51 protein-coding genes are annotated in these 55,671 nt (G+C 39.9%); 29 read left to right on the plus strand and 22 right to left on the minus strand.

Annotated features, from left to right (window positions below; genetic code table 11):
* Positions 1-165: 165 nt before the first annotated feature.
* From hemF to H5089_RS18745, 6 genes are all read right to left on the minus strand, one after another.
* Positions 166-1,116 carry an oxygen-dependent coproporphyrinogen oxidase gene (gene hemF / locus H5089_RS18720; RefSeq protein WP_182712868.1) on the minus strand — a complete coding sequence of 317 codons (951 nt, stop codon included), beginning with the start codon at positions 1,114-1,116 and terminating at the stop codon, positions 166-168.
* A gap of 1 nt (position 1,117) precedes the next feature.
* Entirely contained in the window at positions 1,118-1,681 is a 564-nt protein-coding gene (locus tag H5089_RS18725; protein WP_004335153.1) for an L-threonylcarbamoyladenylate synthase, read from the minus strand.
* 25 nt (positions 1,682-1,706) lie between these two features.
* On the minus strand, positions 1,707-2,282 hold the full coding sequence (locus tag H5089_RS18730) for a type I DNA topoisomerase (RefSeq protein WP_004335155.1): 576 nt from the start codon (positions 2,280-2,282) through the stop codon (positions 1,707-1,709).
* Between the two features lie 114 nt (positions 2,283-2,396).
* Positions 2,397-2,870: a DUF494 family protein gene (locus H5089_RS18735; RefSeq protein ID WP_004335158.1), complete on the minus strand. Its 474-nt coding sequence runs from the start codon at positions 2,868-2,870 to the stop codon at positions 2,397-2,399.
* Between the two features lies 1 nt (position 2,871).
* Positions 2,872-3,963, minus strand: coding sequence for a DNA-processing protein DprA (gene dprA, locus H5089_RS18740; RefSeq protein ID WP_024594983.1), 1,092 nt, complete (start codon positions 3,961-3,963; stop codon positions 2,872-2,874).
* 31 nt (positions 3,964-3,994) lie between these two features.
* Positions 3,995-5,113, minus strand: coding sequence for a LysM peptidoglycan-binding domain-containing protein (locus H5089_RS18745; RefSeq protein ID WP_004335161.1), 1,119 nt, complete (start codon positions 5,111-5,113; stop codon positions 3,995-3,997).
* Between the two features lie 118 nt (positions 5,114-5,231).
* On the opposite strand from H5089_RS18745, the gene def reads away from it, so the two are divergent.
* The 4 genes from def to trkA all read left to right on the plus strand — a co-directional run bounded on the left by def (position 5,232) and on the right by trkA (position 9,464).
* Positions 5,232-5,738, plus strand: a complete 507-nt coding sequence (gene def / locus H5089_RS18750) for a peptide deformylase (protein WP_004335162.1) — start codon at positions 5,232-5,234, stop codon at positions 5,736-5,738.
* Positions 5,739-5,759: 21 nt separating this feature from the next.
* Positions 5,760-6,713 carry a methionyl-tRNA formyltransferase gene (gene fmt, locus H5089_RS18755; RefSeq protein ID WP_024594985.1) on the plus strand — a complete coding sequence of 318 codons (954 nt, stop codon included), beginning with the start codon at positions 5,760-5,762 and terminating at the stop codon, positions 6,711-6,713.
* Positions 6,706-8,001 carry a 16S rRNA (cytosine(967)-C(5))-methyltransferase RsmB gene (rsmB, locus tag H5089_RS18760; protein WP_182712869.1) on the plus strand — a complete coding sequence of 432 codons (1,296 nt, stop codon included), beginning with the start codon at positions 6,706-6,708 and terminating at the stop codon, positions 7,999-8,001. The genes fmt and rsmB overlap by 8 nt, the downstream gene beginning before the upstream one ends.
* Before the next feature lie 86 nt (positions 8,002-8,087).
* A complete protein-coding gene (gene trkA, locus H5089_RS18765) occupies positions 8,088-9,464 on the plus strand; it encodes a Trk system potassium transporter TrkA (protein WP_154904167.1) in 1,377 nt (458 codons plus the stop codon).
* Between the two features lie 81 nt (positions 9,465-9,545).
* On the opposite strand, the gene H5089_RS18770 is transcribed toward trkA, so the two are convergent.
* The 8 genes from H5089_RS18770 to H5089_RS18805 all read right to left on the minus strand — a co-directional run bounded on the left by H5089_RS18770 (position 9,546) and on the right by H5089_RS18805 (position 17,341).
* Positions 9,546-9,761 carry an EF-hand domain-containing protein gene (locus H5089_RS18770; RefSeq protein WP_024597191.1) on the minus strand — a complete coding sequence of 72 codons (216 nt, stop codon included), beginning with the start codon at positions 9,759-9,761 and terminating at the stop codon, positions 9,546-9,548.
* Between the two features lie 75 nt (positions 9,762-9,836).
* Positions 9,837-10,049: a calmodulin gene (locus tag H5089_RS18775; protein WP_004335174.1), complete on the minus strand. Its 213-nt coding sequence runs from the start codon at positions 10,047-10,049 to the stop codon at positions 9,837-9,839.
* A 140-nt stretch (positions 10,050-10,189) separates the two neighbouring features.
* A complete protein-coding gene (locus H5089_RS18780) occupies positions 10,190-10,402 on the minus strand; it encodes an EF-hand domain-containing protein (RefSeq protein ID WP_004335175.1) in 213 nt (70 codons plus the stop codon).
* A gap of 465 nt (positions 10,403-10,867) precedes the next feature.
* A complete protein-coding gene (locus H5089_RS18785; RefSeq protein WP_024597190.1) occupies positions 10,868-11,527 on the minus strand; it encodes a flagellar brake protein in 660 nt (219 codons plus the stop codon).
* 45 nt (positions 11,528-11,572) lie between these two features.
* Positions 11,573-13,024: a TrkH family potassium uptake protein gene (locus H5089_RS18790; protein ID WP_004335179.1), complete on the minus strand. Its 1,452-nt coding sequence runs from the start codon at positions 13,022-13,024 to the stop codon at positions 11,573-11,575.
* A 96-nt stretch (positions 13,025-13,120) separates the two neighbouring features.
* The gene (locus H5089_RS18795; protein WP_004335181.1) at positions 13,121-13,735 is read right to left on the minus strand and encodes a YigZ family protein; all 615 of its coding nucleotides are present in this window, start codon (positions 13,733-13,735) and stop codon (positions 13,121-13,123) included.
* Positions 13,736-13,821: 86 nt separating this feature from the next.
* Positions 13,822-15,144, minus strand: a complete 1,323-nt coding sequence (pepQ, locus tag H5089_RS18800) for a Xaa-Pro dipeptidase (RefSeq protein WP_182712870.1) — start codon at positions 15,142-15,144, stop codon at positions 13,822-13,824.
* Between the two features lie 310 nt (positions 15,145-15,454).
* A complete protein-coding gene (locus H5089_RS18805; RefSeq protein ID WP_182712871.1) occupies positions 15,455-17,341 on the minus strand; it encodes a transglycosylase SLT domain-containing protein in 1,887 nt (628 codons plus the stop codon).
* Between the two features lie 192 nt (positions 17,342-17,533).
* Between H5089_RS18805 and fadB the strand changes: the two genes are divergently transcribed.
* The 3 genes from fadB to tusA all read left to right on the plus strand — a co-directional run bounded on the left by fadB (position 17,534) and on the right by tusA (position 21,399).
* Positions 17,534-19,693 (plus strand): fatty acid oxidation complex subunit alpha FadB, encoded by a 2,160-nt coding sequence (gene fadB / locus H5089_RS18810; protein ID WP_138489862.1) that lies wholly within the window; start codon positions 17,534-17,536, stop codon positions 19,691-19,693.
* 4 nt (positions 19,694-19,697) lie between these two features.
* Positions 19,698-20,867 carry an acetyl-CoA C-acyltransferase FadA gene (fadA, locus tag H5089_RS18815; RefSeq protein WP_024597185.1) on the plus strand — a complete coding sequence of 390 codons (1,170 nt, stop codon included), beginning with the start codon at positions 19,698-19,700 and terminating at the stop codon, positions 20,865-20,867.
* 292 nt (positions 20,868-21,159) lie between these two features.
* A complete protein-coding gene (gene tusA / locus H5089_RS18820) occupies positions 21,160-21,399 on the plus strand; it encodes a sulfurtransferase TusA (RefSeq protein ID WP_004335190.1) in 240 nt (79 codons plus the stop codon).
* 197 nt (positions 21,400-21,596) lie between these two features.
* Here the strand turns inward: tusA and H5089_RS18825 are convergent, their stop codons facing one another.
* The 7 genes from H5089_RS18825 to dnaA form a co-directional block, all read right to left on the minus strand.
* Positions 21,597-22,046, minus strand: coding sequence for a hypothetical protein (locus tag H5089_RS18825; protein WP_004335197.1), 450 nt, complete (start codon positions 22,044-22,046; stop codon positions 21,597-21,599).
* Positions 22,047-22,120: 74 nt separating this feature from the next.
* The gene (gene glyS / locus H5089_RS18830; protein WP_182712872.1) at positions 22,121-24,190 is read right to left on the minus strand and encodes a glycine--tRNA ligase subunit beta; all 2,070 of its coding nucleotides are present in this window, start codon (positions 24,188-24,190) and stop codon (positions 22,121-22,123) included.
* Between the two features lies 1 nt (position 24,191).
* Positions 24,192-25,094, minus strand: a complete 903-nt coding sequence (glyQ, locus tag H5089_RS18835; RefSeq protein WP_004335201.1) for a glycine--tRNA ligase subunit alpha — start codon at positions 25,092-25,094, stop codon at positions 24,192-24,194.
* A 140-nt stretch (positions 25,095-25,234) separates the two neighbouring features.
* Entirely contained in the window at positions 25,235-27,661 is a 2,427-nt protein-coding gene (gyrB, locus tag H5089_RS18840; protein WP_182712873.1) for a DNA topoisomerase (ATP-hydrolyzing) subunit B, read from the minus strand.
* Between the two features lie 12 nt (positions 27,662-27,673).
* Entirely contained in the window at positions 27,674-28,768 is a 1,095-nt protein-coding gene (recF, locus tag H5089_RS18845; protein ID WP_004335205.1) for a DNA replication/repair protein RecF, read from the minus strand.
* Between the two features lie 15 nt (positions 28,769-28,783).
* A complete protein-coding gene (gene dnaN / locus H5089_RS18850; RefSeq protein ID WP_004335206.1) occupies positions 28,784-29,887 on the minus strand; it encodes a DNA polymerase III subunit beta in 1,104 nt (367 codons plus the stop codon).
* A gap of 13 nt (positions 29,888-29,900) precedes the next feature.
* A complete protein-coding gene (dnaA, locus tag H5089_RS18855) occupies positions 29,901-31,283 on the minus strand; it encodes a chromosomal replication initiator protein DnaA (protein WP_004335207.1) in 1,383 nt (460 codons plus the stop codon).
* A 518-nt stretch (positions 31,284-31,801) separates the two neighbouring features.
* Here dnaA and rpmH point away from each other — a divergent pair.
* The 20 genes from rpmH (at position 31,802) to glmU (ending at position 50,885) form a co-directional block, all read left to right on the plus strand.
* Positions 31,802-31,936: a 50S ribosomal protein L34 gene (rpmH, locus tag H5089_RS18860; RefSeq protein WP_004335215.1), complete on the plus strand. Its 135-nt coding sequence runs from the start codon at positions 31,802-31,804 to the stop codon at positions 31,934-31,936.
* A 7-nt stretch (positions 31,937-31,943) separates the two neighbouring features.
* On the plus strand, positions 31,944-32,366 hold the full coding sequence (gene rnpA / locus H5089_RS18865) for a ribonuclease P protein component (protein WP_004335217.1): 423 nt from the start codon (positions 31,944-31,946) through the stop codon (positions 32,364-32,366).
* Positions 32,367-32,495: 129 nt separating this feature from the next.
* Positions 32,496-32,771: a membrane protein insertion efficiency factor YidD gene (gene yidD / locus H5089_RS18870; RefSeq protein ID WP_004335219.1), complete on the plus strand. Its 276-nt coding sequence runs from the start codon at positions 32,496-32,498 to the stop codon at positions 32,769-32,771.
* A gap of 8 nt (positions 32,772-32,779) precedes the next feature.
* The gene (gene yidC, locus H5089_RS18875) at positions 32,780-34,417 is read left to right on the plus strand and encodes a membrane protein insertase YidC (protein WP_024597181.1); all 1,638 of its coding nucleotides are present in this window, start codon (positions 32,780-32,782) and stop codon (positions 34,415-34,417) included.
* Positions 34,418-34,551: 134 nt separating this feature from the next.
* Positions 34,552-35,916, plus strand: coding sequence for a tRNA uridine-5-carboxymethylaminomethyl(34) synthesis GTPase MnmE (gene mnmE / locus H5089_RS18880; protein ID WP_007584209.1), 1,365 nt, complete (start codon positions 34,552-34,554; stop codon positions 35,914-35,916).
* A 1,062-nt stretch (positions 35,917-36,978) separates the two neighbouring features.
* On the plus strand, positions 36,979-37,428 hold the full coding sequence (mioC, locus tag H5089_RS18885) for an FMN-binding protein MioC (protein WP_024604761.1): 450 nt from the start codon (positions 36,979-36,981) through the stop codon (positions 37,426-37,428).
* Positions 37,429-37,856: 428 nt separating this feature from the next.
* Positions 37,857-39,746 (plus strand): tRNA uridine-5-carboxymethylaminomethyl(34) synthesis enzyme MnmG, encoded by a 1,890-nt coding sequence (gene mnmG / locus H5089_RS18890; RefSeq protein ID WP_182712874.1) that lies wholly within the window; start codon positions 37,857-37,859, stop codon positions 39,744-39,746.
* 15 nt (positions 39,747-39,761) lie between these two features.
* Positions 39,762-40,382, plus strand: a complete 621-nt coding sequence (gene rsmG, locus H5089_RS18895) for a 16S rRNA (guanine(527)-N(7))-methyltransferase RsmG (protein WP_004335232.1) — start codon at positions 39,762-39,764, stop codon at positions 40,380-40,382.
* A gap of 14 nt (positions 40,383-40,396) precedes the next feature.
* The gene (locus H5089_RS18900) at positions 40,397-41,182 is read left to right on the plus strand and encodes a ParA family protein (RefSeq protein WP_004335235.1); all 786 of its coding nucleotides are present in this window, start codon (positions 40,397-40,399) and stop codon (positions 41,180-41,182) included.
* A 20-nt stretch (positions 41,183-41,202) separates the two neighbouring features.
* Positions 41,203-42,129 (plus strand): ParB/RepB/Spo0J family partition protein, encoded by a 927-nt coding sequence (locus tag H5089_RS18905; protein WP_154904168.1) that lies wholly within the window; start codon positions 41,203-41,205, stop codon positions 42,127-42,129.
* Between the two features lie 142 nt (positions 42,130-42,271).
* Positions 42,272-42,652 carry an ATP synthase subunit I gene (locus H5089_RS18910; RefSeq protein ID WP_004335240.1) on the plus strand — a complete coding sequence of 127 codons (381 nt, stop codon included), beginning with the start codon at positions 42,272-42,274 and terminating at the stop codon, positions 42,650-42,652.
* Between the two features lie 14 nt (positions 42,653-42,666).
* Entirely contained in the window at positions 42,667-43,524 is an 858-nt protein-coding gene (gene atpB, locus H5089_RS18915; RefSeq protein WP_024597178.1) for a F0F1 ATP synthase subunit A, read from the plus strand.
* A gap of 61 nt (positions 43,525-43,585) precedes the next feature.
* Entirely contained in the window at positions 43,586-43,828 is a 243-nt protein-coding gene (gene atpE, locus H5089_RS18920; RefSeq protein WP_007585980.1) for a F0F1 ATP synthase subunit C, read from the plus strand.
* Positions 43,829-43,869: 41 nt separating this feature from the next.
* A complete protein-coding gene (gene atpF / locus H5089_RS18925; RefSeq protein ID WP_004335264.1) occupies positions 43,870-44,340 on the plus strand; it encodes a F0F1 ATP synthase subunit B in 471 nt (156 codons plus the stop codon).
* A gap of 16 nt (positions 44,341-44,356) precedes the next feature.
* Positions 44,357-44,890 (plus strand): F0F1 ATP synthase subunit delta, encoded by a 534-nt coding sequence (gene atpH, locus H5089_RS18930; RefSeq protein ID WP_004335267.1) that lies wholly within the window; start codon positions 44,357-44,359, stop codon positions 44,888-44,890.
* 14 nt (positions 44,891-44,904) lie between these two features.
* Positions 44,905-46,446 carry a F0F1 ATP synthase subunit alpha gene (gene atpA, locus H5089_RS18935; RefSeq protein WP_004335270.1) on the plus strand — a complete coding sequence of 514 codons (1,542 nt, stop codon included), beginning with the start codon at positions 44,905-44,907 and terminating at the stop codon, positions 46,444-46,446.
* A gap of 60 nt (positions 46,447-46,506) precedes the next feature.
* The gene (atpG, locus tag H5089_RS18940; protein WP_024597176.1) at positions 46,507-47,367 is read left to right on the plus strand and encodes a F0F1 ATP synthase subunit gamma; all 861 of its coding nucleotides are present in this window, start codon (positions 46,507-46,509) and stop codon (positions 47,365-47,367) included.
* Between the two features lie 33 nt (positions 47,368-47,400).
* On the plus strand, positions 47,401-48,786 hold the full coding sequence (gene atpD / locus H5089_RS18945) for a F0F1 ATP synthase subunit beta (RefSeq protein ID WP_004335274.1): 1,386 nt from the start codon (positions 47,401-47,403) through the stop codon (positions 48,784-48,786).
* A gap of 13 nt (positions 48,787-48,799) precedes the next feature.
* Positions 48,800-49,222, plus strand: a complete 423-nt coding sequence (locus H5089_RS18950) for a F0F1 ATP synthase subunit epsilon (RefSeq protein ID WP_004335277.1) — start codon at positions 48,800-48,802, stop codon at positions 49,220-49,222.
* Positions 49,223-49,526: 304 nt separating this feature from the next.
* Positions 49,527-50,885, plus strand: a complete 1,359-nt coding sequence (gene glmU / locus H5089_RS18955; protein WP_182712875.1) for a bifunctional UDP-N-acetylglucosamine diphosphorylase/glucosamine-1-phosphate N-acetyltransferase GlmU — start codon at positions 49,527-49,529, stop codon at positions 50,883-50,885.
* 28 nt (positions 50,886-50,913) lie between these two features.
* Here the strand turns inward: glmU and H5089_RS18960 are convergent, their stop codons facing one another.
* Positions 50,914-51,756, minus strand: a complete 843-nt coding sequence (locus tag H5089_RS18960; RefSeq protein WP_182696217.1) for a LytTR family DNA-binding domain-containing protein — start codon at positions 51,754-51,756, stop codon at positions 50,914-50,916.
* A 144-nt stretch (positions 51,757-51,900) separates the two neighbouring features.
* Between H5089_RS18960 and H5089_RS18965 the strand changes: the two genes are divergently transcribed.
* Together H5089_RS18965 and H5089_RS18970 are read left to right on the plus strand one after the other, a co-directional pair.
* The gene (locus tag H5089_RS18965; RefSeq protein ID WP_182696218.1) at positions 51,901-53,130 is read left to right on the plus strand and encodes an acyltransferase family protein; all 1,230 of its coding nucleotides are present in this window, start codon (positions 51,901-51,903) and stop codon (positions 53,128-53,130) included.
* An 83-nt stretch (positions 53,131-53,213) separates the two neighbouring features.
* Positions 53,214-54,998: a choice-of-anchor I family protein gene (locus tag H5089_RS18970; protein ID WP_182712876.1), complete on the plus strand. Its 1,785-nt coding sequence runs from the start codon at positions 53,214-53,216 to the stop codon at positions 54,996-54,998.
* Positions 54,999-55,671: the final 673 nt, after the last annotated feature.

A 55,671-nucleotide genomic window follows, 5' to 3' on the forward strand; every position in this document is an offset into this window, starting at 1 on the left:
CTGGAAAGATACCAAGCGCACAGGGCGTGCATCTGTGAAAGTGTTATGGCAAGGATGGCTTAAGTTACAAGCCATCCTGGAAGGCTACGATTTAGCAAAATCTCTTGAGTCAGACTTGTGATCAAAAGACAGCTAATTAGCGCCTTTTTGATTATTGTTTAATTTTTATAATTGCCACTCTCTGGCTATCAGCTCACTTGGTTGACTCGTTAACCACTCTTGCGGGCGTAAGTAATACTTATATAGGTTAGCTTCTGGGCTACTTGGCTCTGGTTTATAGTTATATTCCCAGCGTGCAAGTGGTGGCATAGACATTAATATAGACTCAGTGCGCCCGCCACTTTGTAATCCAAATAAAGTGCCCCTATCCCATACTAAATTAAACTCAACGTAGCGCCCGCGACGATAAAGCTGAAAATCACGTTGTTGCTCTGTGTATTCGTCATTTTTGCGACGTTCAATAATAGGTAAATAGGCATCTAAAAATCCATTACCCACCGATTGCATAAACGCAAAACTCTTTTCAAAACCAAGTTCGTTTAAATCGTCAAAGAATAAACCGCCTACTCCGCGAGTCTCATCTCTGTGCTTTAAATAAAAGTACTCGTCGCACCAGGTTTTGTATTTTGGATAAACGTCGCTGCCAAAAGGCGCACAAATGTCGTGAGCAACTTGATGCCAATGTTGTACGTCTTCTAATACTGGATAAAAAGGAGTGAGATCAAACCCGCCACCAAACCACCATATTGGCTCTTCGCCTTCTTTTTCGGCTATAAAAAAGCGCACATTGGCATGACTTGTTGGTACATGAGGGTTTTTAGGGTGAATAACTAACGACACACCACACGCATGAAAGCTGCGCCCTGCAAGCTCTGGTCTGTGCGCTGTTGCCGAACCAGGCATTGAAGCGCCAAATACATGAGAGTAATTAACTCCGCCTTGCTCTATTACAGTGCCGTTAGTGGTTACGCGTGTACGACCACCACCGCCTTCTGCTCGCTGCCAGTTATCTTCTATAAATTTAGCACTGCCATCTGCAGCCTCCAAACCTTGGCAAATAGTGTCTTGCAAAGCCATAAAGTATGCTTTTACTTGATATAATAATTCGCTTTGCATATTAACCTCTAAATATTTTGCCAGTCATGGCGTCTTTTATTGTGCTTGGTTGAGTATTACCACCTAACGGCTCGTCAACGTAAAAGCCAACTTGTTCTGCAAATTGCGCTTTGGCTTGCTCAATACTAATTACCGTTTCTTGACCGGTTAAGTTTGCACTGGTTGATACTAATGGCTTGCCAAACTCTTGGCACAAACGCTTTACTGTTGGATGGTTTGTTACTCTTACCGCGATGGTATCAAACTGCCCTGTGAGCCATTTAGGCGTATTTTTAGATGCAGGCATAACCCATGTAATTGCAGCAGGCCAACTCGAAAAAATATCAGCGCGTTTATCCATTGGTATTTTTGCATCATCTACGTATTTTAATAATTGTCCGTAGTTATCAGCGATTAAAATAAGCCCTTTTTCAACCGGGCGCTGCTTAATAGCTAATAGTGCCTCAACGGCTTGTTGATTATCTGGATCACAACCTAAACCATATACAGCTTCTGTTGGGTATAAAATAACTTCGCCTTGCGTTAAGCATGTTATTGCAGTGGGCGTATTTGAAAGGTCTGACAAAGTAGTCTCCAGATATAATTAAACGTTATTCAGTTGGGGTGAGCTTATGCATGCAGCTTTTTTGTGGGCATTGCAATAATATGCCGTTTGCCATATTTCTTTCTATGACGATAGGCCAGTCACATTCAGGACACGGATGTTCAACCGGTTTATTATTAAGCGTGTATTTACAACTTGGGTAGCAATCACAAGAATAAAATACTTTACCAAACTTATTACTGCGCGCGACTAAATGACCTTTTTTGCATTTAGGGCAACTAGGCAAAGTATCTTCGCTTTGCTTTTCTTCATTTTCGTTAGCAATATAATGACACTCTGGATAACCCGTACACCCAATAAACATACCATAGCGGCCATTTTTAACCACCAGCGGTTTGCTACACTCAGGACATGCAGAATCTTCTAATATTTTGATTTCGTTACTGTCGTGATGTGCCAGCGGCCTAATAAAGTCGCATTTGGGATAACTTGCGCATCCTAAAAAAGGGCCTGATTTACTATTGCGGATCACTAACTCTGAACCACACTGTGGGCATATCTCGTATTCTTTTTCGAGGGCGTGCTTGTTCGCCGAGAAAAGCGAATGGTCGATTTTACTCATGGTGATCCTAATAGGTTGGTGAATTTTCGCCTAATATACCCAAACCACTTAAAGATACAAGCAATGCCGTGCTTATCCTTTTAAGTAATTTGAGTACAATTAAGATAATTATCCCTAATGAAGAAGTTCGCTGGGTTCATCAAATATCAAATCTTCCATTTGCTCATATGCCTCTTCAGAGCCAGGAACGTTAAACAAGATCATAAGTACAATCCACTTTAAGTCTTCTAGGCTTATAGTTGGTTTATCGAGAGAGGCTAAACAGTCCATTACCATTTCACGTGTTACATTGTTAATTACGCCTATTTGTTCAATAAACATTAAAAAGCCACGACACTCAGCGCTGAGCCTTTGGCATTCACTATCGGTAAATATACGCACAGCATCTTTAGGGTTAGCAATAAGATAAGGAGACTCATCGCTGTGTTGTAAATCGGCTAGTTGCTCTAACCAATCAAGAGCTTTAAATATCTCAGGCTTATTAAAGCCCGCACGCAGTAGCTCATCGGTTAACTCATTTTGCTCTGCAAATATATCCGCTTCGCTATGAATGTAATTTTCAAAAAGATACAAAAGAATATCAAACATATTACCTTCCTGCGCTTAACTTGATGTAACCATCTAACACTCGCTCAATCTGATCGTCTAATTCTAAATCGAGCAACCTACTGAGTACTTTATCTATTGGCCACTGCGCACGACGCACAATGTCATCTACACTGGTTACTTCAAAGCCAATACTATTTAAAACCTCACATTGAGAATTGGCTTGAATCGGCTGCTCTTTATTAAATACATTATTGTCGTAAGTAAAACTCACCTCATCAAGAATGTCAGCCACGTTTTCTACCAGCTTAGCACCTTGCTTTATTAAAAAGTGACTTGCCTGCGCTAACGGGTTTTTAATAGAACCCGGTACTGCAAATACCTCTTTATTTTGTTCAAGCGCATAGCGTACTGTAATTAACGAACCACTTTTAATTTCAGCCTCAACAATAAGCACTCCTAACGATAACCCAGAAATAATACGATTACGGCGCGGAAAGTTGTGCGCATGAGCAGCTGTGCCTGGTAAAAACTCACTCACCAGCAAACCGCTTTCTAAAACTTGGTCTGTTAATAGTTTATGGCGTTTGGGGTAGTAAATATCAACCCCAGTACCAAGCACCGCTATGGTTTTCCCCGTACCAGCAAGAGAGCCTTTGTGTGCTGCACCATCTATTCCCCGCGCCATACCTGAAGTAACCGTAATACCCGCCAAAGTTAACTCGTATGCAAATTCTGAGGCTATTTCAAGCCCGGTAGGTGTAGCATTACGACTGCCAACAATTGCAATTTGTGGAGTTGATAATAACGAGACATCTCCCCTGCAAAATAGTAATAAAGGCGCACTGGCAATCTGCCGGAGATCTTCTGGGTAAAGCGCATCAAAAATACAGACAACAGTAATGTTGTTCAGCGCTATTAATTGCTCATAATGACTGACTTGTTGCCAATTGGTGTTGAGTAAATTACTCGCTTGATTAGCGGTTAACCCAAGCTGTAAAAGCTTGTCATGAGATAAGTCGAATAACGACCCAAGGGAATAGTTTGTAGATAGTGCTAAAAGGGTTTTTATACCCAACCCTTTACACATATAAAAGGCAAGCCAGTGGGCTAGCTTGCCAGATGACTGATCCATGCTCTCTCCTAGAGCACCGACTCGCTACTTCTTAATGAATAACTGCAATATCTCCAATGCGAATTGGGTGCTGGTTTTTAGTTATTAATGCATAACTTACTTTGTCATACACTTTAAAGACAATTAGCTCACCAACTTTTTCTTTAGGCATGGTCCACGTTGTGTTTTGTTCGTCAGACTCATCACCAAATAATTGGCTCACATCAGATAAAAGCTTCTCATATTTACTAGAATCTTCTGGATAACGAGGGCCACGAGGACCATCAATAACCGTTGGTGATTGACGCTCTAGATCTAATACATGACCCGCTTCTATATTTTGTTCACTGCCTAAGTTTAGCACCACAACATCCATTGTGCTGAATTCTCTAACTTCGCGTGGTGAAGCAATAATATTACCTGTTACAGGTTCTGAAGGACGGTGTATATCAAAGTACGCAGGAAGCATTTGGCCTTCCATTGCCGGCATTAAAAAATCACCTTGCTGAATTTCTCGTTTAACAGACTCAACGCGTAATGACGAAGGCACGCCATTTTTCTCATCGCCCGCTCTAAAAGCACGTGCTATACCCACGTAAGATGCACGCGTTGCTAACACTTCACCGGTTAAATCAGTGTAGGGGTCACCTTTATGGTAAATAGCATATGCTTTATGTACTTGTAAGTCGCCTTTAACATATAAAATATGGCCTAGCGTTTGTGTTTTAGTATTTTCGTTTGCACCTAAAATATAAGGTTTGCCTTTAATATCGTCACTGTTCATTGCTTGCTCGTAACTGATATAAGGTTTGATCATTTCAAGCGGCAAAGTAGTAATAGCATCACGCCCTTTTGGTGTAATACGACCCTGAGGAGATAGCTTTCTATATCCTTTATTTATCACTAAACGTGGGTTTCCATCTGCATCGTATATCAACGCTAATGCATCACCGGGGTAAATTAGGTGTGGGTTGTCAATTTGTGGATTCATTTGCCAAAGTTCAGGCCATAGCCAAGGCTCATCTAAATAGATGCCAGAAATATCCCAAAGTGTATCGCCTTTTTTTACAACATACTGTTTTGGTGCGTCTTTTTTTATTTTAAGTACATCAGCAACTGCGGGAAACGCAGCGCTTAACGTAAGCATGATTGCAAGTAGTGGAGATTTCATCGAGCTTCCTTGTATTGTTTTTTCATTATTATTGCCCAAAACCTGTTAAAGGTGAACGCGAATGGCTAAAATAAGAGCATACAATACCCTAAATTAAGCACAAGTGAAAAAGGTAACTATGGCTAGGTTAGAAGTTTTAAGATTTCCAGATGAACGTTTACGTACTGTAGCAAAAGATGTTGTACAAGTTGATGACACAGTACGCCAAATTGTAAAAGACATGCTAGAGACAATGTACGATGAAAATGGCATTGGTCTTGCGGCCACGCAAGTAGATATTCATCAACGAATCGTTGTTATTGATGTATCAGAAGAGCGTAATGAGCCACTGGTATTAATTAATCCACAAATCATAAAAAAAGACGGCTCTACCGTTAGCGAAGAAGGCTGTTTATCAGTACCTAACTCGTATGCAAAAGTAGATCGCGCAGAAACAGTAACAGTCGCTGCACTTAACGAAAACGGTGAAGAATTTGTATTAGATGCAGATGAATTATTGGCTATTTGTATTCAACATGAACTAGATCACCTTCAAGGTAAGCTATTCATTGATTACTTATCTCCATTAAAGCGCCAACGTATTCGTAAAAAGCTTGAAAAAGAAGCCAAGTTTGCAGAACAGTAATAAGCACCTTAGGAAAACTCAGTGACTCAACCATTACGCATTATATTTGCCGGTACGCCGGACTTTGCCGCACGTCATTTACAAGCGCTGATACAAAGCGAACACCAAATAGTGGGTGTATATAGCCAGCCAGATCGCCCTGCAGGTCGTGGTAAAAAATTAAAAGCCAGTGAAGTGAAAGAGCTAGCGCTTGAGCACAACTTACCGGTTTTTCAGCCACAGTCATTAAAAAATGATGAAGCACTAGCTGAGCTAACAAGCTTAAATGCCGACATTATGATTGTTGTAGCATATGGCTTAATTTTACCTAAAGCTATTTTAGAAGCGCCACGTTTAGGTTGTTTAAATGTGCATGGCTCTATATTACCGCGCTGGCGCGGTGCTGCACCTATTCAACGCGCAATTTGGGCAGGTGATGAACAAACCGGCGTAACAATAATGCAAATGGATGAAGGGCTAGATACCGGCGATATGCTACATATAAGCCGCTGCCCTATTAGCACAACAGAAACTAGCGCAAGCTTATATACAAAGCTTGCTGAGCTAGGTCCAGATGCGTTAATTGAAACCATTAATAAATTAGCTAATGGTGAGATCACCCCTGAACCTCAAAACGATGAACTTGCTAACTACGCTAAAAAGCTTTCTAAAGAGGAAGCTAATATCGACTGGTCCTTGAGTGCGCTTCAAATCGAGCGAAACATTCGCTCTTTTAACCCGTGGCCAATGTGCTTTACCCAAATGGGTGGGCAAACAGTAAAGATTCATCAAGCGCAGGTTATGCTGCAATCAGGTGATCCTGGGCAAATTTTATCAAGCGACAAAAATGGCGTAGTAGTGGCGTGTGGCGAACACGCTTTATGTATTACGCAATTACAGCCGCAAGGTAAAAAACCAATGGCAATTAACGACTTTTTAAATGGTCGTAGTGACTGGGTTACTCCTGGCACAATATTAGGCGAAAACAATGAGTAATGTTCCAAACGTACGAGCGCTTGCCGCTGAAACTTTATATAACGTAGTTGATAAAGGCGCATCGCTTAATCAAGAACTTCCATTTGCAAGCCAAGGCTTGCCGCCTAAAGATAAAGCGTTGCTACAGCAAATTTGTTATGGCGTTTTACGCTACTTACCAAGCCTTGAAAATTACTGCCAACACTTAGTAGAGCAGCCATTAAAAGGTAAACGTAGAATATTTCAGTTTTTATTATACGTAGGTATTTATCAACTGCAGCATATGCGCGTACCACCTCATGCTGCCATTTCAGAAACGGTTAACGCACTGGCTCAACTACGCGCTTTAGGATTAAAAGGACTGATAAACGCCATTTTACGTAGCTTTCAGCGTCAACAAGCTGAGCTTGAAGAAAAAGCGAAGCTTATTCCGGTATGTTTATACAACCATCCAAATTGGTTTATTAAACAGGTGCAAACAGCCTACCCAGATAGCTGGGAAGCACTACTTGAAGAAAACCAGCAACAAGCGCCAATGTGGCTTCGTGTCAATCAAGCCCAATTTAGCACGCAAGAATACAGTGACATGCTCAGCGCTAACGATATTGAACACACCTTAAACCCTGATTTTATTGATGGGATTAAGCTTACCAAACCACGTGATGTATTTTCGTTACCTGAGTTTGATACAGGTGCATGTTCAGTACAAGATGCTGCAGCACAGTTGGCAGCCCGCTTTTTAGAACCTAAAGCAGACGACTATATTTTGGATGCCTGCGCAGCCCCTGGCGGTAAAACATGTCATATTTTAGAGCTTGCTGATGCTGATGTACTTGCACTTGATAGCGACTCAACTCGCCTTGAACGTGTTAAGCAAAACTTAACTCGTATTGGCTTAGGTGCAGACCTACAATGTGGCGATGCATCGCAACCACATACCTGGTGGGATGAAAAATTATTTGATCGTATTTTACTTGATGTGCCTTGTTCGGCCACTGGCGTAATTCGCCGTCACCCTGACATAAAATGGTTACGTCGCGCATCAGATATCGAAGACTTAGCCAAGTTACAAAGCGATATTCTTGATAGCATTTGGCCACTGTTAAAACCAGGTGGCACATTGGTATATGCTACGTGTTCAGTTCTTCCACAAGAAAACCAACAGCAAGTTGCTAAGTTTTTAGCTAATAACGATGATGTAGAACATATACCTCTACACGAAAACGATACCGTAACAACGCCAGGTTTGCAGTTACTGCCCGGTGAAAGTGATGGATTTTATTACGCTAAGCTAGTTAAAAAAGCCTAATAGCCGTACACTAAATAGTTAGCCATTTATGAAACATTAAATGGCTATTTTTTTAATTAAATTATGATCAATACCACGGGTAAATAATGAAAATAATTATACTCGGTGCCGGGCAAGTTGGTGCTACGCTTGCTGAAAACTTAGTTGGCGAACAAAACGAAATTACCGTTGTTGATATAGACGGTAACCGATTACGTGAACTTCAAGATAAGTACGACTTACAAGGGGTTATGGGCCACAGCGCGCATCCTGATGTATTACGCCGCGCAGGTGCTGAAGATGCCGACATGATTATAGCGGTAACCAGTTCAGATGAAGTGAACATGGTTGCATGCCAAGTGGCATACAGTATTTTTAAAACGCCTACTAAAATTGCTCGTATTCGCTCAGAGCAATACTTAAAATACCGCGAAAAACTTTTTCAAAACGATGATTTACCAATCGATCATTACATTGCTCCCGAAGCACTGGTCACTAAGTATATTCGCCGTTTAATTGACTACCCTGGTGCTCTGCAAGTATTGCAGTTTGCTGATGGCATGCTCTCGTTAGTAGCCGTAAAAGCTTACTATGGCGGTTTACTTGTAGGTTATGCGTTATCTGCACTTAAAGAACATATTCCTAATGTAGAAACTCGTGTTGCCGCTATTTATCGTCAAGGTAAAGCAATAAAACCATTGGGTACCACCGTTATTGAAGCCGATGACGAAGTATTCTTTATTGCCGCTACAAAACATATACGCGCAGTAATGAACGAGCTACAAAAACTTGAGCGTTCGTACAAAAAAATTATGATAGCTGGTGGCGGTAACATTGGGGCAGGCCTTGCCCGCTCACTTGAAAAAAACCACACCGTTAAACTAATTGAACGCAGTAAAGAACGTGCTGAGCAACTCTCAGAAATGCTCGATAACACGGTCGTTTTTTGTGGTGACGCATCTGATCAAGAACTGCTCTCAGAAGAGCATATTGAACAAGTAGATGTGTTTATTGCCGTAACCAATGACGATGAAGCAAACATTATGTCGGCTATGCTTGCAAAACGTATGGGCGCACAAAAAACCATGGTGCTTATCCAGCGTGGAGCTTACGTTGATTTGGTACAAGGCGGCGAAATAGACATTGCCATATCGCCACAACAAGCAACTATATCAGCGTTATTAACGCACGTACGCCGTGGTGATATTGTTAACGTGTATTCACTGCGTAAAGGCGCAGCAGAAGCCATAGAAGCGGTAGCTCATGGTGATGAAAGCACATCTAAAGTGGTTGGTCGTGCGATTGCCGACATAAAACTTCCTGCGGGTACAACTATTGGCGCAATAGTACGTAATGACGATGTACTGATAGCCCACGATGATACAATTATTATGTCGGGCGATCATGTCATCATGTTTTTAATCGACAAAAAACATATTACCGTTGTAGAAAAACTATTCCAAGTAAGTGCTATATTCCTTTAACTAGTTACGCTAATTAGTTAATTTAAAATACAAAAAAGCCGCTGACTAAGGCGGCTTTAGTGGAGTATCTTCGAATATTGATTACTGTACCTTTGAAAACTCTTCTTTAGAGATTTCACCATTTCCATCAGTATCTAAATCATCAAAAATCTTTACAAGCTGAGGGTTAACCTTCGCTTCTTCCATTGTAATCGCACCGTCGCCATCTGCATCAAAAGAGGCAAAATCTACTGCAGCATATGCTGCTGATGAAGATGCTAAAACGATAACTGCAAGTGTTGTATTGAATGTTTTCATAATAATATTCCTAGTAATATGGGAAGTCCTTTTCAAAGATCCCTGACTGTGAAAAATGTTTAATCTGAAAAAAGATTAGTAATTAGCGAATTCTTCTTTAGAAAGCTCGCCGCTACCGTCGGTATCTAGCTCAATAAATTCAGCCATTAAATCGGTATCGACAGCCGCTTCACTTGGGCTAATTGTGCCGCTACCATCGATATCAAGGCTGTCAAAATCTGATGCTGCAAATGCAGCTGAAGAAGATGCTAGTACTATAAGTGCTAATGCTTTATTTAAATGTTTCATAACTTAATCCTTCAATGTTCTATCAAAAAAATTGCTTCGTTTAACTTAAAACGTAATTTTTCACTTCCTTGTTATCCTCTTTCGTAAGCTCCCTTGCCTACTTAGGTTGTCTTTGGCAACTCAGGATAAATACTTTTTAATTAAGCTTCTGAAAATTCTTCTTTTGATAACTCACCATTTTGGTCAGTATCAAGCTCAGAAAACATGCTCATTAATTTTGCGTCTACTGATGCTTCTGCTTGGCTAATTGTGCCACTGCCGTCTACATCAAGTGTGTCAAAATCTGTTGCTGCAAAAGCGGCTGAAGAAGATGCAATAGCGATAAGTGCTAAAGTTTTATTAATGCTTTTCATAATATGTATCCTTCAAATTTATGTGTGTGCGATTAAGTGTTTCACTTTGAATCACGATTTCGTTCAGTACACCCTGACTATTACAACTTAAATGCCAACATTGAAAAGCCATTAACTTTCAACAAGTTAAAAACAAAACATACAATAAGTAGGAATTTTCAGAGTCATTACTGTTGCCTTTTCGCAACACGCTTTAGAGGTGAAAAACTAAAGTCATTAAAAACAACTAGTTATGTTTATATAAAAAGATACATTTTAAAATGTAGAGCTATAAAAGGAGGGATTTTAAAAAATAATTAAGGTTAATTTTAACGAAGTAGCTATAACAACAAAAAACAAGCCATAACAAAAAATACGTAAAACATTGTTTTATCTGAATAATATTTTTAATTATATAAAAACAAAAAAACACTTTATAAATACTCACGTAAAACGACATTTTGTTGCAAATAAGCGAAAAACGATTTAGTCAACGGTGGGCTCAAGCGCAGATGGGTCTATAAAATGCTCTTTCATAAAGGTTTTCATTTCATCCTCGCTTGCTAGTAGCTTAATTCCGCAGTGCACACCTGCGACATGCTCTTTAACACTGCAAATTTCACCTTCAAAATCTTTATCACTACTATTGAGTACGACAGTGCATTGCATATCTTTAATACCTTCAGCTTGCTGATCGCCTCTAATATCAAACATTACACCAGTGAGTGAAATGTCTTTAATAAGGCCTTCAAGCACTCTATCGTCACTTAGTTTTAGCTTTGCAGGTAACAAGGTAGGTATGCGTGTTTGCGAGCGTAGCGCAAATAGCTGCACTTGCTTAGGAAAATTAATAAAGACGAGTTTAGCGGGATGAGAGGCTACTGACATAATTTGCTGGCGAAACGCAATAACTTGCCCGCCACTGCCTTCAATCAGTGCTCTTACAACAACCATTACACCATCACGTAAATAGTCACTCGCTGCAGGTAAACGCTTAGCATTGGGATAATTTAAAATAATAAACTGTTTATCGAGTAAACCAACTAATTCAGTTTTAACACGCTTACTGCTTGTAGGTGTTAATATTTCTAGGTCAACTAAACTGCCTACACCTATATGCTTTAGCTTTTCTAAATTTGTTGGCATATCCCTTTTTCCAATATTTTGTAATTTAAAACTTAAGCCGCTCGTTTATCCACGCCAAAAAGTAGGTGTAAATAACACTAATAAAGTAAATATTTCTAGGCGACCAAACACCATTGCAATAGTAAGCAACCATTTAGCACCATCGGTTATAGCACCATAATGCGACGCTACATCTCCTAAGCCAGGCCCTAAGTTATTTAAACAAGCCGCAGTGGCTGAGAACGCAGTTATGTTATCCATACCCGTGCCCATAAGCGCTAACATGATAATAATAAATACAAGCGCATATGCAGAGAAAAATCCCCACACGGCTTCTACTACTTTGTCTGGCAACGCCTTACGACCCAGCTTGATTGAATATATAGCCCGTGGGTGCACTAAACGATTGAGCTCACGCACGCCCTGCAAATAAAGTAAAAATACGCGCACTACTTTCATACCACCACCGGTAGAGCCTGCACAGCCACCAATAAAGCTCGAAAATATAAGTAAAATAGGTAAAAACAAAGGCCATGTTGAAAAGTTATCAGTAGCAAAGCCTGCTGTTGTACTCATTGAAACAGCTTGAAATAACGCCTGATCGAGGGTTTCATCGCCATTAGCAAATATTTCGTTAGAGGAAAGTACGGTAAAACAAATAACCACCAGCGCTAATTGAATACACAAAAACACCTTAAACTCTGGGTCTCTAATATAAACTTGTATATTTCGGCTCGCCACTGCGGCGTAATGCAGGGAGAAGTTAACAGCGGCAATAATTAAAAAGAACACACAAATAAAGTTAATTACAGGGCTGTCAAAGTGCCCCATGGAGGCGTCGTAAGTAGAAAAACCACCTATCGCCACCGTTGAGAATGCATGGCATATAGCATCAAACCACTCCATTCCCGCAGCCCAATAAGCCAGCATACAAGTAATAGTCAACGACACATAAATATACCAAAGGTGCTTTGCAGTATCGGCAATTCGCGGGGTCATTTTAGAATCTTTTACAGGCCCTGGTATTTCAGCGCGGTACAACTGCATACCACCAACACCTAGCATTGGGAGTATAGCAACAGCGAGTACGATTATACCCATACCGCCAAACCACTGGAGTTGCTGGCGATAAAACAATACCGACTTGGGTAAATACTCAATACCGGTAAGCACCGTAGCGCCGGTGGTTGTTAAGCCAGAAAATGCTTCAAATACCGCATCGGCGAGCGATAAGTTAGGTTCTTGTAAAAAGATAAGCGGCAAGGACGCAAACGCCCCAAGTACCAGCCAAAACAAAACAACAATTAAAAAGCCTTCACGTGCTTTTAAATCACCGTTTTCATGGCGGTTTGGGTAATAAGCCATCATGCCAATAACAACACTAAAGATAAATGCTAAAACAAAAGGAACACCACCACCGTCTTTGTATATTAAAGACACCAGTGCCGGAGGCACCATGGTAATACTAAACAGCGCAACAAGTTGGCCAAGAATTTTTATGATGGTACGAAATTGCATTTAGCTTGTCGCTTTTATTATTAGTAAATTCAGGCTGAGTAGTATCAACCAAATTAAATAGGGTCAGTATGCATTATATGCAATTTGTGTAGGTTATTACTCTTTAATAGTTAACTCAACTGCGCCGTGACTTAAATCAAAAATATCTTTGATTGCTTGCTGAGCTTCACGGCTATCGATTGTAATCACCCACTCAATATTAGCAGTAAATTGCTTATCAATATTAAGCACTTGATACTTTGTTTTTAATAACTGCTCAATCGCGCCTTGCATGCTGTACTCACTACTCCCAGTAATTTCAACGCTGGGAACTTTAAGCACCGTTTGCAATTTTACTAGTGCATTATTTAATGAGCCACCATAAGCACGTACTAGCCCGCCGGTGCCTAATTTTATGCCGCCAAAATAACGTGTCACCACGGCAGTGATTTCGCCAAGGCCCGAACCCACCAGCACATTTAACATAGGTTTCCCCGCAGTGCCATTAGGTTCACCATCATCCGAAAAACCATAAACATGGCTGCCACCAGGATTGCCTGCCACATGTGCCCAGCAGTTATGACGTGCATCGCTATACTTTTCTTCAATGCTTTTAATAAATGTTTTTGCTGAATTTAAATCGGGGGTGTGTGCAATATGGACTATAAACGTACTTTTTTTTATTTCTTCTTGATGAAAAACGTCAGCAGCAGGATATTTATATTCAGACATATTAAGAGCTCAATTAAAAATGGGGCCTAAAGGCCCCGTTCATATGCATATTTTAACGTTTATTCGCTAACTCGTCTTTATAGAAATTAATCGAGTTCTAAATTACGCGTCATATTCTCTAGGCTATCTTCGTGAACAATAATGTTATCTTCAATACGAATGCCGCCAAATGGTTTAAATGACTCTACCTTTTCCCAGTTAATAAACTGCTTATTATCGGTTTGCGCTAAATCACCAAGCAGTGAATCAATAAAGTATAAACCTGGCTCAATAGTAAACACTTGGTTTTTTTCAATCAGGCGAGTACAACGCAAGAACGGATGCCCTTCAGGCGATGGTTGATGTGTGCCCTTTTCGTCACTCATAAAACCGCCCATATCATGCACTTGTAAACCTAGGTGATGTCCTAGTCCATGCGGGAAGAAAGTAGATGTAATTTTACGCTCAACAATTTCCTCCGCGGGTAGGTTAACAATTTTAAAGTCACTGAGTATTTGTGCGATACGGTTATGGCATTCAACGTGTAAATCACCATAAAGCATACCCGGCTTTAAACCTTTACCTAGTTCTATTTGTTGAACTGTCATAGCTTGTACAAGCTCAGCAAACTCACCCTGCTTTTTAAAATCATACGTACGAGTAATATCAGCAGCATAACCATTAAAGTTTGCACCAGCATCAATTAAAAATGAGTTATGAGTGTGTGGCGCTTTTGGATCAAAGTGCGTGTAGTGCAAAATAGCGCAGTTTTCGTTAAGCGCAACAATGTTGCCGTACGGCATTTCATTTTCGCTTTGACGTGTTGCCATTAAGTACGCTTGCTGAATATCGAACTCGCTACCACCATTAAAGAATGTGTCGCGTGCAGCTTTATGCCCATCTACTGCAATGCGGTTAGCGTTGCGTAAACATTCAAGTTCGTACTGCGTTTTATAAGCGCGGTGGTAATGAAAATAGTTAAGTACAGGCTCAGGGTTCATAATACTAAAACCAAGTGCTTGCGCTACTTCAATGTATTCACCCATGTAAGCATATTTAGCTTTATCGTATGGTAATAACTTTTCTACTTGATCAGGCTGAAGTAGTAGCTCTATATCAAAGTACTCAGCCCAAAAGTCGCGAGGCTCGTCTGGTACTTTATGCCAAAAATCTACCGGGCGATAAAATATGAGTTTTGGCTTGTCGCTGCCATTTACCACAATCCAGCAATGAGGATTATCAATAACCGGTAACCATGCTTTAAACTGTGGATTAACTTTAAATGGATAATACATATCATCTAAAAACTGGCGCTTAGCTTGGCCTGAATGAATTACTAATCCTTCTAACCCTTCGCTATTACAAATTGTACGAGTACGCTGTTGCAGTGTTGCAATATGTTCGGCGTATAAAACGGCTAATTTATCCATTGTTAATCCATCTGTTAAATTTAACTTGCTATGAGTCTATCACTTATACCAATTGCATTAAATTAATGATCTATTATAGCGATAAGAAAATAGCTTAATAACAAGGCTAAAATTATGATACATAGTTGTTCTATATAAATAATTTTTAACGCAGTTATTGAGTTATTTAATACGCTAGAATGATCATGTTTTTAATAAAATTGGTATTACCCTCAGCGCTCAAAAAAGGGGGATATTTAACATGTAAACATCCCCCTTATTAATACCTATACCTATCGTGTTAAGTTATTGGTCGATTGGTATCATATATTCAACCGCCCATTTTCATTTCGAGTAGCGGCGCTAATACATTACCTTCTCGGCCCATTCTTGTATGGTAAACCTGCCTGTACGCAAATACATTTTTTACGTAATCGCGGGTTTCGCGATACGGAATAAGCTCTACCCATAACTCAGCCGGAATAGCGTCATCAGGTAACCAACGCTTTATACGGTGATAACCCGCATTATAAGAAGCCGTAGCCAGCACTTCATTGCCATGGTTTTTCTTTTTTAAGTATTGTAAGTAACTCGTACCCAACCTAATATTTGTTTTAGGTTGATATAAACGACTACTTGTCACACTGCCTTTATTTACATACTCAGCAGTACTAGGTAATAACTGCATTAAACCACGCGCATTAGCATGCGAGCGTGCATCTGGCGCAAAAGAGCTTTCGCGCCTTGCAATAGCAATACTCCAAGCAACATCTATCTTGCTACGTTTACTGTAGCGCTCAAAAACATCTTGAAACGCAAACGGAAAACGTTGCTCTACATTATCCCATGCTTTAATTTTTGCTAAAGTAAAAATAGTACTGTCGTGCCAACCTAAATCGGTAGATAACTGTGATGCTGCCAGCTTTTCTTCATCGCTAGAGGTATCCGTTAAGTAATTCCATTCACGGCGCGCCGACGTAAAGCGCTCAATATCATAAAGTGCTTTTGCACGCTTAAAGCCTGGTGCATTACTCACTTTATCTACAAGTACCTTATCGACTGCTAAAGGCTGATTATTTAAATCAACGGGCAACCCCAAACGTGCTGCGGCTAAAAAGCCGTAATAATCACGATTAGCCGCTACTTTTTTCCAAATGTCGTCTGCTTTTTGTTGCTCGCCACGTTGTGCATAGCTATAAGCTAACCAATATTGCTGACCAAGACTTAAATTTTCTTTACCTGTAAAAAATGCAGCAATCCCTTCCCAATCTTGGGTTTTGAGCATATTGCCCAGTTGCCACTGAATAAGCTTGCTGTCTAGTCGCTCTTTTGGCACTTTATTTAGCCAAAAGCTCGCTTGTTTATGCCCGCTAGAGGCAAGTGACAATGCAAAAGTGTAATACACATCCGCTTTTTCTTCATCGCTGTACTTAAATATTTTTTCTAGCTTTTCCCATGCTTTTAAAGCTAGCTCTTTATCGCGCCAAACCAAACGCTTAACACCATAAATAGCTATTTTCCCTTCTTTAGCCGACTTGTTTTTATATCTATATAATCCAGCGGCTGCGCTTGGATCTTTTCGCACTTTTAAATATAAGTCAGCTAAGTAACGCTCCTTACTTGGTAATAAAGTTTTTAAGTAAGGTAATAAGCTTTGCGTTCCGCCTTGTGCAGCAAGTGTTACACGCTTCCAAACCGTTTCTTCTTTCATGTAGCCTTTTTTGCGCCACTGTGAAAACAAACTATCGCACTCGTTTGGCTGCGACTTACCCACAGCCCATAGGTCAGTTACCTGATTAAATATTGCTTTTTCAGGTGCGCCCAAATCCAGTTGAAAATCTAAATAAGTACAAGTAAGCTCCGTATTAGACGTTTCACGATAGTTGCGGATATACGCCGCCTTTTCGTTGTTATCTTTTAAATACTCTAACCACGCTTTACGGACCGGCCACTCAAGCGGCGTATGCTGGTATATATTTAAATATTCTTCTATTTCTGCCTGATGTTTAATGCTCGGATGGCGTTGCCAATACGTTTTTTCAACATAAGGTTTTAACGGATGATTTAGGTTACTAACCGCTTGTTTAAAGTCTTGGTAACTGCCGTACCTTACTTTTTTTTCGGCATCTAAAAATGCATCGTTATCGTTACTTGCCTCGGCAGAATGAAGAGGAAAAATGAATGCAGCTGCCGCAACACTTAGTAAATATTTTTTCATAATGTCCTTTAATAAAAATTAAAGTTGTGAATAAAAACTTTTCAACCACCTTAGCACCAAACCAGCTATATTTTAACCAGTCGATTGTAACCGAGTTAAATTTTTCGTTGCATTTTTAATTTAAAGCAAGCACACTGATTGAAATGCAAACTCATCGTACCAGTCTTAGTTCGTCAACTAGGGAGAATAATAATGTTATATAAAAGCGATTCCTTTGAAGTTAGCTTCCTAAAGGAAAACATCGCCGAGTTTAAGTTTTGTGTTGCAGGTTCTGTAAACACACTATCTCAAAAAACTCTTTCAGATTGCGCAGCAGCATTAAAAGAATTAGCCGCCAATACTGATATCAAAGGCATGATTTTTACCAGTGATAAAGACCACTTTATTATTGGTGCCGATATCTTCGAATTTTTACCTACATTTACTAAACCTGAAGAAGAATTAGTAGTGTGGATCAAAAACGCAACCGACGTTTTTGATGCAATTGAAGATTTACCATTCCCAACTCTAAGCGCTATAAACGGTATGGCACTTGGCGGTGGTTGTGAGTGGGCACTTGCTACCGATTATCGTGTGGCAAGCGAAACAGCTAAAATGGGCCTACCAGAAGTTAAACTTGGCATAATGCCTGGGTTTGGTGGCACAGTGCGCTTACCACGTATCATTGGCGCCGATAACGCGATGATGTGGATTACCTCAGGCGCAGAAAACCGCGCAGCAGATGCCCTTAAAGTAGGTGCGTTTGACGCGGTAGTTAGTGCTGACAAACTTCTAGAGTCAAGTGTATCAACACTTGAACTGGCGATTGCTGGCAAGCTAGATTGGCAAGCAAAACGCAACGTAAAACTACAGCCACTTAAATTAAACCGTGTTGAGCAAGGCATGAGCTTTGCTATGGCAGAAGGTATGGTAATGGGTAAAACCAAAGGCCACTATCCTGCACCGGTTATGGCTGTACGTACTATTAAAGCAGCGGCAAACTGTACTCGCGATGAAGCGATGGCAATCGAAAACGCTAACTTTGCTAAATTAGCACGTACACCAGAAGCAGCAGCACAAACTGGTATATTCCTAGCTGATCAATACATTAAAGGTAAAGCTCGTAAATTTGCTAAGCACAGCGATGTAGAAATTAAACAAGCCGCTGTATTAGGTGCTGGTATTATGGGTGGCGGTATTGCATACCAGTCTGCTTATAAAGGCACACCTATTATAATGAAAGACATCCAACAAGATGCGCTTGATTTAGGTATGGGTGAAGCATCTAAGTTATTAGGTGCAAAAGTTAAGCGTGGTCACATGCCAATGGAAAAAATGTTGGCAACACTTAGCAAAATTAAGCCAACACTTAACGAGTCAGACCTACAAAGTGCCAACATCATTGTTGAAGCCGTTGTAGAAAACCCTAAAGTTAAGCAAGCAGTACTCGCTGATCTTGAAAAGAACATGCCAGAAGGCACTGTACTTACTTCAAATACATCGACTATTTGTATTGATTTACTAGCACAAGCGCTAGATAAGCCAGAAAACTTCTGTGGTATGCACTTTTTCAACCCTGTGCCAAAAATGCCATTAGTAGAAATTATCCGTGGTGCAAAAACCTCAGATAAAACAATTAATGCAGTAGTTGATTACGCGCTTAAATTAGGTAAATCGCCAATTGTTGTTAACGATTGCCCAGGCTTTTTTGTAAACCGTGTTTTATTCCCTTACTTTGCAGGTTTTAGCAAATTAGTGGTTGAAGGCGCTAACTTTGCAAAAGTAGATAAAGTAATGGAAAACGTATTTGGCTGGCCTATGGGTCCGGCTTACCTACTTGATGTTGTAGGTATTGATACAGCGTTCCATTGTACTGGCGTAATGGCTGACGGTTTCCCTGAGCGTATGGCTCGTGCTGATAAAGACCCTGTGACTATTTTTGCTAACGAAAAACGTTTTGGACAAAAGAACAAAGCCGGTTTTTACAAATACGAAACAGATCGTCGCGGTCGTCTTAAAAAGTCTCATGACGAGACAGCAATTGAGCTACTAAGCCCAATCACAGACGCACCAAAAGAATTTGATAAACAAGAAATCATCGACCGTTGTATGATTCCAATGATTAACGAAGTGCTACTGTGTTTGCAAGAAGGCATTGTTGCCTCGCCGCAAGAAGCAGATATGGCATTAGTTTACGGTGTTGGTTTCCCTCCATTTAGAGGCGGCGCGTTCCGTTACTTAGATCAAACTGGTTTAGCTAACTTTGTTGCAGCAGCAGACAAATACGCTCACCTAGGTGCGATTTACCAAGTATCTGAACAAACTCGCAAGTGGGCCGAAGAAGGTCGTGTTTTCTATAAGGTGGAAGGTTAATATCATGAATAATCCAGTAATTGTAGATTGTATCCGCACACCAATGGGTCGCTCTAAAAGTGGTGTATTCAAACATAAACGTGCAGAAGACTTAAGCGCACATTTAATGAAAGGCTTACTAGATCGCAACCCTGCAGTTGATCCAGCATCAATTGACGATATTTATTGGGGTTGTGTACAGCAAACATTAGAGCAAGGCTTTAACGTAGCACGTAACGCATCATTGCTTGCCGGTATTCCTCACAGCGTTCCTGCTGTTACGGTTAACCGTTTATGTGGCTCTTCTATGCAAGCATTGCATGACGCAGCACGCGCAATAATGACAGGCGCTGGCGACACTTACCTAATTGGTGGTGTTGAGCACATGGGTCACGTACCTATGACTCACGGCAACGACTTTCACCCAGGCTTAGCAACATCAATTGCACAAGCGTCTGGCTCTATGGGCTTAACAGCAGAATACCTTGCAACGCTTCATGGCATTAGCCGTGAGCAACAAGATGAATTTGCTTATCGCTCACATCAACGTGCACAAGCTGCAACTGTTGAGGGCCGTTTCCGTCGCGAAATTTTAGCAATGGAAGGTCACGATGCAGATGGTTCGCTTATCTTAGTTGAAGACGACGAAGTAATTCGCCCAGAAACAACAGTAGAAGGTCTATCAAAGCTTCGCCCTGTATTTAATCCTGCATCGGGTACGGTAACAGCCGGTACGTCTTCTGCACTTTCTGACGGCGCATCTGCAATGTTAGTAATGAGCGAAGAAAAAGCAAAAGAACTTGGTTTACCAATTCGTGCGCGCATTAAAGCAATGGCAGTCGCTGGTTGCGATCCATCAATTATGGGTTACGGCCCAGTACCAGCAAGTAAAAAAGCACTTGCACAAGCAGGTATTACAATTGATGACCTAGGCGTAGTAGAACTTAACGAAGCCTTTGCAGCACAATCATTACCTGTAATGAAAGATTTAGGGTTAATGGATGTTGTTGACGAAAAAGTGAATTTAAATGGCGGCGCAATCGCACTTGGTCACCCACTGGGTTGTTCGGGTTCGCGTATTAGCACATCGCTTATTCACTTAATGGAAGACAAAAATGTACGATACGGTTTAGCAACTATGTGTATTGGTTTAGGCCAAGGCATTGCAACTGTATTTGAACGTGTTCAAGACTAATTAGTTTAAACATGTAAAACCATCTTGGTGATTAAAAAGGCGAACTGATTTTATTCAGTTCGCCTTTTTTATTAGCTTCAATTTATAAAACGTCCCTTTATCAAACAAGCATGTAACAGCGTAATTATGTGATCGGGCGTATTATTAAATAAAGCATTTTGAAACTGCTAAAAGCATTAAGTAAAATAGTTAAATTACACATAAAATTGCGTTAAACTGCCAAACTTATTAATTGCTATACCTAAGCACTCGCGTACACGGCAATCACTTTAATTAAACAGGCCAATTTATTATGAGCTTTGATAATCCCGATCACCAATTAGATGCCATAGGCCTTCGCTGCCCAGAGCCAGTAATGATGGTACGTGCTGCTATTCGTAAAATGAATGACGGTGAAACGTTATTAATAACTGCTGATGACCCGTCAACCACTCGCGATATTCCGAGCTTTTGTACGTTTATGGATCACACGCTGGTAGCTAAAGATGCAGAAGAAGCACCGTATAGATATGTGGTGAAGAAAGGGCTTTAAACTCACGTAGGTCGGGTTGAGTTTTACGAAACCCAACGTATTTAATAACCACCAAAATAGTTTTGTTCGCCACACATGTTGGGTTTCGCTTCACTCTACCCAAACTACGAAACCCCCTTGGTGTTAATGCTGAATAAATCCTACAACGTCCTTGTCACAAATCCATCAACCCACTAGGGCTATTAAATAGCTAAAAATCACTTCTTCGTTATCGTCACTTGTGGCTTATCGTAGTCACTGTAATCAATACTTACTATGTACGTGCCTTTTATTGCTGGTGTGAAACTAAAGTAGTTATAAATAGTATTACAGTCTGCGATAGCTGGCTGGCCCAGTGTTAGCTTTTGTCCTGCTGGTTGTGCGTCGCTGTAACCACAGTTGTAACCTTCACTAAAATCGGCATCGGCTATTTTAAATTCGTACACTTTACCTGGGGTCGAAAATTTAACTTGCGCTTGATAAAGCGCAGGGCCAACTGGCGCAAACTGATACTGGGGTTCTGCATCCCACAGTGTAAAGTCGCCACGTAAGTAAATTGTGCGGTCAAGCTCTTGCTGTGGCAATACATCGTTAATCGAAATTTGGCTTGTACAGGCAGTAAGTAAACCAGCAATTGCTAAGGTTAAAATTCGTTTCATAGAAATCATCAATGGGTATCCTTTGCATACAGTGAAAACTAAAAAGCCAGCAAAACGCTGGCTTTTAAAATTGCTAATCGGTGTTATTTTTGTAAAACAGAAATATCTGCAATACCTAAAAACAATCCGCTTAACTGGCTTAATAGCGCAAGACGATTTTGCTTAACAGCTTCATCGTCGGCCATAACCATTACGTTGTCAAAAAAGTTATCAACACTTTCACGAATACCCGCCAATTGGCTTAATGCTTCTTGGTAGTTTCCATCTGCGTAAAGTGGTGCAAGGTCAGTGGCAAATTTTGCTACTTGTGATGCCAATACTTTTTCGGCGTCGTCGCTTAATAAGCTCTCATCAACACTACCTTGGCTGGTAATATCGTTTTTAGCCAGAATGTTACCTACACGCTTATTAGCTGCTGCAAGCGCTTCTGCTGCGTCTAATGTACGGAAGTGGCTTACGGCTTTAACACGGCGGTCAAAATCAACTGGTTTAGTCGGACGACGTGCAAGCACTGCTTGAATTACGTCTACTTCAATACCTTCGTCTTGATACCAAGCACGGAAGCGCCCTAGCATAAACTCAAATACGTCAGTTGATACATTTAAGTTAGTTAACTTGTCGCCAAACAATGTTTGCGATTTAGCTACTAGGTCTAAAATATCAAGTGGTAGTTCTTTTTCTACCATGATGCGCAGTGCACCAATAGCAGCACGACGAAGAGCAAATGGGTCTTTGTCACCTTTAGGTGCTTGGCCTATACCAAAAATACCCACCAGCGTGTCAAACTTATCAGCAATCGCTACTGCGCAGCTAATTAAGTTTGTTGGTAAGTTATCCCCTGCAAAGCGTGGCATGTACTGCTCGTTTTGCGCTACGGCTACATCTTCGGCTTCACCATCGTGGCGAGCGTAATGCATTCCCATTACACCTTGCACGTCGGTAAATTCCATAACCATTTCAGTCATTAGGTCAGTTTTACTTAATAAGCCTGCACGCTGTGCTAGGTCTTTATCAGCACCTAATTGCTCAGCAATATAACCTGCAAGTTCACTAATGCGCTCAGACTTATCTTTAAGCGTACCAAGTTGCTTTTGGAACAATACGCTATCAAGCGACTCTAATCGGCTTTCTAGGGTTTTCTTTTTATCTGTTTCAAAGAAGAACTGTGCATCGGCTAAACGCGGGCGCACTACTTTTTCGTTACCAGAAATAACCACACTTGGATCTTTACTTTCGATGTTAGATACAAACAAAAACTTATTTAAAAGTTTGCCGTTTTGATCTAATAACGGGAAATATTTTTGATCGTCTTTCATGGTGTAAATTAACGCTTCGGCTGGTACATCTAAAAATGCTTCTTCAAATGTTGCCGTTAAAGTAACTGGCCACTCTACAAGTGATGTTACTTCTTCTAGTAAATCTTCATCCATTGCAACAACAGCGTTAACTGCGCTTGCAGCCTCTTCTATTTGTGCTCGAATTTGCGCTTTACGTTGCTCGTAATCAGCAATAACGTAAGTAGATTTAAGTACGTCAAAAACGTCATCTGCATGGTTAATGCTAATTTTTTCTGGGTGATGAAAACGATGACCCTGAAGCTGGTTAGTTATTTGCTTACCAAGAATTTCGCCTTCAAGTAGCTCATCACCAAATAAAATAGTTACTGTATGCACAGGGCGAATAAATTGTGTTTTATTCGCTCCCCAACGCATTGGTTTAGGGATTGGTAATTTACTTAACGCTTTTGTGATTGCATCTGTCATTAGGGTTTTAGTTTCTTGCCCTGCTACTTTAGCAATGTGCAATAACCAAGCGCCTTTATCAGTTTCAAGTGTTTGTGCGTCTTTTACTTCAATACCACAACCACGTGCCCAACCCATTGCTGCTTTTGTTGGGTTACCTTCGCTGTCAAATGCTGCCTTTGTTGCTGGGCCACGCTTTTCAACTTCTTTGTCTTGTTGTTTAGCTTCAAGCGCTTTTACTTGTAAACCTAAACGACGAGGCGATGCATACCAGCTTACGCCTTGGTGTGCTAATTCTAATGTTTCTAGCTCTTGAGTTAAGTTTGCAGCAAAGGCTTCTGCTAATTTACGCAGTGCTTTTGGTGGTAACTCTTCAGTGCCAATTTCTACTAATAAATTTTGTACTGACATTTTACTTATCCTTACACAGCGGGAAACCAAGCGCTTCACGTTTGTCATAGTAACTTTGTGCACACGCTTTTGATAACGCACGAACGCGTAAAATATAACGCTGACGTTCGGTTACCGAAATTGCGTGGCGTGCGTCTAGTAAGTTAAATGCGTGCGATGCTTTCATTACTTGCTCGTATGCAGGTAGTGGTAAGTTAGCTTCAATTAACTTTTGGCTTTCTGCTTCACACTTATCAAACTGTGCAAATAAGTCTTCTACGTTTGCATGTTCAAAATTATAAGTAGATTGCTCTACTTCATTTTGATGGAACACGTCGCCGTATGTTACGCGCCCTAGTGGACCGTCTGCCCATACTAGGTCGTAAATGCTATCTACGCCTTGAATGTACATTGCTAAACGCTCTAGGCCGTAAGTAATTTCGCCTGTTACTGGTGAGCACTCTAAGCCACCCACTTGTTGAAAGTAGGTAAACTGCGTTACTTCCATGCCGTTTAACCAAATTTCCCATCCCAAGCCCCATGCGCCTAGCGTAGGTGATTCCCAGTTATCTTCTACAAAGCGAACTTCGTGAGTAAGGGTATCGATACCCATTGCCGCTAATGAGCCTAAGTAAAGCTCTTGGATGTTATCTGGTGATGGCTTTAAAACTACTTGGAATTGGTAGTAATGTTGTAGGCGATTTGGGTTTTCACCATAGCGGCCATCCGTAGGACGACGACACGGCTGAACGTACGCGCTCGACATTGGCTCTGGGCCAATAGACTTTAAAAATGTTTGCGGGTGAAATGTCCCGGCGCCCACTTCCATATCAAGTGGTTGAATAATGACACAGCCTTGCTGCGCCCAATAATCCTGTAAAGCCAGGATCAAACCTTGAAAGGTTTTTACGTCATATTTTTGCATATTTGGCTTTTTACTATCTAAGAAGTAGCGTGAAAATTACCCTTAGTATACCGTGTGTACACTCAGGTTTTAAGCAGTTTGTGTAATTGAAAAAATAAAAAAGGAGCCATTAGGCTCCTTTTTCGGTGCAAGTGATATTTTTACACGTCTAGATTAACTACGCGTAGAGCGTTAGTTTCGATAAACTCTCTACGAGGCTCTACTTGATCACCCATTAAGGTGGCAAATAATTGATCCGCGCCAACAGCATCTTCAATCGTTACTTGTAACATACGACGAGCACTAGGATCCATTGTCGTTTCCCAAAGCTGGCTTGGGTTCATTTCACCCAGTCCTTTATAGCGTTGAATGTAGATCCCGCGCTTAGATTCTGTGATCAACCATTCCAAAGCATCCACAAAGTTATCAACAGGTTTTGTTTTCTCACCACGTTGAATATAAGCACCTTCTTCTAGGATGTTTGCAATGTTAGTACCAGTCACAGCAATGCGTTGGTAGTCACGTGATGCAATAAAGTCATAATGAAGTACATGTGCTTTATCAACACCGTGCTGACGAATATTCACAACCGGGTAATACATATTACGCTCAGCGTCAAACTCTGTGCCTGCATGGAAAATAGTTGCATCTTCATCACGTGCAATCAGGTCATCAACTAACTCTTTTGTCCAAGCAATTACTTTAGCTTCGTCAGAAAGGTCATCAGTTTTCAACTCTGTTTGGTAGATTAAGCGTTCCATTACCGTGTTAGGATATTTACGCTTTAAACGCTCAATAACTTTAACTGTATTTTGGTAATCGTGAACGACTTTCTCTAGCGCTTCACCTTCTAGCGCAGAAGCATCTGCACTTGGATATAAAGCAGCATTATTAAGTGCAAGCGACGTTAAGTACTCTACTAATGCTGGATCATCTTTAATATAACGCTCTTGCTTACCTTTTTTCACTTTATAAAGTGGTGGTTGAGCAATATAAATATAACCGCGTTCTACAATTTCAGGCATTTGACGATAGAAGAATGTTAGTAGTAACGTACGAATGTGAGAACCATCCACGTCCGCATCGGTCATGATAATGATACGGTGATAACGTAATTTCTCAGGGTTATATTCGTCACGACCAATACCACACCCTAATGCAGTAATTAGTGTTGCTACTTCTTGCGAAGATAGCATTTTATCAAAACGTGCTTTTTCTACGTTTAATATTTTACCTTTAAGCGGAAGAATAGCTTGGTTTTTACGGTTACGTCCCTGCTTGGCTGATCCGCCAGCAGAGTCCCCTTCCACTATATATAGTTCAGATTGGGCTGGGTCTTTTTCTTGGCAATCAGCTAGCTTACCTGGTAAGCCTGCTAAGTCCATTGCACCTTTACGTCGTGTCATTTCACGGGCTTTACGCGCCGCTTCACGTGCACGTGAGGCATCAATAATCTTACCTACAACAATTTTGGCATCAGTTGGGTTTTCTAGTAAAAACTCAGTGAATTTTTCAGCCATTGCTTGTTCAACCGCAGATTTAACTTCACTTGATACTAGCTTGTCTTTAGTTTGTGATGAGAACTTAGGATCAGGAACCTTAACACTAACAACAGCCGTTAAGCCTTCACGGGCATCATCACCGGTAGCATTGCTGGTTGTTTTAGCTTTTTTGTTAAAGCCTTCTTTTTCCATGTAGTTATTAAGTGTACGTGTTAGCGCTGATCTAAAACCGGCTAAGTGAGTACCACCATCACGTTGTGGAATATTATTTGTGAAACAGTAAATGTTTTCTTGGTATGCATCATTCCACTGCATTGATACTTCAACACTAATACCATCTTCTTCACGTTCGTGAGTAAAATGGAACACACCTTTGTGTATAGGTGTTTTATTACGGTTTAAGTATTCTACGAAAGCTTGAATACCGCCTTCATATTTAAAGTGGTCAGATTTATTTTCTTCACGCTCATCATTTAAGATGATGCTCACACCTGAGTTTAGGAATGAAAGCTCGCGTAAACGCTTAGCTAAAATGTCGTAATGAAAATCTAAATTTGTGAATGTTTCAGCGCTTGGCCAAAAACGTAATTCTGTACCAGTTGTTTCTGAGTCACCAATTACAGCTAAAGGTGCATCTGGAACACCCATAGTATAAAACTGCTCATGAAGCTTTCCTTCACGACGAACAGTCAGTTTTAGTTTTTCTGAAAGTGCATTTACAACAGAAACACCAACACCGTGTAAGCCACCTGATACTTTATAAGAGTTATCATCAAACTTACCACCGGCATGAAGTACCGTCATAATAACTTCGGCTGCAGATACGCCTTCTTCTTCATGGATAGAAGTTGGGATACCACGACCGTTATCTCGAACTGAGACAGAACCGTCTAAGTGAATCGTTACATAAATATCATCACAATGACCTGCTAAGGCTTCATCGATCGAGTTATCAACGACCTCAAACACCATGTGGTGTAAGCCTGTGCCATCATCGGTGTCCCCAATATACATTCCAGGACGCTTTCTTACTGCGTCTAATCCTTTAAGTACTTTAATACTCGACGAGTCATAATTCTCAGACATGGTTAATCCCACTTATCTTGTTATTAGGTTGCCATGTTTCACGTGGAACATTTGTAGTTCTCGTTGCATGGGTTCCACCACAGCAGAAATACTTTCAGATAAAATTGAAGAGATAAAAATTTGAGAACTGCAGTGAGCAAGTAATTGTCCCACTTTCTCTTTTGTATCTTCGCCTAATTCTGAAGGTAGATCATCTATTAGCAATATAGATTGCTTATCTGTCTCTGACTCAATTAAGCTATTTTGCGTAACTTTCAACGCATACAATAATAGCTTCAATTGACCGCGTGAGAATGTATTCTCCACACTGTTGCCAGCGACACTAAAACTAAAATCGGCCTTATGAGGGCCTTTACTTGTAAATCCTTGGCGAGCATCTCGCTCAAAGTTTTGCTCTAACGCATCTGCAAGAGATTCAGTCTCTTTCCAGCCTGCGCTAAAGGTCATTTCTAAATCACGTACAAGCGTCAATTCTGCACACATTTTATCAAAAAATTGCTGCTTAAACCTACTTATATACGCCAATCTTAATTTATTTATTTCTTCAGCCAGTCTAACAAATTCTTTGTCCCAAAACTTAATTTGGTCAAAATAATTCTTGGGCTTAGTTTTTAATAATGCATTACGTTGCTTAAGTACTTTATTAAATGATTGCCACAAAAAAAAGAACTCATGTTCCACGTGGAACAAACCTAAATCTAAGAACTTTCTGCGCTCTTTAGGTCCACCAAAAAACAAAGAATAACTCTCTGGTGTAATAATTTGTACAGGCATAAGTTGAGCGAGTTCTGATATCCTGCGGCTCGCCTTACCTTGAATTTTTAAATTGGTCTCACCCGTTTGCGTTTTACTAATACCAATTGGAATTGATAAATCGTGTATTGTTTTACGCCCGTGAATTACAAATTGCTCTTGCTGGTGCGCAATAATACTTTTGTGTTTTGGAGTACGAAAAGATTTGCCATGAGAAAGGTAATATATAGCCTCTAAAAGGCTGGTTTTTCCGCTGCCATTTTCACCATAAATTATATTAACGCCGTTGACTGGTTCTAGCGTCAGCGCCTCAATATTACGAAAATATTTGAGGCTCAAATGACTTAAGCTCATTATGTATTTATAGTCTTATAAACGCATAGGCATAACAACGTACATTGCTTCTTCATCGCCTGCACCTTCAATTAATGCACTGCTGTTTGAGTCGGCTAATGTAAATAGTACGTCTTCTGTTTTTAATGTGTTTAGTACATCTAATACGTAAGACACGTTGAATCCTATTTCTAGGTCTGCGCCTTCGTAACTTACTTCAACAACTTCTTCAGCTTGTTCTTGCTCTGGGTTATTGGCAGTAATTTTTAATAAACCGTTTGATAGGTTTAAGCGTACACCACGAAATTTTTCATTCGATAAAATAGACACTCGTTGAAACGCATTTCGTAACCATTCTCGGTTAGCTGTAATTACTTTGTCACCACCACGTGGTAATACACGACGGTAATCAGGAAAGCGTCCATCAACTAGCTTACTTGTAAATGTAAACTCAATATCAATGATACGAATATGGTTAGCACCAAACTGAATTGTAACCAATTCGTCGTCAGCTACCATAAGGCGCATAATTTCTTGCACACCTTTGCGAGGTATAATTAATTGACGTTGAGTATTAAGCGATTGCGTTAATTGCTTTTGTGCAATAGCTAAACGGTGACCATCTGTTGCTACTGTTTTTATGTCTGTATTATCTACTTCAAACGACATACCGTTTAAGTAATAACGTACATCTTGATTTGCCATCGAAAAATGCGTGCTTTCAAGTAACTTACGAAGCTCTAAACGAGTTAGTTGAAATTCAACCTCACCATCCCACTGCTCTAAATTAGGAAAATCATCAGCAGATAAAGTCGTTAATGAAAAACGGCTTTTACCACTGGTTAAAAGTAATTGGTGCTCTTGCAAGCTTAAAGTAATGTCTGAACCGTCTGGTAGACTTTTACAAATATCGAGTAACTTTTTAGCGGGTAACGTTAGTTTTGTATCGGCAATATCATCACCTACAAATACGCCAGAAACTAATTCAATTTCAAGGTCAGTACCCGTCATTGAAAGTTGTCCGTTTTCTACCACTAACAAAACGTTAGATAAGATTGGTAGCGTGTGTTTGCGCTCTATTGCACCCGACACTTGCACCAATGGCTTTAAAAATTGTTGTCTTGATATTGTTATTTGCATAATAAAGTCAGCCCTAAGATGACAATGTTCTTATTAAGTTTTGGTAATCTTCTTTAATTTCGTGGCTTTCGTCACGTAGTGATTTTATCTTACGACATGCGTGTAATACGGTCGTATGATCGCGTCCACCAAATGCGTCACCAATCTCAGGTAAGCTGTGATTAGTTAATTCTTTAGATAATGCCATGGCAACTTGGCGTGGCCTTGCTATAGAGCGGCTGCGGCGCTTAGACAATAGATCTGACACTCGAATTCGGTAGTACTCAGCAACGGTGCGCTGAATATTATCTATCGTAACCAGCTTATCTTGCAAGGCAAGTAAATCGCGTAGTGCTTCTTTTACAAAATCAATCGAAATTGGACGACCTGTAAAATTAGCATTAGCAATTACACGGTTAAGTGCGCCTTCCAGTTCACGTACATTTGAACGTAATTTTTTGGCGATAAAAAAGGCAACTTCATGTGGTAAGTTAATCTTACTTTGTTGTGCTTTTTTCATCAAAATAGCAACGCGAGTTTCAAGCTCTGGTGGCTCAATCGCGATTGTTAATCCCCAACCAAAACGTGATTTAAGACGGTCTTCGACCCCTTCAATCTCTTTTGGATAACGGTCAGAGGTTAAAATAATTTGTTGGTTGCCTTCAAGTAATGCATTAAAGGTATGAAAAAACTCTTCTTGTGAACGCTCTTTATTAGCAAAAAATTGAATATCATCAATCATTAATGCGTCAACACTGCGGTAATAGCGCTTAAATTCTTCTATCGCATTATTTTGAAGTGCCTTTACCATATCTTGAACAAAGCGTTCTGAATGCATGTAAACAATTTTAGCATCTGGCTTGTTTGCCATAATGCCGTTGCCTACTGCATGTAATAAGTGAGTTTTACCTAAACCAGTACCACCGTAAATAAATACAGGGTTAAAAGCAGAGCCAGGATTATCGGCAACTTGAGTGGCCGCTGCTTTTGCTAATTGGTTTGACTTACCCTCAACAAAGCTGTCAAAGGTATAGTTTTCTTTAATGTTAGATTTGTAACCTGACTTAGGTGCAGGTTCAACAACAGGCTTTTGCTCACGAGGCTGTTGTTTTGTAGAAGCTTGTGGTGCTGATTGTGTTTCTATAACCGGTGCAGCTTGTGCATTTAATAAAGGCTTACTACCTACATCAAAACGTAGCTTTGGTGCTTCAACACCACAAATTTCTACTAATAATTCGTTAATTCTATTTAGGTACTTTTCTCTTACCCAATCAAGCACAAAGCGATTAGGTGCATAAATCGTCAAGGTATCTTCGGTACTTTCTGCTTGTAGTGGTCTTACCCACATACTGAATTGCTGCGAAGGCAGCTCATCTTGCAATACATATAAACAACTTTGCCAAACCGACAGATACACAGTTAAACTCCCAGAGATATAATTTTTATTCCCGCACATCATTAATGATTATAAATCATACATTTATTGCGTTCAAATGGTCCAATAAGCGACCCAAGACCGCGTATTATGAAGGCACTTTATCCACAAGTAAAAGATTGATTTTTATAAAATTGTTGATATCGATGTATAAAATCATTAACAACCTGATTTAAAACAGTTTTTATTTTAGATCCGAAGAGGAGATCATAACAAAATAACACCAAGATCGCGAACCAAATTTACGATCCAATTTTCTTTTCCCCCGCTTTTATTCACTTTTTATACAGGGGCTGTGGAAAACTTCTTATTTATGATGATCCTATCAGATCGCTCTACATGATCTCTTTATGAACCATAAGTAGGCTCTATACTGCGAACGTAATTATGATTGACTTTACGTTACTTACTCTATAATATCTCGCGCTCGCAATGGCACCTATGCCAGGATCGCGACCTGTATAGGATGTTTTAACTTTAACCGATCGGATGAGATTGTTATGAAAAGAACTTTTCAACCTAGCGTTTTAAAACGCAAACGTGCACACGGCTTCCGTGCTCGCATGGCAACTGTAAATGGCCGTAAAGTATTAGCACGTCGCCGCGCTAAAGGCCGCAAAGTTCTTTCTGCTTAATTTATAAGTGGAAGACTTTAGCTTTGGCAGGGAGTTACGTCTGTTAACTCCCTCGCATTACTCTCGCATATTTAATGAACCCGCTCGGGCTGCAACTCCTTTCTTTACTCTATTAGCTAAACCAAATGACCAAGAAAAACCTCGGTTAGGTCTTACTGTTGCTAAAAAACGCGTAAAAAAGGCATGCCAACGAAACCGTATTAAACGTCTCGCTCGCGAAAGTTTTCGTTTAAATCAACACAGCATCGATAATATTGATATTGTGCTTATGGTGAAAAGTGGTATTGATGAACAGTCTAATGAAGAATTAACCAAACAACTTACTAAATTATGGCGAAAAATTAACGAACGCTGTAAACCAGGTGCACCTAAACCGCCACCTTTTAAGAAACGCCCAAACAAATCAGCTAAATCTAATAAACAAACCTAATTGCAATAGAATTGCAGGGTTAATTAATGTATCTTTAGCTCACCTTTTAATCATGCATTTAAAATTTCTAATTGAGTCTTTAAATACATGATATCTATCTCACTAAACTTAAGTAGGGGCATAAACATCATGAGGTTAATTAAACCACTTGTTGCTTTTCCTAAGATTTGTTTAGTGTTATTTATCCGCGGTTATCAAAAGTGGATTAGCCCGCTGTTAGGTCCGCATTGTCGTTTTAATCCAAGCTGCTCACATTATGCAATTCAAGCAATTAATTTGCATGGGTTTATAAAAGGTAGTTGGTTAGCTTTAAAACGCATATTAAAATGCCATCCTTTACATTCAGGTGGAGACGATCCCGTACCTGAAAAATTAACCCATATTAACCACCAACACGAGAAATAAGAGCTGTTATGGAATCGCAACGCACGTTTTTATTAATTGGCCTAATGCTAGTGTCGTTTTTATTGTTCCAAGAATGGGATAATGATTACAACAAGCCTAAAGCCGATCCAAGTGCCACAACACAAACACTACAAGCAAATTCACCAGAGTCGGATGATTATATTCCTTCATCGTCAGATTCAGGTTTACCCGCTTCAGCAACTTTAGCTAAACGTTCAGTTATTGAAATCACAACTGACGTTTTTAAAGTTAAAATTGACACCAAAGGCGGTGACATTGTTGAAACAGACCTTCTTCAATACGAAGAAACTAAAGGAAGTGAAACACCTTATATGCTTCTTGGTCAGCTTGATAGTGGCAAACAATACTTTTCACAAAGTGGCTTAATTGGCTTAAATGGCCCTGACGCGTCAGCTAACGGTCGCCCTACTTATAGTACCGAACAAAAATCATATACCTTAACGGGTGATGAGCTTCGCGTTCCACTTCAGTTTACTGATAGTAATGGTGTTAGTTTTACTAAAACATATGTATTCAAAAAAGGTCAGTATGACGTAGGCTTAGAATACAAAATTAACAACACTACCAGCGCACCTCTTCAAGTACAGCTATACACGCAAATTAAGCGTACCGTACAAGAAAAAGGTAGCATGGTTGATCAAAACTATTTAGGTGCTGCATACGGTACTGACGAAGAACCATACGAAAAGTATAGTTTTTCAGATATGGCTGATAAAAACCTAAACAAAAACACGCAAGGTGGTTATGTTGCATTTATACAACATTACTTTGTAAGTGCTTGGGTTCCAATGCAGGATCAAACAAATACAATTTATAGCTTAATTACAAAAAGTAATGCCGCTATTATTGGTGCTAAAGATCCCGCTGTAAATATTCAAGCTGGTAGTGAGCAAACACTAACTGCTACTTATTATATGGGTCCGAAAGAGTCAGATATTCTTGAAGCAATTCACCCAGACTTAGACTTAACTGTAGATTACGGTTGGTTATGGTTTATTTCGCAACCTTTATTTGTATTGCTAAAATGGCTACATAGCATTTTAGGTAACTGGGGTGTAGCAATTATTGCCATCACTATTATCGTTAAATCGTTAATGTACCCACTTACTAAAGCGCAATACACTTCAATGGCAAAAATGCGTGCCCTACAGCCTAAAATGGCAGCTCTTAAAGAAAAGTTTGGTGACGACCGTCAAAAGTTCGGCCAAGCAACTATGGAAATGTACAAAAAAGAAAAAGTTAACCCAATGGGTGGCTGTTTCCCTATTTTGCTACAAATGCCAATTTTCTTAGCCTTGTTCTACGTATTCTTAGAGTCAACTGAACTTCGCCATGCTGAATTTATTTTTTGGTTAACAGACCTTTCTGCACAAGACCCGTACTACGTATTACCAATCTTATTTGGTGCGAGTATGTTTGTGACGCAAAAACTTCAGCCTATGACGGTAACTGATCCAATGCAGCAAAAAATGATGACCTTTATGCCGGTTATCTTCTCTGTATTCTTCTTATGGTTCCCATCGGGTTTAGTTCTTTACTGGTTAGTGTCTAACCTTATTTCTATTGTCCAGATGTTAATCATCTACCGTGGCATGGAAAAGAAAGGAATTAAAGTAAGAGGCTAACTAAGCTCCTACTTATATAAAGGCGACTTCGGTCGCCTTTTTTATTGCCTGTTTTTCACCAGAGTATTCGCGAGTGTTTATTTCATAGGTTACAATACCGCCATAAAGTTACTCATCGTTGGCAAATTAATAGCATGATCAATCAAGATACAATTGCAGCACAAGCAACTGCCCCCGGACGTGGTGGTGTTGGTATTATTCGCGTTTCAGGTAGCCTTGCTAAAAGTGTCGCCGAAAAAGTAGTAGGTAAAATTCCTAAAGTTCGCTACGCCGATTACGTGCCATTTAAAAGCCTAGCTGGCGAGCAACTTGACCAAGGTATTGCCATTTACTTTGCAGGTCCTAACTCATTTACTGGTGAAGACGTACTTGAATTACAAGGCCACGGCGGTCCTGTAGTACTTGATATGCTACTTAAAGAAATTAGTAAAATAGAGGGCGTTCGTTTAGCAAAGCCTGGTGAGTTTTCTGAACGCGCATTTATGAATGACAAGCTTGATTTAACACAAGCAGAGGCCATCGCCGACTTAATTAATGCTACAAGCGAACAAGCTGCCAAAAGCGCCCTACAGTCTCTCCAAGGTGAATTTTCTAAACACATAGAAACGCTTGTAGAAAAAGTAATTCACTTACGTATGTATGTAGAAGCGGCAATAGATTTTCCTGATGAAGAAATTGATTTTTTATCAGACGGTAAAGTGTCAGGCGACTTAGACGCTATTATTACTCAGCTTAACACTGTAACCAACCAAGCCAAGCAAGGCAGCATCATGCGCGAAGGTATGCGTGTTGTTATTGCTGGTCGCCCAAATGCCGGTAAATCAAGCCTACTAAACGCCCTAGCCGGTCGTGAAGCTGCAATCGTAACAGAAATAGCCGGTACCACTCGCGACGTACTACGAGAGCATATACATATAGATGGTATGCCACTGCATATTATAGATACCGCAGGCCTACGAGAGAGCCCTGACCGCGTAGAACAAATAGGTATTGAACGGGCGTGGGATGAAATAAACCAAGCCGATCGCGTTTTATTTATGCTTGATGGCACTGACACTATAGATACTGACCCGCATAAAATTTGGCCTGAATTTATGGCCAAATTACCAGAAGGTATGGGGGTTACGGTCATCAGAAATAAAGCTGATTTATCGGGTGATATAGTCGGAATGGAGCAAGAGCAACAATACCCGGTCATCAGCTTAAGTGCTAAAAATGCTGACGGTATTGAACTTGTTCGCGAGCATTTAAAAGCCTGTATAGGCTTTCAAGGCGCAACAGAGGGTGGCTTTATGGCGCGCCGTCGTCATTTGGATGCACTAGAGAGTGCTGCGTATCATTTAGAAACAGGTAAAACACAATTAGAAATGCACATTGCTGGTGAAATATTGGCTGAAGAACTGCGTTTAACACAGCAGTATTTAAACGAAATAACCGGTGAATTTACCTCAGACGACTTACTTGGCAAGATATTTAGCTCATTTTGTATTGGTAAATAAGCACCTTATTACAGATATATGTTTATTATAAGAGCACTTAGGTGCTCTTTTTTTATGTAAAATATTCACTATAAAATATGTATTTGTACCGTCAATCCCAGCCAGTTCTGCCAATAAAATCATACCCAAAGCGATAATTATTATCAGCCAGATTATGTAGATTAGACAGTGAAAAGAGCCTTTAAGTAAGGTATTAATAGCGCAAGTAACACCCATTTTAAGGTCAAAACCGATACATATTTCAAACAAAAATACGTTTTAAAATCGTTATCCTCCACACAAAAGTTAGTTATAAATAGCTTTTTTATAATTACCTAGCTCATAAAAACTAATATTATTTGCTCAATTTAAGAGCTAAAACGTGACGATAAACACTCTAAATAATCAACTTTATACAACATATGGACAGACGATCACTGCGGCTTTTTAATAAAAATGACTCGAGATTTGAGTGCATCAAACTTTTGATCTACTAATCCACCAGCAAAATACATAAAAAAAGCAGCTATAAATACGCATTAAATTAAATATATTGAGATCACTTATCCACAAAACCTAATTTTTAGCTCAAATAAATAGTAAATTGAGCCACCTCGCAGAGAAAAACCTAATGATCTATTAAAAATTATCTGTTTATAAGCTTATTTTTAATTAATTTCGTTAGATCAGCTCAATTAGATCATTTAATAAAATTATTTTCGATCTAAATTTAAGGTTATCAACAACCTTTATATCCACATTATGATCACCTTGTGCTTTTTATGCCTAGATTTATAATTAAGTCTTTCACTAAATAGTAATATCAATAACTTAGCGATTATTAAACAACCTAAAAGGTGTGTTTAAACAGAGCTTTCCCCACTGTTATCAACAACTTTATCAGAAGATTACATTTAAAGATATTTTGTTAATCCCTATAATATCAACAACTTAATGATGCGCTTTCAAATAAGAGTAAAAATAGCACAAAAATAGTTATACAAAAAAGCACTCTTAACTTTACTGTTACTCACACTCAGTTATCATAGGCAGCAATTAAAACCAATGTGATCACTAATATTCATGAGTTCAGTAAATCTTATTGTTGGCAGCCAAATGGGATCAGCCGAGTATGTTGCAGAGCAACTAAGCGACGCGCTTAATAACCTTGGTATTACTACACAACTACATGATCAACCTGAATTTAGCGATATAGATCAGCAAAATACTATTTGGTTAATTTGCACATCTACTTATGGTGCAGGTGATTATCCTGAAAACTTTATTAGCTTTGTTGAAGATGTGACTCAAGCTAATGATTTATCGGAATTAAAATACTCAGTAATCGCTTTAGGTGATACCAGTTATGACACTTACAACCAAGCTGGGCGTAATATAGATGCCTTATTATCTCAAAAAGGCGCTATAAAAGTAGCAGAACGCTTAGAGCTTAATATTCTCGATGAAGCACTACCAGAAGACACAGCATTAGCATGGTTAGACTCTTGGATAACCAAAACAGGCTTAAAATAGATAGATCAAGTAAAAAGTTATATATAAAGTTACCCACAATTTACTAATAATTTAATAGATTTTGTGGATAAAGATTGAATAAACTGCTTTTTAAAGCATGCTTATCCATGGGATAAGATCCAACTGATTCAGCCCTGTGCATAAGGTGCCTTTTTGATCAGAGCTTATTTGCGGGATGATCCGATCATATTAACACCTTTAGATCTGATCTAATTTCATGTTTTAAATGAAGATCTAAACCTTATCAACAGAAAAGCTGATCAGTAGTAGTTATAATAATAAAAGATCTCTTTAAAAGATCCTTTATATTATTAGAGATCACATACTTAGATCTTGCTCTATGTTTAATCATTTATCTTCTGCCAATTTCTAGGTAGAATACGCTCCCTTTTGAAGTTTACCGGTTTGATTTAAGTAGGATCCCATTAATGATTTTTCACGAAAATTTTGACGTTATCGTAGTAGGTGGTGGACATGCTGGCACTGAAGCCGCATTAGCAGCTGCCCGTATGGGGATGAATACCCTGCTACTGACTCACAATATGGATACCCTTGGTCAAATGTCTTGTAACCCAGCGATTGGTGGGATTGGCAAAGGTCATTTGGTAAAAGAAATTGATGCGCTTGGCGGTGCAATGGCACAGGCCATTGACAAAGGCGGGATCCAATTTCGCACACTAAACTCTTCAAAAGGACCTGCTGTTCGTGCAACTCGAGCACAAGCAGATCGCGCTTTGTACAAAGCAGCTATTCAAACAACATTACAAAATCAAGATAACCTTAAGATTTTTCAACAATCATGTGATGATCTTATTGTTGAAAACGATCGTGTTACTGGCGTAGTAACTCAAATGGGTTTACGTTTTAGTGCTCCAAGTGTTGTTTTAACCGTGGGTACTTTTTTAGGTGGCCAAATACACATTGGTTTAGAAAATTACAAAGGCGGTCGTGCTGGTGATCCACCATCAATTGCATTGGCTGAACGTTTACGCGAACACCCTTTTAGAGTGGATCGCTTAAAAACAGGTACTCCGCCACGTATTGATGCACGTACTGTTGATTTTACAAAAATGGAAGCACAGCCTGGTGATATGCCAACACCTGTATTTTCATTTATGGGTAAACAATCAGATCACCCACAACAAATACCGTGTTACATCACTTACACCAACGAAAAAACACATGATGTTATTCGTAAAAACCTACATCGCTCACCTATGTACTCAGGTGTTATTGAAGGTATTGGTCCACGCTACTGCCCATCAATTGAAGATAAAATTGTACGTTTTGCGGATAAAGATAAGCACCAAATATTTGTTGAACCTGAAGGCTTAACATCATACGAATTATATCCAAATGGTATTTCTACTAGTTTACCGTTTGATGTACAACTTGAGATTGTGCAATCTATTTCTGGTTTTGAAAATGCACATATTTGTCGACCAGGCTATGCAATAGAATATGACTACTTTGATCCACGTGATTTAAAACAGTCTTTAGAAACAAAATTTATCGAAGGCTTATTTTTCGCGGGTCAAATTAACGGCACTACCGGTTATGAAGAAGCGGGTGCACAAGGCTTAATCGCAGGTATGAATGCTGCGTTAAAAGTGCAAGGTAAAGATTCTTGGACGCCACGTCGCGATGAAGCTTACGTGGGTGTATTAATCGACGACTTAGCAACACTGGGTACGAAAGAACCGTACCGCATGTTTACTAGCCGTGCCGAATACCGTTTACTACTTCGTGAAGATAATGCAGATATTCGCTTAACTGAAAAAGGCCGTGAGCTGGGTTTAGTTAATGACGAACGTTGGCATGCATTTAACGAAAAAATGGAAGTAATCGAAAAAGAGAAGCAACGCATTAAAGATACGTGGATTCATAAAGATCACGTTGTTGTTGATCAAGTAAATGCATTACTAAAAACACCATTAACTCGTGAAGCAAGTTTAGAAGAATTACTTCGTCGTCCAGAGATTCGTTATAACGATCTTATGGCTATTGACGGTTTAGGATCTGAATTTACAAACGTAGCAGCACTTGAACAAGTTGAGATCCATACTAAGTACGCAGGCTATATTGCGCGTCAACAAGATGAGATCAATAAGCAGCTTCGTCATGAGCAAACAATTTTACCAAAAGAGTTTGATTACAAAACTGTATCAGGTTTATCAAATGAGGTTGTTGCTAAGCTTATTGAGTCACGTCCAGACACTATTGGCCAAGCATCGCGTATTTCTGGTATCACCCCAGCGGCGATTTCGCTATTATTAGTGTATCTGAAGAAGCAAGGCTTATTACGCAAATCTGCGTAACGATAAGGGTACATAGTGTTACAGCAACAATTAACTACATTGTTAGCGCAAACTGATATTGCGCTAACGGAAAAACAACAGCAACAGCTAGTTCGTTACGTCGAGTTATTAGATAAGTGGAATAAAGCTTATAATTTAACTTCGGTACGCTTACCTGAAGAAATGATGATTAAGCATATTATGGATAGTTTAGTTGTTGCACCTCACTTACCCGGTCATCATTATATTGATGTTGGCACAGGGCCTGGCCTTCCGGGCATTGTATTAGCGATTGCATTACCTAACACACAATTTGTGTTACTAGATAGTCTAGGTAAACGCGTTCGCTTTTTAATGCATGTTAAACATGAGCTTGGCCTTGATAACGTAACACCTGTTCAGTCAAGAGTTGAAGAATATCAGCCAAGTGTTAAATTAGATGGCGTACTCAGTCGTGCATTTGCTTCATTACAAGATATGGTTGACTGGTGTTCGCACTTAATTGATCATTCGGGTAAATTTATAGCGCTTAAAGGTGTGTTCCCTAGTGAAGAGCTAGAGTCATTACCTACTGGCGTTAAGTTTGAGCAAAAAATTGCATTAGAAGTACCTAAGTTAGATGCACAACGACATTTAATTATTCTTTCTAAAGACTAGGGATCAGAGACACTGTGGCAAAAGTCATCGCATTAGCAAATCAAAAAGGTGGAGTGGGTAAAACTACAACCGCTGTAAACCTCGCTGCGTCTATGGCTGCAACGAAACGTAAAGTGCTGTTAATTGATCTCGATCCGCAAGGCAATGCGACTATGGGAAGTGGCGTAGATAAGTACGGCGACGTACCAACTATTTACGACTTACTCATTGAAGATAAACCTATAGAAGACGTTATTATCAAAGAAACGTCTGGCGAATACCATATGATTGCTGCAAATGGTGATGTAACCGCTGCAGAAGTTAAACTTATGGAATTATTTGCCCGTGAAGTGCGTTTACGTAACGCACTTGAAAAAATTCAGGATCAGTACGAATTTATTTTTATCGACTGTCCACCCTCTTTAAATATGTTAACTGTTAACGCAATGGCCGCAGCTGATTCTATTTTAGTGCCAATGCAGTGTGAGTATTATGCACTTGAAGGGTTAACCGCATTAATGGATACGATTACGCAGCTTGCTAAGTTAGTAAACCCTAGCTTACAAATTGAAGGCATACTTCGTACTATGTACGATCCGCGTAACCGTTTAGCGAATGACGTATCAGAACAATTAAAACAACATTTTGGCGACAAAGTATACCGTACGGTGATCCCGCGTAATGTTCGTTTAGCAGAGGCACCTAGTTTTGGTACACCTGCTATGTATTATGACCGGGCATCAAGTGGCGCTAAAGCATATTTAGCACTCGCTGGTGAAATGTTACGTAGAAAAGAAAAAACAGCGTCCGTTGTCGCCTAACTTTGAGGTAAAAAAATAACATGTCTGCTAAAAAACGAGGTTTAGGCCGAGGACTCGATGCACTTTTAAGTTCGTCAAAGCCTACACCGAGCGCAAGCAAGGAACAAGACACATCAAACGTGACTGAAGCTGTAAAAAATGCGGCTGGGCCAAATAACAGTGAATTACAAAAACTCCCAATCGAGTTTTTACACTCTGGTAAATATCAACCTCGTAAAGACATGTCCGAAGAGGCACTAGAAGAGCTTGCTAGTTCTATTCGCTCACAAGGTATTATTCAACCTATAGTCGTGCGCCCTATTGCACATAATAGTTTTGAAATTATCGCCGGTGAGCGTCGTTGGCGTGCAGCGCAAATAGCTAAGCTTGAAACAGTACCTTGTATTATTAAAGACGTACCAGATGAAGCTGCAGTAGCTATTGCGCTAATAGAAAATATTCAACGTGAAGACTTAAATGCCATGGAAGAAGCGGTTGCGTTAAATCGCTTACTCAATGAGTTTGAACTAACACATCAACAAGTAGCAGATGCGGTTGGCAAATCACGCACTACAGTAACTAACTTACTTCGTTTAAATAATTTAAACAGTGATGTAAAAATTCTGTTAGAACATGGCGACATTGAAATGGGGCACGCTCGTTGTTTATTAGCCCTTGAGGGAGAAGCACAATCAGATGCTGCTCGTTTAGCTGTTGCTAAAGCACTAACCGTTCGTGAAACCGAGAAGTTAGTTCGTTCAATTTTAGAACCCGTGCCAGCTAAAGAAATAGCTGAAAAAGATCCAGATGTTAAACAGTTAGAACAACAACTCGCTGAAAACCTAGGTGCCAAAGTAGAAATAAATTACAACAAAAAAGGCAAAGGTAAGCTTGTTATTTCTTATACTAATTTGGACGAACTTGACGGCATTTTAAATCGCATTAATCAAGACAATACCCACCATTAGTTTTCTACATGTCTAAAAAGGGACATTTGTAGCTATTTCGTGTTACAAAGCGTCTACTCAAGTTGCAAAACTGGCAGGATTAAGTATAATTTCGCCAGTTTTCACACCCTAACAATTAGAACGCAATAAAGGTTAACTAAACGTGACTGATAAGTTAGCGAGTCCATATCGACTTGCCGTATTAAAGTTAATTTGCCTTCAGGGTGTTGTAGCATTAGTTGCTGCTGTAATTATTTGTTTTAGTTCGGGAGTCAATGCCGCGCTTTCATCACTCGCTGGTGGAGTTGTCGCAGTACTTCCGCACTTTGTATTTGGTCTTTATGCATTCAGACATATGGGTGCAAGTCGAGCAAATCAAGCGTATGCCTCGTTGAAACGCGGCAACGGATTAAAATTTATGCTAACAATTGTATTGTTTGCGCTAGTACTGAAGCATTTTCCGGTAATTTTATTACCCTTTTTTAGTACTTATATACTGGCGCTCTTTACTGGATTGTTCGCACCCGTTTTTTTTAAACATTAACTTTGGGATATAACATGGCAGCAGAAGAAGTTACTCTATCTGGCCATATCCAGCACCATTTGACCAATGCTAAGATGTGTTCGACCGATACAGGTCTCGCCTTCAATAAAGCATGTACGGATAGTGGTTTCTGGACATGGCATATAGATACCCTCGCATGGTCTATCGGTTTAGGTCTTATATTTTTATGGATCTTTCGTAGTGCCGCTAAAAAATCAACACTAGGTGTACCTGGAAAATTTCAATGTTTCATTGAAATGGTAGTAGAGTTTGTTGGTGACAACGTACGTGATACTTTCCATGGTAAAAGCAAGCTTATTGCACCATTAGCATTAACAATATTCGTTTGGATATTTTTAATGAACTTAATGGATTTAATACCGGTTGACTTTTTACCTGCATTAGCTGGTTTTGTTGGTGAGACTGCGTTTGGTATGGATTCACACGATGTGTACATGAAAATTGTACCAACGACTGACATTAATATGACTGCAGCGCTAGCGCTGGGTGTATTTATTTTAATGATAGGCTACTCAATTAAAATAAAAGGAATCGGTGGTTTTATTAAAGAACTAACACTTCACCCGTTTAGTTCAAATAATACTGCACTACAAATCCTTTTAATCCCGTTTAACTTATTACTTGAACTGATTGCGCTGGTTTCTAAACCGTTTTCATTAGCGCTACGTCTGTTTGGTAACTTATATGCAGGTGAATTGATTTTCATCTTGATCGGCGCTATCGGATTTATGCAATTACCATTGCATTTTGTTTGGGCTGTATTCCACATCTTAGTAATTGTATTGCAAGCATTCGTATTTATGATGCTTACGATTGTATACCTAAGCATGGCAAGTTCAGATAATCACTAATTTTTAGATTTACAATTTTACTTTTACTTTTAACTTTACAATTGAAACTTTGGAGAAATAAATGGAAGCTTTAGAATTATTAACAGGCTTAAAATACATCGCAGTAGCTTTACTAATCGGTTTTGGTGCAATCGGCACAGCAATCGGTTTTGGTAACATGGGCGGTAAATTCCTTGAAGCATGTGCGCGTCAACCTGAGCTTGCACCTTCGCTACAAGTTAAGATGTTTATTCTTGCTGGTCTAATCGATGCTGTAGCAATGATTGGTGTTGGTATCGCTATGGTATTGTTGTTCGTACTTTAATTTTATTTTTTGAACAGCTTACTATTTAAGGAGGAGCGGTTGTGAATTTAAACGCCACTCTTATCGGTGAATTGATTGCGTTTACGGTGTTCGTATTATTTTGTATGAAATACGTATGGCCACCATTGAACGGTGCAATTGAAGCTCGCCAGAAAAAAATCGAAGATGGTTTAGCTGCCTCTGATAGAGCCGAAAAAGACTTAGAACTTGCGCAAAAGAAAGCTGCTGAACAGCTTAAAGATGCAAAAGCTCAAGCGGCTGATATCATTGATCAAGCTAAAAAGCGTGCAGTGCTAATTGTTGACGAAGAAACACTTCGTGGTCAGCAAGAGCGTGAAAGTATCATTGCTCAAGGGCACTCTGAAGTTGAGTCTGAACGTAATCGCATAACAGAAGAGCTACGTAAGCAAGTAGCAACTCTGGCAGTGATTGGTGCAGAACGTATTTTAGAGCGTGAAATTAATCAAGCCGCACATAGTGACATCGTTGAAAAACTTGTCGCTGAGCTGTAATTAGGAGGGTATGAGCATGTCTAATTTGACTACTATCGCTCGCCCATACGCTAAAGCGGCTTTTGAACTTGCCGTTGAGAAAGGCACTCTAGAAAGCTGGAATGATATGTTGTTCTTTGCAGGCCACGTAGCCAGCAATGAACAAGCATCATCTGCTTTAGCAGGTATGCCTACAGCTACTGCACAAGCTGAATTATTTATTCAACTTTGTGCTGAGCAGCTCAACGAACAAGGTCAGAACCTAGTTAAGGTGATGGCTGAAAATGGACGTTTGACAGCTCTACCTGACGTTGCTGAGTTATTTGCTGAATTTAAAGCAGAATACGATAAAGAAATCGAAGTAGATGTGATTTCTGCAACTCCTCTTGTTGCTGCGCAACAAGAGTCATTGGTAGCGGCACTTGAAAAACGTTTCGCACGCAAAGTTAAGCTGAATTGTAGTGAAGACGCGTCAGTGGTTGGTGGACTTATTATTAGGTCTGGCGACACTGTAATCGACGGTACTATTCGCGGTAAATTAAGCCGCTTAGCTACAACACTACAATCGTAATTGGGAAAAAGAGCATGCAACTTAATTCCACTGAAATTTCAGATCTGATCAAACAACGTATTGAGAAGTTCGAAGTTGTAAGTGAAGCTCGTAACGAAGGTACTATTGTATCTGTTACTGACGGTATCATCCGCATCCACGGTCTTGCTGACTGTATGCAAGGTGAAATGATTGAGCTTCCTGGCAGCCGTTATGCTATCGCACTAAACCTTGAGCGCGACTCAATTGGTGCAGTAGTAATGGGTCCGTACGCTGACCTTACTGAAGGCGTAAAAGTATATACAACTGGTCGTATTTTAGAAGTTCCTGTTGGTCCTGGTCTACTTGGTCGTGTTGTAAACACACTAGGTGCTCCAATCGATGGTAAAGGCGCTTTAGATAACGACGGGTTTGAACCTGTAGAAAAAATTGCACCAGGTGTAATCGAGCGTAAATCAGTAGATGAGCCAGTTCAAACTGGTTATAAATCTATCGATGCGATGATTCCAGTTGGTCGTGGTCAACGTGAACTTATCATCGGTGACCGTCAAACAGGTAAAACTGCACTAGCAATCGATGCAATCATCAATCAAAAAGACACAGGCGTTAAGTGTGTGTACGTTGCGATTGGTCAAAAAGCATCTACTATTGCAAACGTAGTTCGTAAATTAGAAGAACATGGTGCACTAGCAAATACTATCGTAGTTGTTGCATCTGCTTCTGAATCTGCGGCACTTCAGTACTTAGCACCGTTCGCGGGCTGTACTATGGGTGAATACTTCCGTGACCGTGGTGAAAACGCATTAATCGTATATGATGATTTGTCTAAGCAAGCAGTTGCTTACCGTCAAATTTCATTACTACTTAAGCGTCCACCAGGCCGTGAAGCATACCCAGGTGACGTATTCTACCTTCACTCTCGTCTTTTAGAGCGTGCATCGCGTGTAAACGCAGATTACGTTGAAAAGTTCACTAATGGTGAAGTGAAAGGTAAAACTGGTTCATTGACGGCATTGCCAATCATTGAAACTCAAGGCGGCGACGTTTCTGCGTTCGTACCGACTAACGTTATCTCTATCACCGATGGTCAGATCTTCTTAGAAACTGACTTATTCAACTCAGGTATCCGTCCGGCAGTAAATGCTGGTATCTCGGTATCGCGTGTTGGTGGTGCTGCACAAACTAAAATCGTTAAGAAACTAGGTGGCGGTATTCGTCTAGCCCTAGCTCAGTACCGTGAATTAGCTGCGTTCTCGCAGTTCGCGTCTGACCTTGATGATGCAACTCGTGCTCAACTTGAGCATGGTGAGCGTGTAACAGAGCTAATGAAGCAGAAACAGTACGCGCCAATGTCTGTTGCTGAAATGTCTTTGTCGTTATTTGCTGCTGAAAAAGGCTTCCTTCAAGACATCGAAATCGCGAAAATCGGTGACTTTGAAGCAGCTTTACTTTCTTATGCAACTAGCACATACGCAGAGCTTGTGGCTCAAATCAATGAAACTGGTAACTTGAATGCCGAGATCGAAGCGCAGCTTAAAGAACTTCTTACGAAGTTCAAGTCTACGCAAACTTGGTAATTTAGTTATTAATGGTGCGCTTTAGGAAACTAAAGCACACCTTGATTCGGAGAGAGAGTCATGGCCAGCGGAAAAGAGATTAAAAGCAAGATCGGGAGTATTAAAAATACTCAAAAGATCACTAGCGCAATGGAAATGGTTGCTGCGTCTAAAATGAAAAGGGCGCAAGAACGCGTTGCTTCAAGCCGTCCATACGCTAATAAATTACGTGAAGTAATTGGTCGTGTTGCTCAAGCAAATCTTGATTTTACTCACCCGTTCTTAAAAGAACGTGAAGTGAAACGAGTTGGTTATATTGTTATCTCTACAGACCGTGGTCTGTGTGGCGGTCTAAACTCAAACGAGTTTAAGAAAGTTGCACTTGATGTTAAAGCGTGGAAAGAGAAAGGTGTTGATGCTGAATTTGCTACTTTAGGTAGTAAGGCAGCTGGTTTCTTTCAACGTTTTGGTGGTCAACTACTCGCTAAAAAAGCGGGCCTAGGAGATAAACCTTCAGTACAAGACGTTATTGGTCCTGTAAAAATTATGCTTGATGCATTTTCTGAAGGCAAAATAGACCGTTTATTCTTGGTATATAACAAATTCGTTAATACCATGAAGCAAGAGCCAATTATAGATCAGTTACTCCCTTTGCCAAAAGCTGAAGAAGAAGTATCTGCTCACACATGGGATTACTTATACGAGCCAAACCCAGAGGCTATTTTAGAGTCTTTGTTAGTACGCTTTATTGAGTCTCAAGCATACCAAGGTGTGGTAGAAAATGCTGCCTCAGAACAGGCTGCTCGTATGGTTGCAATGAAAGCTGCAACTGATAACGCAGGTGACCTTATGGACGAGCTACAGCTTGTTTATAACAAGGCTCGCCAAGCAGCAATCACACAAGAAATTAGTGAGATTTGTTCTGGCTCAGCAGCAGTTTAATGCTTCGGGTAAAGATTAACGAGAGGAATAGACATGAGTTTAGGTAAGGTCGTCCAAATTATCGGCGCCGTTGTGGATATTGAATTTCCACAAGATAGCGTGCCAGCGGTATACCACGCACTAAGAGTAACAGATGGCGATTTAGCTGGTTTGACTTTAGAAGTTCAACAACAGCTAGGTGGCGGTGTAGTGCGTACTATCGCTATGGGTACTACTGATGGTTTACGTCGTAGTGCTTTAGTTATGAATACAGGTGAATCGATTCAAGTTCCAGTTGGTAAAGCAACACTTGGTCGTATCATGAACGTACTTGGTGAGCCAATCGATGAAGCGGGTCCAATCGGCGAAGAAGACCGTATGTCTATTCACCGTGCAGCGCCTTCATACGAAGAGCAATCAAGTTCAGTTGAGCTTTTAGAAACTGGTATCAAGGTTATCGACCTTGTATGTCCGTTTGCTAAAGGTGGTAAAGTTGGTTTATTCGGTGGTGCCGGTGTTGGTAAAACTGTAAACATGATGGAACTTATCCGTAACATCGCAATCGAGCACAGCGGCTACTCAGTATTCGCAGGTGTTGGTGAGCGTACACGTGAGGGTAACGATTTCTACCATGAGATGAACGATTCAAACGTACTTGATAAAGTATCGCTTGTATACGGTCAGATGAACGAGCCTCCAGGTAACCGTTTACGCGTAGCGTTAACAGGCCTTACTATGGCTGAAAAGTTCCGTGATGAAGGTCGCGATGTACTTTTCTTCGTAGATAATATCTACCGTTATACACTTGCTGGTACTGAAGTATCTGCACTTCTTGGTCGTATGCCGTCAGCGGTAGGTTACCAGCCTACACTTGCTGAAGAAATGGGTGTGCTTCAAGAGCGTATCGCTTCAACTAAGACTGGTTCAATTACATCAATCCAAGCGGTATACGTACCAGCGGATGATTTAACGGATCCATCTCCAGCAACTACCTTTGCTCACTTAGACGCAACAGTAGTACTTTCACGTGATATCGCATCACTTGGTATCTACCCAGCGGTAGACCCACTTGATTCATCTTCACGTCAACTTGACCCACAAGTAATTGGTCAAGAGCACTACGATACAGCACGTGGTGTTCAGACAGTTCTTCAGCGTTACAAAGAACTTAAAGACATCATTGCAATCCTAGGTATGGACGAGCTTTCTGACGAAGATAAGCAACTTGTATCTCGTGCACGTAAAATCCAACGTTTCCTATCTCAGCCATTCTTCGTGGCAGAGGTGTTTACAGGCGCGTCAGGTAAATACGTATCACTGAAAGATACAATTGCTGGCTTCAAAGGCATTTTAAACGGCGAGTTTGATGAGCTTCCAGAGCAAGCGTTTTACATGGTTGGCTCTATCGAAGAAGCTCAAGAAAAAGCCAAAGGCATGTAACTAGGAGGGTAGTATGACAGCTATGACTGTACATCTTGACGTAGTAAGCGCAGAGCAGAGCTTGTTCTCTGGTCTTGTTGAATCGATTCAAGTATCTGGTAGTGAAGGCGAGCTGGGTGTAAACCTAGGTCATGCTCCACTACTAACTGCCCTTAAACCTGGTATGGTACGTTTAGTTAAGCAATATGGTCACGAAGATGTGTTATATGTTGCTGGCGGTACATTAGAAGTTCAACCAAATCACATCACGATTCTTGCAGATACTGCGGTTCGTGGTGAAGATTTAGATGAAGATTCTGTACAAAAAGCTAAACGTGAAGCTGAAGAACATATGGCGAATTCGTCAGCTGTTGAGTTTGATTATCAACAAGCGGCTACGCGACTGGCAGAAGCAGTTGCTCAGTTACGCGTAATTCAGCAATTACGTCACAAGTAAGCCTATCCGGTTTTGAAAAGCCCACTTTATGTGGGCTTTTTTGTGTCTGTAATTTAAACATGGTGTATCGCTTATTTATAATTGTTAAATAACAGGTCTATCAGACTATTATCTGTGCTTTATCACTTATATCCTTCACCAATCCTCGCTACAATAACGTCATCCAATTAAGTGTGTTTTTCAGTCAAGATTCAGTACGAATAAACTAACCTACTGAGTATCTGCACAAGAAGTGATTTACGTAATCTTCTGCACAAACATAATACTTATTTAACTAAAACAACGGAAAAAGGAAATTGTTTTAATGGCTCTAACAACTGTTATTCTTGCTGCGGGTAAAGGTACTCGTATGCGCTCTGCTCTACCTAAAGTTTTGCACAATGTTGCAGGTAAACCAATGGTACAGCACGTTATTGATAATGCGATGGCATTAGGTGCAACGACTACAAACTTAGTTTACGGACACGGCGGCGATCTATTACAACAACAACTTGCCGATAACGATGTAAATTGGGTACTTCAAGCAGAACAACTCGGTACTGGCCACGCAGTAGCGCAAGCCAACTCTCATATTAACGATGAAGACACAGTATTGATTTTATACGGCGATGTACCGCTAACAAAACAATCAACTCTAGAGCGTTTATTAGCTGCAACACCTAAAAATGGTTTAGCGGTATTAACGGTAAATTTGGTAAACCCAAATGGCTATGGTCGCATGCTTCGTGTTGGTGGTAAGTTAGTCGGTATTGTTGAGCAAAAAGATGCAAGCTCAGAGCAGTTACTTATTAACGAAGTAAATACAGGCATTATGGCTGTTAACGGTAAGCTATTAAAAACATGGTTAGGTAACTTATCTAACAATAATGCACAAGGCGAGTACTACTTAACAGATATCGTTGCAATGGCTCACAGTGAAGGCGTAGAGATCACTTCAGCGCAACCAGATCATGCAATGGAAGTTGAAGGCGCAAATAACCGCGTACAACTTGCAGGCTTAGAGCGCGCTTACCAAGCATGGCAAGCAGAAGAGTTAATGTTAAATGGCGCAACACTTGCCGACCCTGCCCGTATAGATGTGCGTGGAACAGTTACTACCGGTGAAGATGTACTTATCGACGTAAACGTTATTTTTGAAGGCACAGTCACGCTTGGTAACAATGTACAAATTGGCCCTAACTGTGTACTTAAAAACTGTACCATAGGCGATAACGTGGTAATAAAGGCGAATACCTTAATTGAAGATGCAAGCGTAGCTGCTAAATGTACGCTGGGCCCTTATGCTCGCCTTCGCCCTGGCGCTGTTATGGAAGAAGACTCACACATTGGTAACTTTGTTGAGATGAAAAAAACCCGTTTAGGCAAAGGCTCAAAAGCCAACCACTTAAGTTATTTAGGTGATGCTGAAATTGGCGAAAAAGTGAATATTGGCGCTGGTACTATTACCTGCAACTACGATGGTGTTAATAAATCAAAAACTATTATTGGCGATAATGCTTTTATTGGCTCTAATTCATCACTCGTTGCCCCAGTAAATATAGGCGCAACTGCAACAATTGGTGCAGGCTCTGTGATCACCAGTACCGTTGAAGATGACCAATTAGCAATAGCACGCTCTAAACAGCGTAATTTAACGGGTTGGAAACGCCCAGTTAAAAAATAACAATTAGAGGCTACTTAGGTAGCCTTTTTTATTTTAGTTGAAGTTTAAATTGCTCTTTATAGCGTCTAGATAGGTTTAGTACTTTACCTGTAGTTAATTTTATTTCACTGTCGCCACTGGATAGTGGTGTAATAGACTCCACTTTATCGAGTTTTACGCCATGGCTGCGGTGAATTCTACAAAACCCCTGCACTTCAAGTTGTTTACTTAATGCTGTAAGCGTTGCCCTTAACGGATATATACGTGAGCCTATATGTAGGTTTACATAATTACCCGACGATTCAAGCCAATCAACATCCTCTATTTTTATAATGAATTCTTTTCCGAGCTTTTTAACTAATAGGCGGTTTATGGTCGATGTTGTTTGCTGCTCACTTTCTTCAATTGAAGAGGCTTCACCTAGTAACTGCTGCACCACATATTGATATACTTTGATAAGTACGATGAAAAACACAAAGCTTATAGCGTCTTTCTGGTATTCATAAATAAGCTCAAACCAGCTAAGTCCAAAGTTGTAAGACCCATCATTCAACAAATATATGAATTTACGAACCCCTACCATAATACCAACGTGTAACACGCTAAATATAATAGAGGCAGCAAAGTACATACCTAATGAGGCCGTAATATTTTGCCAATTAAAAGATAAGTGTCTTAAAAACCAAATTAAAATAGGGAATATAAGCAAAGTACTCAAGGCACTTGAATACTCCCAAATAAATGGCTCCCACATTAAAAAAGTTAAAGCTCCTTCTCTTTGGGCTTCCATTATTTGGGTTGTAGCGTTTACTGTATTATTAATCAATACGTAAGCACACAGTAATACTGATGCGTAAATGCTTTGAAAACGTTGAAAGTGCTGTAGGTTCATAAATATATGCTTATTGCTGACGTGGCACGCTTATCCCTGTATACCACCTTTTATCACTATTGCTTGTAATATAAGCACTTATAGATAGTTTTAGCGAGAGCTTTAGGTATGAATAACGCATAACATACATAAAGTAGTAAAAGCATGAGCACTCAAGTACAACAACCTTCATTAGTTAATTCGCGTAAATATTATCTTGATTGGCTTAGGATAATCGCATTTGCGTCGCTAATTTTTTATCACATTGGCATGTTGTATAGTGAAAACTGGGGATTTCATTTTAAAAGTAATTATACATCACAGTATGTTGAATATTTAATGTTGGTGTTTTCACCTTGGCGCATGTTGCTCATTTGGTTTATATCGGGCGTAGCACTGCGTTTTATGATTGATAAAGTACGCAGCTTTAAGTCTTGGTTACATTTCACCTTATACCGCTCTATTTTTTTACTGTTACCCTTGCTGGTGGGGTTATGGTTAATAGTGCCTTTACAGCTGTTTGCAGAAATGTCACAGCAAGGTGTTATTGATATTAGCTATTGGCAATTTTATTTAGCTTTTATAGAGACTAACAATACGCTTTTTATTAATTATCAGTCTGGAGTGTGGCCGAATGTGGATGTAAATCACTTATGGTATTTGCGCTCGTTGTGGCAATTTATGCTGATCATTATTGTTTTAACTCTTTTTGCACGCTTGCCTTTTATTACGCCTTTAAAAACCTTTGTTAAAGGGGATATGTCATTTGGGCTTTTAATTACCTTGCTCACTATTGCCGTACTATTTACAAGCCATTACTTAACTGGCGATTCAATTAGAGAGACTAACGGCTTAATACTGCTACTCACAGGATACATACTTGCCAAAAACACTTACTTTTGGAACTGCTTAAATAAAAAATTAGTATTACTAGCTTTGAGTTTTGCGGTTTTGTTTGTACTTATAATATTAAGTTATCAGAAGGTGTTTACTCTTCCTCATTTTATTTTAAGCGCTAGCTACAATATTCAACGTGTTGTAGGTGTATTTTTTGTACTTGCGCTCGCTCACCGATTCTTAAATTTTAATACTTACTATTTAAAACAGCTCAATGTATGGGTGTTTCCCTTTTATTTATTGCATCAAAGCATTTTGATTATTTTGTGTTTTTTACTACAGCCTTTAGGTTTAGGGCCTGGTGCTGAACCATTCATCATTATTACAGGGACTTGGTCTTTTTGCGGTGTTATTACATGGGGTATTACACGTATTGATGTACTTAGACCTTTGCTAGGGGTTGCAATTAAACGAGATTATTCCCCGACTGTAAAAATACTTGGCTATACGGCTGCTTTAATTTTAATAACTCCGCTAGCGTATAAGCTAATTACTTAGGCTAAGGGGCTGTATTAAAATTGCCATAATCTTGTCATGCCTGTGTGTTGATATTTAGCAAATACAATACTAAGGAAAATCACATGTTTAAAAAATCAATTATTGCGCTGTCACTTATATCTGTTCTTACTGGTTGCTCACTTGATGGTGACGATGGCCAAAACGGCTCTCAAGGATTACAGGGAGAACAAGGCGCAAATGGGATAAATGGTGTAAATGCTAATTCAGTATTAAATATTAGCCTCGTAGGAAGAGGAGTATTAAATGCACAAAGCCCAGAAGGTGCCGCTGAAATAGTTGCTTACCAAGCATCTAAAAAATGGATTTACGCTATTAACAGTTCAGGCGATGACGCTGTTATTAATATTTTACCCGTCGACACCTTTGATACTGCCGCACTCGTTAAAGATAACGAAGGGGTTATCAGCGCCACAAATTTAACGTCCGTTATTACGTTGTCTTTAAACGAGCATACCCAAAGCGATGCAAACAGCATTGCTATTGATGAAAATAATAATTTACTAGCGGTCGCAATGGCTGCTAAAAGCACGGGTGATGCAGGTCAAATTGCTTTTTACGATATAAGCGGCGACTCACCTGTATTTATTAAAAATGTTACAGTCGGATTTTTACCAGACATGGTGACGTTCACCCATGATGGCGCAAAGGCAGTGGTTGCTAACGAAGGTGAACCAAGTGGCGACTACAGCGTAGATCCTGAAGGTTCTATTAGTATTATCGATATAACAAATAATGTAATAGCCGATACAGCAATAAATATTGATTTTAAAGCCTATAACAACAAACAAACCGAACTAGAAGCGCAAGGGGTCGTTTTTGCAAACCCAAATGGTCGTACTATTAACGGTAATCTGATAAATACCACAGTAGCTATGGATTTAGAGCCCGAGTACGTTAGCATTTCTAAAGATAACAAATATGCTTATGTATCTATTCAAGAAAACAATGCACTTGCAATAGTTAACCTACAAGACAACAGCCTTGAGCTAAAGGGCTTAGGCTTTAAAGATTGGTCAAGCTTACAACTTGATGCCTCAGATAAAGATGGCGGCGTTAATTTTAAATCATACCCAGGGCTCTATGGTATGTACCAGCCCGATACTATCTCAAGCTTTAGTTGGAAAGGCGCTAACTTTATAGTCACTGCCAACGAAGGTGACGCAAGAGAATACTTTTTTGATACAACGGATGAAGCAGACTGTATAGCAAAGGGCGGACTTGATTACGATAAAGACGACGGCTGCTTAGCTTATATAGATGAGAGCCGCGTTGAAGACTTAACGCTTGCAGCTAATTTTGATTACTTAAATAACGACGATAACGATATTGGTCGCTTAAAAGTAACAACAATAAAAGGCGATACTAATAATGATGGCCAATACGAATCGCTTTATGCTTATGGTGCACGTTCGTTTACCATTTTGGACAGCAATGGGCTGGTGGTGTTTGATTCAGGCGATGATATAGGTCGTATTACTGCATCGGTTCATGGTGAAGCATTTAACAATAATGAAGATGAAAACAAAGGTGACTCACGTTCAGATGATAAAGGCGCAGAGCCAGAAGCGCTGACTATTGGTAAAATTGACGATCGTACATTTGCTTTTATAGGGCTCGAGCGTATGGGTGGAATTATGGTTTATGATATTACCAATCCATATAATGTGCAGTTTGAAGACTACTTCTATAATAGAGGCTTAATTAAAGACGCTAATATTACAGGCGATTTAGCGCCTGAAGGAATGGTATTCGTTCCAGCTGAGCAAAGTGCCACAGGAAACCCACTCTTAATCGTTGGAAATGAAATATCAGGCTCTATTGCCGTATGGGAAATAGCATCTAAATAAACCTTTAATTTAAAATAAAGCTGTGTGTTGTTTGTTTAACATACAGCTTAGTTTAAACCTTACTAATACCTCATCAATAGATACTTATATTGTGCGTGTTTTTTAAACTAAAAGTATCCTGTAGCCCTTTATTTGTATAGCTTTCATACTAAATTCATTTAATTGTCAAAAAGCTGAAATAAAACATTGACCCCCGCTCGAATCTCCCTATAATGCGACCCCACTGAGACGGGAAACGCCGAAGCATAGCGAGGCACGAACTACTCAGAGAGTTAAATAAAACTTCGGTTTTAAATCTTCTAAAAAGAAAGTTTAAAACAAAGTGTTGACTCGAAAAATAAAGGGTGTATTATTCGCATCCCTTGAGGCGCTAAAGCGACTCAAACGTTCTTTAACAATATAAAGCAATCATCTGTGTGGGCACTCGTACAGATTGAGTTCTAACAGCCAAACTACTTAGGTAGCGAGGCAAACAAATTAGAGTCTCAATTGAAACTGAGTGACCATATGTTATTAAAAGATTCAGCCTTGAGCTGTTTTGATTTCACTTTTTAAAAGTGAAAATAATAACGCACAGTCAATTCGTTTTTGGCAACAAAAACAAAAATTCAGAATTCATTGAGCTGTCGAAAGACATAAAACTTTTTAATTGAAGAGTTTGATCATGGCTCAG

Source organism: Pseudoalteromonas sp. SR45-1 (assembly GCF_014163655.1).
In the GTDB taxonomy this organism is placed as follows: Bacteria; Pseudomonadota; Gammaproteobacteria; order Enterobacterales; family Alteromonadaceae; genus Pseudoalteromonas; species Pseudoalteromonas distincta.

Bases quoted from the DNA above. Each gene is read 5' to 3' on its own strand.
- mnmG (WP_182712874.1), top strand. From the start codon at position 37,857: ATGATTTTTCACGAAAATTTTGACGTTATCGTAGTAGGTGGTGGACAT.
- H5089_RS18795 (WP_004335181.1), bottom strand. From the start codon at position 13,735: ATGTCTGAATATAAATATCCTGCTGCTGACGTTTTTCATCAAGAAGAA.
- yidC (WP_024597181.1), top strand. From the start codon at position 32,780: ATGGAATCGCAACGCACGTTTTTATTAATTGGCCTAATGCTAGTGTCG.
- yidD (WP_004335219.1), top strand. From the start codon at position 32,496: ATGAGGTTAATTAAACCACTTGTTGCTTTTCCTAAGATTTGTTTAGTG.
- H5089_RS18950 (WP_004335277.1), top strand. From the start codon at position 48,800: ATGACAGCTATGACTGTACATCTTGACGTAGTAAGCGCAGAGCAGAGC.
- recF (WP_004335205.1), bottom strand. From the start codon at position 28,768: ATGAGCTTAAGTCATTTGAGCCTCAAATATTTTCGTAATATTGAGGCG.
- atpH (WP_004335267.1), top strand. From the start codon at position 44,357: ATGTCTAATTTGACTACTATCGCTCGCCCATACGCTAAAGCGGCTTTT.
- atpE (WP_007585980.1), top strand. From the start codon at position 43,586: ATGGAAGCTTTAGAATTATTAACAGGCTTAAAATACATCGCAGTAGCT.
- H5089_RS18805 (WP_182712871.1), bottom strand. From the start codon at position 17,341: ATGAAAAAATATTTACTAAGTGTTGCGGCAGCTGCATTCATTTTTCCT.
- atpA (WP_004335270.1), top strand. From the start codon at position 44,905: ATGCAACTTAATTCCACTGAAATTTCAGATCTGATCAAACAACGTATT.
- dprA (WP_024594983.1), bottom strand. From the start codon at position 3,963: ATGGATCAGTCATCTGGCAAGCTAGCCCACTGGCTTGCCTTTTATATG.
- atpB (WP_024597178.1), top strand. From the start codon at position 42,667: ATGGCAGCAGAAGAAGTTACTCTATCTGGCCATATCCAGCACCATTTG.
- trkA (WP_154904167.1), top strand. From the start codon at position 8,088: ATGAAAATAATTATACTCGGTGCCGGGCAAGTTGGTGCTACGCTTGCT.
- hemF (WP_182712868.1), bottom strand. From the start codon at position 1,116: ATGCAAAGCGAATTATTATATCAAGTAAAAGCATACTTTATGGCTTTG.
- fadB (WP_138489862.1), top strand. From the start codon at position 17,534: ATGTTATATAAAAGCGATTCCTTTGAAGTTAGCTTCCTAAAGGAAAAC.
- gyrB (WP_182712873.1), bottom strand. From the start codon at position 27,661: ATGTCTGAGAATTATGACTCGTCGAGTATTAAAGTACTTAAAGGATTA.
- mioC (WP_024604761.1), top strand. From the start codon at position 36,979: ATGAGTTCAGTAAATCTTATTGTTGGCAGCCAAATGGGATCAGCCGAG.
- H5089_RS18745 (WP_004335161.1), bottom strand. From the start codon at position 5,113: ATGAAATCTCCACTACTTGCAATCATGCTTACGTTAAGCGCTGCGTTT.
- atpD (WP_004335274.1), top strand. From the start codon at position 47,401: ATGAGTTTAGGTAAGGTCGTCCAAATTATCGGCGCCGTTGTGGATATT.
- def (WP_004335162.1), top strand. From the start codon at position 5,232: ATGGCTAGGTTAGAAGTTTTAAGATTTCCAGATGAACGTTTACGTACT.
- H5089_RS18970 (WP_182712876.1), top strand. From the start codon at position 53,214: ATGTTTAAAAAATCAATTATTGCGCTGTCACTTATATCTGTTCTTACT.
- H5089_RS18730 (WP_004335155.1), bottom strand. From the start codon at position 2,282: ATGAGTAAAATCGACCATTCGCTTTTCTCGGCGAACAAGCACGCCCTC.
- H5089_RS18960 (WP_182696217.1), bottom strand. From the start codon at position 51,756: ATGAACCTACAGCACTTTCAACGTTTTCAAAGCATTTACGCATCAGTA.
- atpG (WP_024597176.1), top strand. From the start codon at position 46,507: ATGGCCAGCGGAAAAGAGATTAAAAGCAAGATCGGGAGTATTAAAAAT.
- H5089_RS18775 (WP_004335174.1), bottom strand. From the start codon at position 10,049: ATGAAACATTTAAATAAAGCATTAGCACTTATAGTACTAGCATCTTCT.
- dnaN (WP_004335206.1), bottom strand. From the start codon at position 29,887: ATGCAAATAACAATATCAAGACAACAATTTTTAAAGCCATTGGTGCAA.
- glmU (WP_182712875.1), top strand. From the start codon at position 49,527: ATGGCTCTAACAACTGTTATTCTTGCTGCGGGTAAAGGTACTCGTATG.
- glyQ (WP_004335201.1), bottom strand. From the start codon at position 25,094: ATGCAAAAATATGACGTAAAAACCTTTCAAGGTTTGATCCTGGCTTTA.
- H5089_RS18770 (WP_024597191.1), bottom strand. From the start codon at position 9,761: ATGAAAACATTCAATACAACACTTGCAGTTATCGTTTTAGCATCTTCA.
- H5089_RS18905 (WP_154904168.1), top strand. From the start codon at position 41,203: ATGTCTGCTAAAAAACGAGGTTTAGGCCGAGGACTCGATGCACTTTTA.
- fadA (WP_024597185.1), top strand. From the start codon at position 19,698: ATGAATAATCCAGTAATTGTAGATTGTATCCGCACACCAATGGGTCGC.
- H5089_RS18785 (WP_024597190.1), bottom strand. From the start codon at position 11,527: ATGCCAACAAATTTAGAAAAGCTAAAGCATATAGGTGTAGGCAGTTTA.
- tusA (WP_004335190.1), top strand. From the start codon at position 21,160: ATGAGCTTTGATAATCCCGATCACCAATTAGATGCCATAGGCCTTCGC.
- H5089_RS18965 (WP_182696218.1), top strand. From the start codon at position 51,901: ATGAGCACTCAAGTACAACAACCTTCATTAGTTAATTCGCGTAAATAT.
- rpmH (WP_004335215.1), top strand. From the start codon at position 31,802: ATGAAAAGAACTTTTCAACCTAGCGTTTTAAAACGCAAACGTGCACAC.
- mnmE (WP_007584209.1), top strand. From the start codon at position 34,552: ATGATCAATCAAGATACAATTGCAGCACAAGCAACTGCCCCCGGACGT.
- H5089_RS18735 (WP_004335158.1), bottom strand. From the start codon at position 2,870: ATGTTTGATATTCTTTTGTATCTTTTTGAAAATTACATTCATAGCGAA.
- pepQ (WP_182712870.1), bottom strand. From the start codon at position 15,144: ATGGATAAATTAGCCGTTTTATACGCCGAACATATTGCAACACTGCAA.
- glyS (WP_182712872.1), bottom strand. From the start codon at position 24,190: ATGTCAGTACAAAATTTATTAGTAGAAATTGGCACTGAAGAGTTACCA.
- H5089_RS18790 (WP_004335179.1), bottom strand. From the start codon at position 13,024: ATGCAATTTCGTACCATCATAAAAATTCTTGGCCAACTTGTTGCGCTG.
- H5089_RS18825 (WP_004335197.1), bottom strand. From the start codon at position 22,046: ATGATTTCTATGAAACGAATTTTAACCTTAGCAATTGCTGGTTTACTT.
- H5089_RS18780 (WP_004335175.1), bottom strand. From the start codon at position 10,402: ATGAAAAGCATTAATAAAACTTTAGCACTTATCGCTATTGCATCTTCT.
- rsmB (WP_182712869.1), top strand. From the start codon at position 6,706: ATGAGTAATGTTCCAAACGTACGAGCGCTTGCCGCTGAAACTTTATAT.